General features: G+C 60.7%; 45 protein-coding genes, 1 tRNA gene and 1 pseudogene (2 of these 47 only partly in view). 17 read left to right on the plus strand and 30 right to left on the minus strand.

The features are described 5' to 3' along the window. The 10 genes from hutI to hutC form a co-directional block, all read right to left on the minus strand. Nucleotides 1–967: the 5' portion of an imidazolonepropionase gene (hutI, locus tag J1G34_RS00935; RefSeq protein ID WP_065885733.1), read on the minus strand. It extends 239 nt beyond the left edge of the window; only the first 967 of its 1,206 coding nucleotides appear in the window; it begins with the start codon at nucleotides 965–967; its stop codon lies off the left edge, out of view. A gap of 248 nt (nucleotides 968–1,215) precedes the next feature. Beyond that, nucleotides 1,216–2,754, minus strand: coding sequence for a histidine ammonia-lyase (gene hutH, locus J1G34_RS00940; protein WP_222993062.1), 1,539 nt, complete (start codon nucleotides 2,752–2,754; stop codon nucleotides 1,216–1,218). A 28-nt stretch (nucleotides 2,755–2,782) separates the two neighbouring features. Next, nucleotides 2,783–4,291 carry an HAL/PAL/TAL family ammonia-lyase gene (locus J1G34_RS00945; protein ID WP_222993064.1) on the minus strand — a complete coding sequence of 503 codons (1,509 nt, stop codon included), beginning with the start codon at nucleotides 4,289–4,291 and terminating at the stop codon, nucleotides 2,783–2,785. Between the two features lie 136 nt (nucleotides 4,292–4,427). After that, nucleotides 4,428–5,252 carry a quaternary amine ABC transporter ATP-binding protein gene (locus J1G34_RS00950; RefSeq protein WP_065885735.1) on the minus strand — a complete coding sequence of 275 codons (825 nt, stop codon included), beginning with the start codon at nucleotides 5,250–5,252 and terminating at the stop codon, nucleotides 4,428–4,430. Then, nucleotides 5,249–6,100, minus strand: a complete 852-nt coding sequence (locus J1G34_RS00955; protein ID WP_065885736.1) for an ABC transporter permease — start codon at nucleotides 6,098–6,100, stop codon at nucleotides 5,249–5,251. Before J1G34_RS00955 ends, J1G34_RS00950 begins: the two co-directional genes overlap by 4 nt. A gap of 71 nt (nucleotides 6,101–6,171) precedes the next feature. Continuing rightward, on the minus strand, nucleotides 6,172–7,137 hold the full coding sequence (locus J1G34_RS00960) for an ABC transporter substrate-binding protein (protein ID WP_065885737.1): 966 nt from the start codon (nucleotides 7,135–7,137) through the stop codon (nucleotides 6,172–6,174). A gap of 68 nt (nucleotides 7,138–7,205) precedes the next feature. Next, nucleotides 7,206–8,651 carry a purine-cytosine permease family protein gene (locus J1G34_RS00965; RefSeq protein WP_122560758.1) on the minus strand — a complete coding sequence of 482 codons (1,446 nt, stop codon included), beginning with the start codon at nucleotides 8,649–8,651 and terminating at the stop codon, nucleotides 7,206–7,208. A 130-nt stretch (nucleotides 8,652–8,781) separates the two neighbouring features. Beyond that, nucleotides 8,782–10,470 carry a urocanate hydratase gene (hutU, locus tag J1G34_RS00970; RefSeq protein ID WP_065885739.1) on the minus strand — a complete coding sequence of 563 codons (1,689 nt, stop codon included), beginning with the start codon at nucleotides 10,468–10,470 and terminating at the stop codon, nucleotides 8,782–8,784. 392 nt (nucleotides 10,471–10,862) lie between these two features. Continuing rightward, the gene (locus tag J1G34_RS00975) at nucleotides 10,863–11,423 is read right to left on the minus strand and encodes a HutD/Ves family protein (protein WP_065893721.1); all 561 of its coding nucleotides are present in this window, start codon (nucleotides 11,421–11,423) and stop codon (nucleotides 10,863–10,865) included. Beyond that, a complete protein-coding gene (gene hutC / locus J1G34_RS00980) occupies nucleotides 11,420–12,130 on the minus strand; it encodes a histidine utilization repressor (protein ID WP_170827588.1) in 711 nt (236 codons plus the stop codon). Before hutC ends, J1G34_RS00975 begins: the two co-directional genes overlap by 4 nt. A gap of 147 nt (nucleotides 12,131–12,277) precedes the next feature. Here hutC and J1G34_RS00985 point away from each other — a divergent pair, with 147 nt between their 5' ends. Continuing rightward, nucleotides 12,278–13,642 carry a formimidoylglutamate deiminase gene (locus J1G34_RS00985; protein ID WP_222993065.1) on the plus strand — a complete coding sequence of 455 codons (1,365 nt, stop codon included), beginning with the start codon at nucleotides 12,278–12,280 and terminating at the stop codon, nucleotides 13,640–13,642. A gap of 113 nt (nucleotides 13,643–13,755) precedes the next feature. Here J1G34_RS00985 and J1G34_RS00990 read toward each other — a convergent pair whose 3' ends face one another. The 4 genes from J1G34_RS00990 to J1G34_RS01005 form a co-directional block, all read right to left on the minus strand. Continuing rightward, entirely contained in the window at nucleotides 13,756–14,325 is a 570-nt protein-coding gene (locus J1G34_RS00990) for a lipocalin family protein (RefSeq protein WP_065885743.1), read from the minus strand. 30 nt (nucleotides 14,326–14,355) lie between these two features. Further along, the gene (locus tag J1G34_RS00995) at nucleotides 14,356–14,610 is read right to left on the minus strand and encodes a lipoprotein (protein ID WP_033897714.1); all 255 of its coding nucleotides are present in this window, start codon (nucleotides 14,608–14,610) and stop codon (nucleotides 14,356–14,358) included. 310 nt (nucleotides 14,611–14,920) lie between these two features. After that, the gene (locus J1G34_RS01000) at nucleotides 14,921–15,928 is read right to left on the minus strand and encodes a class 1 fructose-bisphosphatase (RefSeq protein WP_065885744.1); all 1,008 of its coding nucleotides are present in this window, start codon (nucleotides 15,926–15,928) and stop codon (nucleotides 14,921–14,923) included. Between the two features lie 233 nt (nucleotides 15,929–16,161). After that, the gene (locus tag J1G34_RS01005) at nucleotides 16,162–18,612 is read right to left on the minus strand and encodes a glycogen/starch/alpha-glucan phosphorylase (protein WP_065893724.1); all 2,451 of its coding nucleotides are present in this window, start codon (nucleotides 18,610–18,612) and stop codon (nucleotides 16,162–16,164) included. A gap of 228 nt (nucleotides 18,613–18,840) precedes the next feature. Between J1G34_RS01005 and J1G34_RS01010 the strand changes: the two genes are divergently transcribed. Next, a complete protein-coding gene (locus J1G34_RS01010) occupies nucleotides 18,841–19,275 on the plus strand; it encodes a YkgJ family cysteine cluster protein (protein WP_024072902.1) in 435 nt (144 codons plus the stop codon). Nucleotides 19,276–19,470: 195 nt separating this feature from the next. Here J1G34_RS01010 and typA read toward each other — a convergent pair whose 3' ends face one another. Both typA and thiI read right to left on the minus strand, forming a co-directional pair. Continuing rightward, nucleotides 19,471–21,291: a translational GTPase TypA gene (typA, locus tag J1G34_RS01015; RefSeq protein ID WP_017478180.1), complete on the minus strand. Its 1,821-nt coding sequence runs from the start codon at nucleotides 21,289–21,291 to the stop codon at nucleotides 19,471–19,473. A gap of 139 nt (nucleotides 21,292–21,430) precedes the next feature. Then, on the minus strand, nucleotides 21,431–22,885 hold the full coding sequence (gene thiI, locus J1G34_RS01020; protein ID WP_065893726.1) for a tRNA uracil 4-sulfurtransferase ThiI: 1,455 nt from the start codon (nucleotides 22,883–22,885) through the stop codon (nucleotides 21,431–21,433). Between the two features lie 333 nt (nucleotides 22,886–23,218). Between thiI and glnA the strand changes: the two genes are divergently transcribed. Further along, on the plus strand, nucleotides 23,219–24,625 hold the full coding sequence (glnA, locus tag J1G34_RS01025; RefSeq protein ID WP_024072899.1) for a glutamate--ammonia ligase: 1,407 nt from the start codon (nucleotides 23,219–23,221) through the stop codon (nucleotides 24,623–24,625). A gap of 72 nt (nucleotides 24,626–24,697) precedes the next feature. Here the strand turns inward: glnA and J1G34_RS01030 are convergent, their stop codons facing one another. Then, nucleotides 24,698–24,934 (minus strand): DUF6124 family protein, encoded by a 237-nt coding sequence (locus J1G34_RS01030; RefSeq protein ID WP_065893727.1) that lies wholly within the window; start codon nucleotides 24,932–24,934, stop codon nucleotides 24,698–24,700. Between the two features lie 423 nt (nucleotides 24,935–25,357). Between J1G34_RS01030 and J1G34_RS01035 the strand changes: the two genes are divergently transcribed. From J1G34_RS01035 to ntrC, 3 genes are all read left to right on the plus strand, one after another. Continuing rightward, a complete protein-coding gene (locus J1G34_RS01035; RefSeq protein WP_222993067.1) occupies nucleotides 25,358–25,894 on the plus strand; it encodes a chorismate mutase in 537 nt (178 codons plus the stop codon). A 385-nt stretch (nucleotides 25,895–26,279) separates the two neighbouring features. Next, a complete protein-coding gene (gene glnL, locus J1G34_RS01040; RefSeq protein WP_057724492.1) occupies nucleotides 26,280–27,365 on the plus strand; it encodes a nitrogen regulation protein NR(II) in 1,086 nt (361 codons plus the stop codon). Then, the gene (gene ntrC, locus J1G34_RS01045) at nucleotides 27,362–28,798 is read left to right on the plus strand and encodes a nitrogen regulation protein NR(I) (RefSeq protein WP_065885751.1); all 1,437 of its coding nucleotides are present in this window, start codon (nucleotides 27,362–27,364) and stop codon (nucleotides 28,796–28,798) included. The genes glnL and ntrC overlap by 4 nt, the downstream gene beginning before the upstream one ends. Before the next feature lie 450 nt (nucleotides 28,799–29,248). On the opposite strand, the gene J1G34_RS01050 is transcribed toward ntrC, so the two are convergent. Then, entirely contained in the window at nucleotides 29,249–29,689 is a 441-nt protein-coding gene (locus tag J1G34_RS01050) for a hypothetical protein (RefSeq protein ID WP_065885752.1), read from the minus strand. Here J1G34_RS01050 and J1G34_RS01055 point away from each other — a divergent pair. Further along, nucleotides 29,688–30,143, plus strand: coding sequence for a tRNA (cytidine(34)-2'-O)-methyltransferase (locus J1G34_RS01055; RefSeq protein ID WP_065893730.1), 456 nt, complete (start codon nucleotides 29,688–29,690; stop codon nucleotides 30,141–30,143). The genes J1G34_RS01050 and J1G34_RS01055 overlap by 2 nt on opposite strands. Before the next feature lie 122 nt (nucleotides 30,144–30,265). On the opposite strand, the gene secB is transcribed toward J1G34_RS01055, so the two are convergent. Genes secB through J1G34_RS01070 form a run of 3 tightly spaced genes read right to left on the minus strand, consistent with a single transcriptional unit; the run spans nucleotide 30,266 to nucleotide 31,450 of the window. Beyond that, complete coding sequence (secB, locus tag J1G34_RS01060; RefSeq protein ID WP_057724496.1) at nucleotides 30,266–30,745, minus strand: protein-export chaperone SecB; 480 nt, start codon at nucleotides 30,743–30,745, stop codon at nucleotides 30,266–30,268. A 35-nt stretch (nucleotides 30,746–30,780) separates the two neighbouring features. Beyond that, nucleotides 30,781–31,035: a glutaredoxin 3 gene (grxC, locus tag J1G34_RS01065; RefSeq protein WP_065893731.1), complete on the minus strand. Its 255-nt coding sequence runs from the start codon at nucleotides 31,033–31,035 to the stop codon at nucleotides 30,781–30,783. Between the two features lies 1 nt (nucleotide 31,036). Next, nucleotides 31,037–31,450, minus strand: a complete 414-nt coding sequence (locus J1G34_RS01070) for a rhodanese-like domain-containing protein (RefSeq protein ID WP_057025458.1) — start codon at nucleotides 31,448–31,450, stop codon at nucleotides 31,037–31,039. A 151-nt stretch (nucleotides 31,451–31,601) separates the two neighbouring features. Here J1G34_RS01070 and gpmI point away from each other — a divergent pair, with 151 nt between their 5' ends. The 4 genes from gpmI to J1G34_RS01090 all read left to right on the plus strand — a co-directional run bounded on the left by gpmI (nucleotide 31,602) and on the right by J1G34_RS01090 (nucleotide 36,796). Continuing rightward, on the plus strand, nucleotides 31,602–33,128 hold the full coding sequence (gene gpmI, locus J1G34_RS01075) for a 2,3-bisphosphoglycerate-independent phosphoglycerate mutase (protein ID WP_065935782.1): 1,527 nt from the start codon (nucleotides 31,602–31,604) through the stop codon (nucleotides 33,126–33,128). A 259-nt stretch (nucleotides 33,129–33,387) separates the two neighbouring features. Further along, on the plus strand, nucleotides 33,388–34,683 hold the full coding sequence (locus J1G34_RS01080; RefSeq protein WP_065893733.1) for a murein hydrolase activator EnvC family protein: 1,296 nt from the start codon (nucleotides 33,388–33,390) through the stop codon (nucleotides 34,681–34,683). A gap of 30 nt (nucleotides 34,684–34,713) precedes the next feature. Continuing rightward, nucleotides 34,714–36,021, plus strand: a complete 1,308-nt coding sequence (locus tag J1G34_RS01085) for a S41 family peptidase (RefSeq protein ID WP_065885757.1) — start codon at nucleotides 34,714–34,716, stop codon at nucleotides 36,019–36,021. 1 nt (nucleotide 36,022) lies between these two features. Further along, a complete protein-coding gene (locus tag J1G34_RS01090) occupies nucleotides 36,023–36,796 on the plus strand; it encodes a divergent polysaccharide deacetylase family protein (protein ID WP_222993069.1) in 774 nt (257 codons plus the stop codon). Nucleotides 36,797–36,905: 109 nt separating this feature from the next. Here the strand turns inward: J1G34_RS01090 and J1G34_RS01095 are convergent, their stop codons facing one another. The 7 genes from J1G34_RS01095 to J1G34_RS01125 all read right to left on the minus strand — a co-directional run bounded on the left by J1G34_RS01095 (nucleotide 36,906) and on the right by J1G34_RS01125 (nucleotide 42,667). Further along, the gene (locus J1G34_RS01095) at nucleotides 36,906–37,661 is read right to left on the minus strand and encodes a substrate-binding periplasmic protein (RefSeq protein WP_222993071.1); all 756 of its coding nucleotides are present in this window, start codon (nucleotides 37,659–37,661) and stop codon (nucleotides 36,906–36,908) included. Between the two features lie 66 nt (nucleotides 37,662–37,727). Further along, the gene (hisF, locus tag J1G34_RS01100; protein WP_017138643.1) at nucleotides 37,728–38,498 is read right to left on the minus strand and encodes an imidazole glycerol phosphate synthase subunit HisF; all 771 of its coding nucleotides are present in this window, start codon (nucleotides 38,496–38,498) and stop codon (nucleotides 37,728–37,730) included. A gap of 9 nt (nucleotides 38,499–38,507) precedes the next feature. Beyond that, nucleotides 38,508–39,245, minus strand: a complete 738-nt coding sequence (gene hisA / locus J1G34_RS01105; RefSeq protein ID WP_065885760.1) for a 1-(5-phosphoribosyl)-5-[(5-phosphoribosylamino)methylideneamino]imidazole-4-carboxamide isomerase — start codon at nucleotides 39,243–39,245, stop codon at nucleotides 38,508–38,510. 39 nt (nucleotides 39,246–39,284) lie between these two features. Next, nucleotides 39,285–39,542 carry a DUF2164 domain-containing protein gene (locus tag J1G34_RS01110; protein ID WP_058421837.1) on the minus strand — a complete coding sequence of 86 codons (258 nt, stop codon included), beginning with the start codon at nucleotides 39,540–39,542 and terminating at the stop codon, nucleotides 39,285–39,287. Continuing rightward, nucleotides 39,543–40,181 carry an imidazole glycerol phosphate synthase subunit HisH gene (gene hisH / locus J1G34_RS01115; protein ID WP_057724503.1) on the minus strand — a complete coding sequence of 213 codons (639 nt, stop codon included), beginning with the start codon at nucleotides 40,179–40,181 and terminating at the stop codon, nucleotides 39,543–39,545. After that, a complete protein-coding gene (hisB, locus tag J1G34_RS01120) occupies nucleotides 40,181–40,774 on the minus strand; it encodes an imidazoleglycerol-phosphate dehydratase HisB (protein ID WP_065885762.1) in 594 nt (197 codons plus the stop codon). Before hisB ends, hisH begins: the two co-directional genes overlap by 1 nt. 231 nt (nucleotides 40,775–41,005) lie before the next feature. Continuing rightward, on the minus strand, nucleotides 41,006–42,667 hold the full coding sequence (locus tag J1G34_RS01125; protein ID WP_222993073.1) for an OFA family MFS transporter: 1,662 nt from the start codon (nucleotides 42,665–42,667) through the stop codon (nucleotides 41,006–41,008). A gap of 324 nt (nucleotides 42,668–42,991) precedes the next feature. Between J1G34_RS01125 and J1G34_RS01130 the strand changes: the two genes are divergently transcribed. The 6 genes and pseudogenes from J1G34_RS01130 (at nucleotide 42,992) to J1G34_RS01155 (ending at nucleotide 49,188) form a co-directional block, all read left to right on the plus strand. After that, nucleotides 42,992–45,208 (plus strand): AsmA family protein, encoded by a 2,217-nt coding sequence (locus tag J1G34_RS01130; RefSeq protein ID WP_065935787.1) that lies wholly within the window; start codon nucleotides 42,992–42,994, stop codon nucleotides 45,206–45,208. Next, on the plus strand, nucleotides 45,205–46,272 hold the full coding sequence (mutY, locus tag J1G34_RS01135; protein ID WP_065885765.1) for an A/G-specific adenine glycosylase: 1,068 nt from the start codon (nucleotides 45,205–45,207) through the stop codon (nucleotides 46,270–46,272). Before J1G34_RS01130 ends, mutY begins: the two co-directional genes overlap by 4 nt. Further along, nucleotides 46,269–46,541 (plus strand): oxidative damage protection protein, encoded by a 273-nt coding sequence (locus J1G34_RS01140; RefSeq protein ID WP_065885766.1) that lies wholly within the window; start codon nucleotides 46,269–46,271, stop codon nucleotides 46,539–46,541. The genes mutY and J1G34_RS01140 overlap by 4 nt, the downstream gene beginning before the upstream one ends. Nucleotides 46,542–46,644: 103 nt before the next feature. Continuing rightward, nucleotides 46,645–46,720 (plus strand) — tRNA-Phe (locus J1G34_RS01145). A 173-nt stretch (nucleotides 46,721–46,893) separates the two neighbouring features. Continuing rightward, on the plus strand, nucleotides 46,894–47,565 hold the full coding sequence (locus J1G34_RS01150) for a hypothetical protein (protein WP_122463902.1): 672 nt from the start codon (nucleotides 46,894–46,896) through the stop codon (nucleotides 47,563–47,565). A gap of 429 nt (nucleotides 47,566–47,994) precedes the next feature. After that, nucleotides 47,995–49,188: pseudogene (locus J1G34_RS01155) on the plus strand (IS4 family transposase). A gap of 138 nt (nucleotides 49,189–49,326) precedes the next feature. On the opposite strand, the gene J1G34_RS01160 reads toward J1G34_RS01155, so the two are convergent. Together J1G34_RS01160 and J1G34_RS01165 are read right to left on the minus strand one after the other, a co-directional pair. Continuing rightward, nucleotides 49,327–49,602 carry a hypothetical protein gene (locus J1G34_RS01160; protein WP_163001600.1) on the minus strand — a complete coding sequence of 92 codons (276 nt, stop codon included), beginning with the start codon at nucleotides 49,600–49,602 and terminating at the stop codon, nucleotides 49,327–49,329. Nucleotides 49,603–49,632: 30 nt separating this feature from the next. Further along, nucleotides 49,633–57,671 carry the 3' portion of a two-partner secretion domain-containing protein gene (locus J1G34_RS01165; protein ID WP_222993075.1) on the minus strand. Its footprint extends 2,317 nt past the window's final position, so 8,039 of the gene's 10,356 nt are visible here — the last part of the coding sequence; the start codon falls outside the window, past its right edge — the gene reads right to left on this strand; its stop codon occupies nucleotides 49,633–49,635.

A 57,671-nucleotide genomic window follows, 5' to 3' on the forward strand; every position in this document is an offset into this window, starting at 1 on the left:
GCACCGACAGGGCCGGCGAAGTGCCGGGGTTGAGGTCGCTGGCGATGGCAATCTTCACACCGTGTTTGCGCAGGGCGTCCATCGGCGGCAATTGGGTTTCGCGCAGGAAGTAGAAGGCCCCTGGCAGCAACACGGCAACGGTGCCGGCAGCGGCCATGGCGATGGCATCTTCCTCGGTCATGAACTCCAGGTGGTCCGCCGACAACGCCTGGTAACGCGCGGCCAGGCTGGAACCGTGCAGCGACGAGAGTTGCTCGGCATGCAGCTTCACCGGCAAGCCCAGTTGCCGGGCGACTTTAAACACGCGCTCGACCTGCTCGGTGGAGAACGCCAGGTATTCACAGAACGCATCCACCGCATCCACCAGCCCTTCTGCCGCCAGCGCCGGCAGCATCTCATTGCAGATGTGCTCGATGTAGTCATCGGCGCGGTCCTTGTACTCCGGCGGCAACGCATGAGCCGCCAGGCAGGTGGCGCGTACGCTCACCGGTAGCGCTTCACCCAGGCGCCGCGCCACGCGCAGCATCTTGCGTTCGTTGGCCAGGTCCAGGCCGTAGCCGGACTTGATCTCCACCGTGGTCACGCCGTCGCGCAAAAGACTGCGCAGGCGCTTTTCGGCACTGGCAAACAATTCATCTTCCGTCGCAGCACGGGTGGCCCGCACGGTGCTGGCAATACCCCCGCCCCGGGCCGCGATGTCGGCGTAGCTGACGCCTTCAAGGCGCTGCTCGAATTCGCCGCTGCGGTTGCCACCGAACACGGTGTGGGTGTGGCAGTCGATCAGTCCAGGCGTGACCCACGCGCCTTGCAGGTCATGCACTTGGGCGTAATCCGCCGTCGGCGCCTGGTTGCGCGGGCCGATCCACTCGATCAGCGAGCCCGCAGTCACCATGGCGGCATCCTCGATAATCGAGTATTTGCCCTGGGCCATGGTTGCGACGTGGCAGTGTTGCCAAAGGGTTTTCATTAACGCCTCCCTAAGTTATCGATGAGACAAAGCCGATTCGAGCGTTGAGCCCGCGTTTCAAACCTTTTTCTGGCGGGTGCATTTCTCGTCCCTATTATTCTTATGAGGAGAAGATCGTTCCCACGCTCTGCGTGGGAATGCATCCTGTGACGCTCCGCGTCACTACTCTAAAAAGCGAACGCAGAGCGTCCGGGGCGGCATTCCCACGCAGAGCGTGGGAACGATCGGCGCAGTGGGGCGGCGACGTGTTAGAGACTTGGCAGCAGCTTGGCCGGCACCAGCTCATTCAGGCAGCGGCTGGCAAGCAGTTCGCTGGCGGCGATGATGTCCGGGGCGAAGAAGCGGTCCTTGTCGTAGAACGCCACTTTGTCACGCAACAGGCCACGGGCCTTTTCAAGCGCAGGCGAGGTTTTCAAGCCGTCGCGCAGATCCAGGCCCTGGCAGGCGGCGAGCCATTCCACAGCGAGAATGCCACGGGTGTTCTCGGCCATTTCCCACAGGCGCTTGCCCGCAGCCGGGGCCATGGACACGTGGTCTTCCTGGTTGGCCGAGGTCGGCAGGCTGTCCACGCTATGGGGATGGGCCAGTGCCTTGTTCTCGCTGGCGAGCGCCGCAGCGGTGACCTGGGCGATCATGAAGCCGGAGTTGACCCCGCCATTGCCCACCAGGAACGGCGGCAGTTGCGACATGTGCTTGTCCATCATCAACGAGATACGGCGCTCACTGAGCGAGCCGATTTCGGCAATCGCCAACGCCATGTTGTCGGCAGCCATGGCCACCGGCTCGGCGTGGAAGTTACCGCCGGAAATCACATCGCCTTCGGCCGCGAACACCAGCGGGTTGTCCGACACGGCATTGGCCTCCACCACCAGCACCTCGGCGGCCTGGCGGAACTGGGTCAGGCAGGCGCCCATGACCTGCGGCTGGCAGCGCAGGGAGTAAGGGTCTTGCACCTTGTCGCAGTTCTGGTGCGACTGGGACACCTGGCTGCTTTCACCGAGCAGGTCGCGATAGGCCGCAGCGGCATCAATCTGCCCACGCTGGCCGCGTGCGGCATGAATCCGTGCGTCGAACGGCGAGCGCGAGCCGAGTACCGCTTCCACGGTAAGGCCACCACACGCGAGAGCGCCGGCGAACAGGTCTTCGCCTTCAAACAGGCCGCGCAAGGCATAGGCGGTGGACATCTGGGTGCCGTTGAGCAGGGCCAGGCCTTCTTTGGCGGCGAGGGTCAGCGGCGTCAGGCCGGCGACTTTCAGCGCGTCGGTCGCCTCCAGCCATTCGCCCTTGTAGCGCGCCTTGCCTTCGCCGAGCAGCACCAGGGACATATGGGCCAACGGCGCCAGGTCACCGGATGCACCGACCGAACCTTTAAGTGGAATGTGCGGGTACACCTCGGCGTTGATCAGCGCGATCAGCGCGTCGATTACCTGCCGACGAATCCCGGAGAACCCACGGCTCAGGCTGTTGACCTTGAGCACCATGACCAGCCTGACCAGCGCATCGCTGATCGGCTCACCCACGCCGGCGGCATGGGACAGCACCAGGGAACGCTGGAGGTTTTCCAGGTCTTCGCTGGCAATACGAGTCGAGGCCAGCAGGCCGAAACCGGTGTTGATGCCATAGGCGGTGCGGTTCTCGGCGAGAATCTGCTCCACGCAGGCAACACTGGCTTCGATCTGCGCCGTGGCGCTGTCATCCAGGCTGAGGGTTACCGGCTGCTGGTAGATGGCCCGCAGTTGGGCAAGGCTCAGTTGGCCTGGAATCAGGGTTAGCGCAGTCACATTCATTCTCCTTGTGAATTGTTCTTCTAGGCATTCAATACAAATTCGGTAATGCGGTGTCTTTGATGAGGTTGGCGGCCGCGGCAATGTCCGGCGCCAGCCAGCGGTCCTGCTCGTAAGCGGGGACCATTTCGCGCAGCAGGCGCCAGGCGCGGTCGGTGCCGGCGCCGAAGCGCTGGCCCTTGAGAAACTCGAACGCCTGGGCCGCCAGCAGGTATTCGATGGCCAGAATCTGGGTAACGTTGAGCAATACCTGATGCAGCTTGAGCGCCGCATTGGTGCCCATGCTCAAGTGGTCTTCCTGCAGGCCCGAGGTGACGAAGTTGTCGAGCACCGCCGGTTGCGCCAATTGGCGGTTCTGCCCGCACAACGACGCGGCGACGTACTGCACGATCATCATCCCGGAGTTGACCCCGGGGTTGCTGACCAGAAACGCCGGCAGGCCGCTGACGTGCGGGTTGATCAGGCGGTCCAGGCGGCGTTCGGCCACCGAACCGATTTCGGCCATGGCAATCGCCAGCAGGTCGGCCGCCAGCGCCACGGATTGGCCGTGGGGGTTGGCCTGGGACACTACGCGGTAGTTGTCCGGCGTGCCGAGGACCAGCGGGTTGTCGGTGGCGCTGTTGAGTTCGGTCTCGATCTGGCGGGTGGCGTGCGCCACCTGATCGCGCGCCGCGCCGTGGATCTGCGGGATCGAGCGGATGCTCAGGGCGTCCTGGGTACGGACGCCCCGGCTGGTGGCGATCACTTCACTGCCGTCGAGCAAGGCGCGCAGGTTACGCCCGACTTCCTGCATGCCCGCATGGGGCTTGAGGGCAATGATTTCTGCGTCGAAGGCATCGATCTGGCCGCGCTGGGCTTCGAAACTCATGGCGCCGATCACATCGGCCCATTGCAGCAAGTGATGGGCATCGGCCAGGGCCAGGCAGCTCAGGCCGGTCATGCACGGCGTGCCGTTGACCAGGCACAGGCCGTCCTTGGCGCCCAGGACGACGGGCTGCAAACCTTCAGCGGCCAAGGCTTGCTGCGCGCTCACAACCTGGCCGCGATAGCTGACGTTGCCGACGCCGAGCAGCGCCACGCCGACATGGGCCATGTGGGTCAGGTAGCCCACCGAGCCCTGGGACGGTACTTGGGGCGTGATGCCGTGGTTGAGCAGCGCCAGCAGCGCCTGCACCACTTGCCGATGCAGGCCGGATTTGCCGTGGCTGTAGTTGATGATGGCGGCGCAGATGATCGCGCGGGTCTGCTCGTCGCTCAAGACAGGGCCGACGCCGCAGGCGTGGCTGAGCAAGGTGTTGCGCGACAACTGGCGCAGTTGCTCGCCCTCGAGCGACACGTTGCACAGCGCGCCCAGGCCGGTGTTCACGCCATACGCGCGCTCGCCGCTGGCGACGATGCACTGCACGACGGCCTGGGCATTGTCGATCCGCGCCCAGGACTGGCTCGAAAGTTCGAGCACTGCGCCGTGGCGGGCGACGGCGGCGACGTCCTGCCAGCGCAGGGGGGTGTCGGCGATGATGATTGTTGTTGCCTGGGGCATCTTTGTACCTTCTTCAATTCTTGTGCAGCCTTGCCGGCCCTATCGGGGGCAAGCCCCCTCCCACCTTTGAAATGCATTCCCCTGTGGGAGGGGGCTTGCCCCCGATGAGGCCGGCAGCCTCAGCACCAAACCCGGATCAGACCACCGCCGCCCGCCGCTGAACAAAGCGATCCACATACTCATCCGCCGGCGAGTGCAGGATCTCGCGCGGCGTGCCGACCTGGATCAGCTTGCCGTCCTTGAGGATCGCAATGCGGTTGCCGATGCGCACGGCCTCGTCGAGGTCATGGGTAATAAATACGATGGTCTTGTGCAGGGTCTTTTGCAGCTCGAGCAACTGGTCCTGCATCTCGGCGCGGATCAGCGGGTCGAGGGCGCTGAAGGCTTCGTCCATCAGGATGATATCGGTGTCGGCCGCCAGTGCGCGGGCCAGGCCCACACGTTGACGCATGCCGCCGGAGAGCTGGTGCGGGTATTTGTTTTCATAGCCTTTGAGGCCCACGGTTTCGATCCAGTGCAGGGCGCGTTCGGCGCAGACCTGCTTGGTTTCGCCACGCACTTTCAGGCCATAGGCGACGTTGTCGAGCACGCTTTTGTGGGGCAACAGGCCGAAGCTCTGGAACACCATGCTGATCTTGTGGCGACGGAATTGACGCAGGGCTTCCATGTCCAGTTGCAGGATGTCTTCGCCATCCACCAGGATCGCGCCGCTGGTGGGGTCGATCAGGCGGTTGAAGTGACGCACCAGGGTGGACTTGCCGGAGCCGGACAGGCCCATGATCACAAAGATTTCACCGGTAGCGATGCTCAGGGACAGGTCGTTCACACCGACCACGCAGCCGGTCTCGGCCAATACCTGATCCTTGGTCTTGCCCTGGCCAATCAGCGCCAGCGCCTCCCTGGAGCGGTTGCCGAAGATCTTGAAGACGTTTTTGACTTCGATTTTGCTGACGGTAGTCATTTGCTCGCCTCATGCCGTGGACGACCATAGGCCTGGGTAATGCGGTCGATGACCACTGCAAGAATCACTATCGCCAGACCGGCCTCCAGGCCACGCCCGACGTTGAGGGTCTGGATGCCGACGAGGACATCTTCACCCAGGCCGCGCGCGCCGATCATCGAGGCGATCACCACCATCGATAACGCCATCATGGTGGTCTGGTTGATGCCGGCCATGATGCTCGGCAGCGCCAGCGGCAGTTGCACGCCGAACAGTTGCTGCCAGCGGTTGGCGCCAAAAGCATTGATGGCTTCCATGACTTCGCCGTCGACCTGGCGAATGCCCAAGTCGGTCAGGCGGATCAGCGGCGGCGCGGCGTAAATGACCGTGGCAAAAATCGCCGGCACCTTGCCCAGGCCAAACAGCATCAGCACCGGGATCAGGTACACGAAGCTGGGCATGGTTTGCATGATGTCGAGCAACGGCATCAGCACCGAACGCAAGCGATTGCTGCGCGCGGAAAGGATGCCCAGGGGAATGCCGATCAGCACCGAGATCACCGTGGCGACCATCATCAGCGCCAGGGTCTGCATCAGTTTGTCCCACAGGCCGACCGCGCCGACGAGGAACAACAAACCGACGATCACGGCCGTGGTCACCACCTTGCGGGTGGCATGCCAGGCGATCACGCCGACGATGGCCAGCATCAGCCACCAGGGCGCCGCGCGCAGCAGCCCTTCCAGATTGACGATGGCCCACAGCAGGGTGTCGGAGATGTGCCGGAACACATCGCCGTAGTTGGTGACCAGCGAGTCCACCCAACCGTTGACCCAGTCGGCGATGGAAAACGTAAAACTCTCGGGAAACATAGCGTGCTCTCGATCCAGTGGGTTGAGGCCAGGCGTCCGGCTGCCTCTCAGGGTAGCCGGACACGCTTTACCTACAAGGCCGCGTCGATTTTCCTGGCGGCGTCTTCGCTCACCCAGGCGTGCCAGACTTCAGGATGTTCCTTGAGGAAAATTTTCGCCAGCTTCGGCGACTCGATCCGTTCCTTGGCCATGCGGCCCAGGTTCTGGTTCAGCAGGTCGATGGGCAGGTTGACCTTTTCCAGCACGGCCACCAGTTCCGGCGCTTGCTCGTGGAAGGTCTTGGACAGGCCGACCTTGATGCTCACGCTTTTATCCACACCGGGCTTTTCTTCCAGCTTGACCAGGTCCACCTGGCCCATCAACGGCGTCGGCGACCAGTAGTAGAACAGGATCGGCTCGCCGCGCTTGTAGCTCGACAGTACCGCCGCGTCCAGCGCCGGGCCGGTGCCGGGGCGGAAGTTGGTGTAGGTGCTTTCCAGGCCGTAGCTCTTGAGCATTTCGCTGTTGTCCAGTTCACAGGTCCAGCCGGCCGGGCAGTTGTAGAAGCGGCCCTTGGACGGCTCTTCCTGGTCCTTGAACACGGCGGCGTACTTGGCCAGGTCAGCGATGTTCTTCAGGTCAGGCGCCTTGGCTTCCAGCTTGCGCTTGGCGTCACCTTCGATCACATAGCGCGGCACGTACCAGCCTTCAACCGCGCCAACCACCGGCGCACCGACGCCGACGACCTTGCCGGCCTTCTCGGCCTTGTTCCAGACTTCGCTTCGGCCCACCCACTCCTCGGCAAACACCTGGATGTCATTACTGCTCAGGGCGTTTTCCATGGTGATGGAGTTGCCCGGCAGGCTGTCGGTTTTGCAGTCGTAGCCTTTCTCCAGCACGGTTTGCAGGATGTCGGTGAGCAACATGCCGCTTTCCCAGTTCAGCCCGGCGAATTTCACCGGCTTGCCGGATTCGCACCAGCCGGCCGCCTGGGCGCCGGCGCTTGCCAGCAAGCCCGCAGACAGCAACGTGGTCAGCAGGGTCTTATGCATTTTCATTATGTGACGCTCCCAATCATGAAATGGATTACGGCAGTCAAAAGGCGTCCTGCCTTGTCCACGTCCCATCAGGCTTGCGCAGGCAGCCCGTCTGTTGTGAGTAAAGAGCCCTGCTCTTTCGGCAGGATCAGATGATCGGGCACCGTGCCGTGCCATTTTTTTGCACACACGTAATACACGGCTGCAGGCAGTACCAGGCCGATGATCCAGGAAATATCCACGTCCCCCAGCGCAGCCACCAGGGGCCCCGTGTAGAACTTGGTTGAGATGAACGGCAACTGCACCAGCACGCCGAACACATAGACGCTGATCCCCAACAGGTTCCAGCGACCGTAGCGTCCGTTCGGGTCGGACAAGGCCGGCACGTCGTAGCGCTCGCGGGTGATGCAGTAGTAATCCACCAGGTTGATCGCGCTCCAGGGCGTGAAGAACGCCAGCAGGAACAGGATGAACGACTTGAACGCACCGAGGAACGAGTGCTGGCCGAGCAACGCGATCAGGGTCGCCGCACCGACGATGACGAGCACGAACACCAGGCGCTGCAGACGGGTGACCTCAAGGCGGCCACGAAAACCGCTGATGATGGTCGCAATGCACATGAAGCTGCCGTAGGAGTTGAGCGTGGAGATGGTGACCTTGCCGAACGCGATGCTGAAGTACAGCAACGCCGCAGTGGCCCCCGTCCCGCTCAAGCCAACGATGTAGGCCACTTCATGCCCGGCGAATTGGCCGTTGGACATGGCGGCGGCAAACACACCGAGCACCATCGCCACCTGTGCGCCAATCACCGAGCCCGCACCCGCGGCGAAGAAGGTTTTCACCGATGACGTCTTGCTCGGCAGGTAACGCGAATAGTCCGCCACGTAGGGGCCGAAGGCGATCTGCCAGGAGGCCGCGAGCGACACGGCCAGCAGAAAACTGCTCCAGCTGAAGTGACGGATCTGCAGGAGCGCGCCAACATCGGTCTGGCTCATCAGGCGACTGAACAGGTAGACAAAGGCAATCACGCCGATGACGCTGGCAACACGCCCGATGAAATGGATCACCCGGTAACCGAGCACCGTGACCAGCACGATGACACTGGCAAAGATCAGAATGCCCACGCTGTCGCTGACCCCGAACAACTGGCCCAGCGCCTGCCCGGACAACACGGTGCCGGTGGCGGTAAAGCCCAGGTACATCAGGCACACCAGCACGATCGGGATGGCCGCGCCATACACGCCGAACTGCACCCGGCTGGAGATCATCTGCGGCAGGCCAAGCTTGGGCCCTTGCGCCGCATGCAACGCCATGACGCCGCCGCCGATCAGTTGACCGATCAACAGACCGATCAACGACCAGAACACGTCACCGCCCAGCACCACGGCCAGGGCCCCGGTGACAATCGCGGTGATTTGCAGGTTGGCCCCCATCCACAGGGTGAACTGGCTCAGTAGACGACCATGTCGTTCCGCTTCGGGGATGTAGTCGATCGAACGCCTTTCGATCAACGGGGTGGTGTCGTTCGCAGCCATGCTGTTCAACCTCTGATGGATTGTTCGATGCTTTTCTGTAGGAGCGAGCTTGCTCGCGAAAAACGTACATTCAACGCAGCGATGTGCCTGGAATACCTTCGCGAGCAAGCTCGCTCCTACAGTGAGTGCGTCAGCCGTTAATCATCGGCAGATTCAGGCCCTGTTCCCTGGCGCAATCGATCGCGATCTGGTAACCCGCATCCGCGTGACGCATCACCCCGGTCGCCGGATCGTTATGCAGTACGCGCGCAATGCGTTCGGCCGCTTCGTCGGTGCCGTCACACACGATCACCATGCCCGAGTGCTGCGAGAAGCCCATGCCGACGCCGCCACCGTGGTGCAACGAAACCCAGGTCGCGCCGCTGGCGGTGTTGAGCAAGGCGTTGAGCAGCGGCCAGTCGGACACGGCGTCGGAGCCATCCTGCATGGATTCGGTTTCGCGGTTCGGGCTCGCGACCGAGCCGGAGTCGAGATGGTCACGGCCGATCACCACCGGCGCCGACAATTCGCCGCTGCGCACCATTTCGTTGAAGGCCAGGCCAAGTTTGGCGCGCTGGCCCAGGCCGACCCAGCAGATACGCGCCGGCAAACCCTGGAAGCTGATGCGTTCGCGGGCCATGTCCAGCCAGTTGTGCAGGTGGGCGTCGTCCGGGATCAGTTCTTTGACTTTGGCGTCGGTCTTGTAGATGTCCTGCGGGTCACCGGACAGCGCCGCCCAGCGGAACGGGCCGATGCCACGGCAGAACAGCGGGCGGATGTAGGCCGGTACGAAACCCGGGAAGTCGAAGGCATTTTCCACGCCTTCTTCCTGGGCCATCTGGCGGATGTTGTTGCCGTAGTCGAACGTCGGGATGCCCTGCTTCTGGAACTCCAGCATGGCTTTGACGTGCACGGCCATCGACTGCTTGGCGGCCTTGATCACGGCGGCGGGTTCGGTCTTGGCGCGGGCGCGGTATTCGTCCCAGGTCCAGCCGGCCGGCAGGTAACCGTTGAGCGGGTCGTGGGCGCTGGTCTGGTCGGTGACCATGTCCGGACGCACGCCACGTTTGACCAGCTCAGGCAAAATTTCGGCGGCGTTGCCCAGCAGGGCGATGGAGATGGCTTTGCCTTCCTGGGTGTACTTGGCGATGCGCGCCAGGGCGTCGTCAAGGTCAGTGGCTTGCTCGTCGACATAGCGGCTGTTCAAGCGGAAATCGATGCTGACCTGCTGGCACTCGATGTTCAACGAGCAGGCACCGGCCAGGGTCGCGGCCAGCGGTTGCGCGCCACCCATACCGCCCAGACCGGCGGTGAGCACCCAACGGCCCTTGAGATTCGAATCGTAATGCTGGCGACCAGCTTCGACGAAGGTTTCGTAGGTGCCCTGGACGATGCCCTGGCTGCCGATATAGATCCAGCTGCCGGCGGTCATCTGGCCGTACATGGCCAGGCCCTTGGCATCCAGTTCGTTGAAGTGTTCCCAACTGGCCCAGTGCGGCACCAGGTTGGAGTTGGCGATCAATACGCGCGGGGCGTTGCTGTGGGTCTTGAACACGCCGACCGGCTTGCCGGATTGCACCAGCAGGGTTTCGTCGTCATTGAGGTGGGTGAGGCTCTCGACGATCTGGTCGTAGCATTCCCAGTTGCGCGCCGCACGACCAATGCCGCCGTATACCACCAGTTCCTTGGGGTTCTCGGCCACTTGCGGGTCGAGGTTGTTCATCAACATGCGCAGCGGCGCTTCGGTCAGCCAGCTTTTGGCGGTGAGCGTGTTACCGCGGGCGGCGCGGATTTCGACGTCACGGTATTTTGTAGGCCTTGCTTTCGAAAAATCGGTCACAACTGGACTCCTCGGCGATCGATGCGCGGACTTGGACGGTGCGAAGAAGAGTCTTACGCACACACCTTTACTTGTATGTACAAGCATATGCAATCGAGCGGCCAACTTTCCGCGAGAGGGGCTTGGATTTTTTTGCACAGCGCGTGGGAGCCTTGGAAATTAAGGCTTCCAGGCTTGATGAAATTTCTTACAGAGGAATTTACGACGGGGGAAAGGTAGTCACGACAGCATGGCTTTGCGTCACGCTGGGGCATTCGGTAACAAATTGGTGCACAGGTTGGAAACGCCGCAGAAACAAATGTGGGAGGGGCCTTGCCCCCGATTGCAGAGTTTCAGCCACCAGATCTTTGGCTGATACAGCGCTATCGGGGGCAAGCCCCCTCCCACATTTTTTAACCGCGTGCGGTCAGTTCGATCAGGCAGCAGCGACCACTGACCGAGATATCCAGCAGGCCGGTGTTACCGTCCACTTGCAGGCAATCGTGATGGCCGAGTTTCTCGCCCAGCACCTTCACCTCATCGGCAACGCTGAACACCAGCACCGTCCGGGCCGTGCTGAAAAAGCGTTGCACGCCATCCACCCACTGCAAGCGCGCGTGGTAACGCTCAGGCGAGTAGATCAGGTTGAAATCGCGGATCGGCCCGGTGATCAAGCGGCACGACACCTGGCTGTCACCGGCGAAGGCGAACGGCTGCAGCGGTAACAAACCGCGCTGCTCCTCACCGTCGACGGTCAACACCATGCCCGCGCCCTTGATCACCGTAATCACGCGCTGGTAACCGGCGAAGGTGGAAAACCCGCCCGACTCGGCAATATCGGCAATCGACAGGCGCCAGCCGAAACCCTCAAGGCCGGTGCCCGCGTCGCGGGTGATTTCTTCGGTACTGCCGCCGCCGTTCTTCCACGGCATGCGCACATAGTCGGCGGCGCGCCAGACGTTGACTGAACTCATTTACTGAAGCGTCCTTCGAGGCTGTGCCGGGAACCGGGGTGAATCAGGCGCGCGGCCGTGACCGGCTGGCGGCCGGACCAGGTGCGCCGGCGAATCAGCAGGCAGGGCTCGCCCGCTTCGATCTGCAGCAGCTTGCACTCGGCGGCATCGGCGAGGATCGCTTCAACCACGTGCTCGCCTTCGGTCAGCGGGGCCACCTGGTTGAGGTAGGCGTAGGGCGTTTGCTGGGTGAAATCCTGCTGCAAGTATTCCGGGGCGACCAGCGCGTTGACGAAACGGTCTTCGATCTGCACCGGAATGTCGTTTTCGAAATGCACGATCAACGAGTGAAACACCCGCCCGCCTTCGCGCATTTCCAGGGCGACGGCGCGTTCGGAACCGGCCGCTTCCTCGCCCAGAGTAATGACCTGGCACGTATGGCGATGGCCGCGGGAGGCGATCTCATCGGCAATGTTGTGCACTTCAAACAGCGCCGACTGACTCTTGGGCTCGGCGACGAACGTACCCACACCCTGCATGCGCACCAGCAACCCTTCGGCCGTCAGCTCACGCAACGCGCGGTTGATGGTCATGCGGCTGAAGCCTAGTTGGCTGACCAGCTCGCTCTCCGACGGCACGCGGTAATGGGGCGGCCAGTTGCCGTTGAGGATCTGCTGGCTGATCATCTGTTTGACGCGGGCATACAAGGGCGCCGGACTTTCGTCCATATGGGCAGCCAGCGAAGACTTGGCAGGCGGAGTCGGCACGAGGAATCCTTGCAGGGGAAAAAGATGCATAGATTGCCGGAGTTTACCGAGCAGGCAAACGTCTGTATATGTATATACAAATAAACACACGACCGGGGTGACTTGATCATGTCTGCTTTCTTTGCCGAACGCGCGCTGCTGCCTGATGGATGGGCCAATGATGTACGTCTTGAAATCAGCGCCGATGGGCGGCTGACGAAGGTAGAGGCCAATGCCACGGCAGACGGCGCCGAGCGGCTCAGGGGGCCGGTACTGGCCGGCATGCCGAACCTGCATTCCCACGCCTTCCAGCGCGCCATGGCGGGTCTGGCCGAAGTGGCAGGCAATCCGAACGACAGTTTCTGGACCTGGCGCGACCTGATGTACCGCATGGTCGGCAAAATCAGCCCGGACCAGTTGCAGGTCATCGCCCGCCAGCTGTACATCGAAATGCTCAAGGCCGGTTATACCTCGGTGGCCGAGTTTCACTATGTACATCACGACGTCAGCGGCCAGCCCTATGCCGACCGCACAGAGCTGTCGCGCCAGATCAGCCAGGCAGCCGCCAGCAGCGGGATCGGCCTGACCCTGCTGCCGGTGCTTTATACGCATTCGGGGTTCGGTGGCCAGGCCCCCAACGACGGGCAGCGCCGGTTTATCAACAGCACCGAAAACTACCTGGATTTGCAGGCGCGCCTGCAGCCGATGCTTGCCGCGCAACCTGCGCAGCACCTGGGCCTGTGTTTCCACTCCCTGCGGGCAGTCACGCCCGAGCAGATCAAGCAATTGCTGGCCGCCAGCGACAAGGCTTGTCCGGTGCACATCCACATTGCCGAACAGCAAAAGGAAGTCGACGACTGCCTGGCCTGGAGCGGCAAACGCCCATTGCAGTGGCTGTATGACAATGTCGACGTGAATGAACGCTGGTGCCTGGTTCATGCCACTCACGCCGACTCCGACGAAGTGACGCGCATGGCCAGGAGCCGGGCGATTGCCGGTTTGTGCCTGACCACCGAAGCCAACCTGGGCGATGGCATTTTTCCGGCAGTGGACTTTCTGGCCCAGGGCGGCCGCATGGGTATCGGCTCCGACAGCCATGTGTCACTGAGCGTGGTGGAAGAATTGCGCTGGCTGGAATACGGCCAGCGCCTGCGCGATCAACGGCGCAATCGTCTATATCGCGACGACCAGCCAATGGTGGGCCGCACGCTGTTCGATGCGGCACTGGACGGTGGCGCCCAAGCGCTGGGGCAGCCGGTTGGCCGCCTGGAAGTGGGCAAGCGGGCGGACTGGATCGTGCTGGACGGTAACGATCCGTACCTGGCCACGGCCAGTGAGGACGGGATTCTCAATCGCTGGCTGTTTGCCGGTGGTGATCGGCAGGTACGTGATGTACTGGTCAACGGCCAGTGGGTGGTGCGCGATGGGCGTCATGCTGGCGAGGAAGACAGCAGCCGGGCATTCACCCAGGTCTTGAGGGATTTGTTGAGCTGACAAGCGACACATAACAAATGTGGGAGGGGGCTTGCCCCCGATTGCTGTGTGTCAGCCAGCTCATCTGATACTGACACACCGCTATCGGGGGCAAGCCCCCTCCCACATTTTGATTACTGCGAACTCTTGGCCATCTGCTTATCCGGAGTACGGAAGATCAACCGCGTCGTGTCATACCCCTGCTGCCGCGCCCTGCTCAGCAGGTCTTCACGGGTTTCGGCACTCACCGTCGGCGTACGCGACAGGATCCACATGTAACGCCGGCTAGGGCTGCCGACGATGGCCGTCTTGTAGTCATCGCTGACATACAGCACCCAGTAATCGCCCTTGGCGACGCCGGGCAGTAACGACGTAAACCAGTTGTCGAATTCCACCCAGAGCTTGTCGGTCTTGCCCGGCACCTGGGGCGTGGCCGTGCCTTTGGCTTCCTGCCATTTCCATTCAGGCGTCAGGCAGCGGTTGAACACCGACATGTCGCCATCGGGCAGCAAGGTGTAGCGCGCTTCGGACTGCGCACAGTTGCGCTGGAAGTACATCGGCAAGCGGGCCAGCTCATACCAGGTGCCCTGGTAACGCTTGAGGTTGACGTGACTCGCGGTCTTGGGTTGCAGATCATCGCCAGAATGGCTGGCACAGCCCGCCAAAAACAGGCTGGCGCAAAGGAACACAACAAAACGCATCATTCTTCTTCTCCCGCAGGCTCGCGCCCCGGTTTACTTCAGGCCTTGCCCGGAAAACATCAGAACCTTGTCACCGGCATACTGCACGCTGATAAAGCTGTTTTTATCGCCCCAGGTGCAACTGGACATGCCCAGTGCGCCGGAACAATCGGTCGGCTTGCCCAGCAACGACTCCACCTCGGCCTTGGCCATGCCGGCCGACAGCTTCTGGTAATTTTCTTGGTTGACCTTGCTGCAAGCGGCCAACAGCACGCAAAAAGCCAGCAGGGCGAGACGGCGTAAAGACATGGAAAAGCTCCTGGAGAGACAAAGCAGCTGGGGTATCTGCCAGAAGCTTAGAAGGGAAAAGAGGTGTCTGGTTCCCGACGAGCGAAAACAAAAAAGCCGCGAAAACGCTGAAACGTTTCGGGGCTAGAGAGCTGATCGTTCCCACGCTCTGCGTGGTAATGCATCCCGCGATGCTCTGCGTCGCCATTGCGCAAAAAGCAGGACGCGGAGCGTCCAGAGCGGCATTCCCACGCGGAGCGTGGGAACGATCATGACGCGGGCTGTCTGGATGCCCGCGTCGCCTGTCAGCTTTTCGCGAGCAAGCTCGCGCCTACTTGTGATAAGCCGTCACACGCTCAACTTCTTCCTTCGAACCCAGGAACACCGCCACTCGCTGGTGCAGGCCTTCGGGCTGGATGTCGAGGATGCGCTGATGGCCGTCAGTGGACGCACCGCCCGCCTGCTCAACCAGGAACGACATCGGGTTGGCTTCGTACATCAGGCGCAGCTTGCCCGGTTTGGAGGGCTCGCGGCTGTCACGTGGGTACATGAACAGGCCGCCACGGGTCAGGATACGGTGTACGTCGGCCACCATGGCCGCGACCCAACGCATGTTGAAGTTTTTCTTCAGCGGGCCTTCTTCGCCTTCCATCAATTCGTTGACATAGCGTTTCACCGGCTCTTCCCAGTGACGCTGGTTGGACATGTTGATCGCGAATTCCTGGGTGGAGGCAGGAATGGAGATGTCTTCGTGGGTGAGTACGAAGCTGCCCATTTCGCGGTCCAGGGTGAAGCCCTTGACGCCATCGCCCAGGGTCAGGACCAGCATGGTCTGCGGGCCGTAGATCGCGTAACCGGCGGCGACCTGCTCGGTGCCGGGCTGCAGGAAGGCCTTTTCGTTCAGGGCTTCGTTCTGGCTCAGGTATTCGTTCGGGCAACGCAGTACCGAGAAGATGGTGCCGACCGGGGCGTTGATGTCGATGTTGGACGAGCCGTCCAGTGGGTCGAATACCAGCAGGTATGCGCCTTTAGGGTATTTACCCGGGATCTGGTAGGCATTGTCCATTTCTTCGGACGCCATGCCGGCCAGGTGACCGCCCCATTCGTTGGCTTCGAGCAGGATCTCGTTGGAGATGACGTCGAGCTTCTTCTGCACTTCGCCCTGCACGTTTTCAGTGCCCATGCTGCCCAGGACACCACCCAGTGCGCCTTTGGACACGGCGTGGCTGATTTCCTTACAGGCACGCGCCACCACTTCGATAAGGAAGCGCAGATCGGCAGGCGTGTTGTTGCTGCGGGTCTGCTCGATCAAATAGCGACTCAAGGTAACGCGGGACATGGAAGGCTCCGGAGAATGGGGGGCTGAAAACCCGCGCAGTTTAACGCGAGTCGGGGCGTATTTCCTCTAATCAGAGGATTTAACGCCAATAGAGTTCACGGCTTGGCGCCACGAGCCTCTGTAGGAGCGAGCTTGCTCGCGAAAAACTTAAAGACGCCGCGTTCGTTCAGGAAGCAAGCGTTATCGTTGACGTTCTTCGCGAGCAAGCTCGCTCCTACAGTGGCATCAGGGGGCTAGTCGAGGGCTTTCCAAATTTCGGTGGCGTATTCGCGGATGGTACGGTCCGAGCTGAACCAGCCCATCCGCGCCGTGTTCAACACCGCCGAGCGCCACCAGGCCTTGGAGTCGTGCCAATGCGCTTCAACCTGCGCCTGGGCGTCCCAGTAGGAGTCGAAGTCGGCACACACCAGGAAGCGGTCATAGTCGATCAGCCCGTCGATCAACCCCACATACCGGCCCGGATCATCCGGCGAGAACACCCCGCCACGGATCGCTTGCAGCACATCGCTCAACCGATGGGACGCGGCAATATCCGGCCCTGCATTGAACTCGCCGGCATGCTTGCGAGCCTCTACCTGCTGGGCACTGAGACCAAAGATGAACATGTGCTCGGCGCCCACGCGCTCGTGCATCTCCACGTTGGCGCCATCCATGGTGCCGATGGTCAGCGCGCCGTTGAGGCCGAACTTCATGTTGCTGGTACCCGACGCCTCGAAACCGGCGGTGGAAATCTGCTCCGACAAATCCGCCGCCGGAATGATGCTTTCCGCCAGGCTGACGTTGTAGTTGGGCAGGAACACCACCTTGAGCAGGTCGCGCACGGTCGGGTCGTTGTTGACGGTGCGGGCGATGTCGTTGGTCAGCTTGATGATCAGCTTGGCCTGGTGATAACTCGCCGCCGCCTTGCCGGCGAAGATTTTCACCCGCGGCACCCAATCGACTTCCGGCTCGGCGCGGATCGCCTGGTACAACGCCACGGTGTGCAGCAGGTTGAGCAACTGGCGCTTGTACTCGTGAATCCGCTTGACCTGCACGTCGAACATCGCCGCCGGGTTCACCGAAATGCCCAGGCGCTCATGGATGATGTCGGCCAGCGCCCGTTTGCTGTGCAGGCGTTGGTCGGCGAAGGCTTTGCGGAAGGTCTGCTTCTCGGCGAAGGTTTCCAGCTCGCCGAGGCGCGTTTCCATGGTGTCGAGAATGTCCGGGCCCAGCGCGTCCACCAGCATCGACGTGAGCTTGGGATTGGCCTGGTACAGCCAGCGACGGAAGGTGATGCCGTTGGTTTTGTTGTTGATGCGCTCCGGGTAGAGCTTATGCAGTTCGGAAAACACCGTGCTGCGCATCAGTTGAGTGTGCAGCCCGGACACGCCGTTGACACTGTGGGAACCGAGGAACGCCAGGTTGCCCATGCGTACGCGACGGCCGTTGTCCTCTTCAATCAATGACACTGCGCGCAGCACGTCGAAGTCGTGAATGCCCTTGGCGCGCAGCGAGTCGATATGCCGGGCGTTGATCAAGTAGATGATCTGCATGTGCCGGGGCAGCATGCGTTCCATCAAGCCGACAGGCCAGGTTTCCAACGCCTCGGGCAACAAGGTGTGGTTGGTGTAGGAAAGCGTTTCGACGGTGACGTCCCACGCGGCCTCCCACGGGATGTCGTGCAGGTCGACCAACTGGCGCATCAACTCGGCCACGGCGATGGACGGGTGGGTGTCGTTGAGCTGGATGGCCGCGTGTTCGCCCAGGCTCAGCACCGTGCCGTGCATGTTCTTGTGGCGGCGCAGCAAGTCTTGCAACGAGGCGGACACGAAGAAGTATTCCTGACGCAGGCGCAGCTCCTGCCCCGCTTCGGTGCTGTCGGCCGGGTAAAGCACGCGGGAGATGCTTTCGGCGCGGGCCACCTCGGCCACGGCGCCCAGGTGGTCACCAGCGTTGAAGCGTTCCAGGTGCAGGTCTTCCACCGCGCGGGCACGCCACAGACGCAGGGTGTTGACGCTGGCGCCACGCCAGCCGACTACCGGGGTGTCATAGGCCACTGCGCGTACGGTTTCGCTGGGCGACCACACCTGAATCATCTTGCCGGACGCGTCCGCCAGGGTTTCCACGCTGCCGCCGAAACCGATCGGGTAGATCACTTCGGCGCGTTCGAACTCCCAGGGGTTGCCGAAATCCAGCCAGCGTTCGGTCTGCTCCTGCTGCCAGCCATCGACAATTGCCTGGCGGAACAAGCCGTGCTCGTAACGAATGCCATAACCGTGACCGGCGATGCCCAGGGTCGACATACTTTCCATGAAGCACGCCGCCAGGCGGCCCAGGCCACCGTTGCCAAGCGCCGCGTCGGGTTCGAGCAGGCGAATGCGCTCAAGGTCGACGCCGAGCTCGGACAGGGCTTCGCGAGCGATCTCCAACACGCCAAGGTTGCTCAGGCTGTCGTAGAGCAGGCGGCCGATAAGAAATTCCAGCGAGAGGTAATACACGCGCTTCTGGCCTTTGCGGTAGATGCGCCGCGTGTGGTCCATCCAGTGGTCGACCATCTGGTCGCGTGCGGCCAGGGCAATGGCCTCGAACCAGTCATGGTCGAAGGCGTGGTCCGGGTCCTTGCCCACCGCGTAGGTGAGTTTGGTCAAGACGGCATCGCGAAATGCGGCTACCTCTGCTTCTCGTGCAAGTGGTTCCTGAGACATCAATTGCGACCTCGGGCGAGATAGAAGGAGTTGCTAGAGCCTAGACGGTCTGACAGACGGTAGACGCTCTGGTTCGTCAATTTTTTAACTCATTCACGGTTACGTGAATTTGATGCAGAGGTCGTGCCCGATCGCCGTTCGCGCAGAAACCCTGAAAAGATTGTTCAAAAAACCACCAATCCCGGTATGATCGCGCGCCCGGATACAGCCCCACCTTTTGGAACCCCGATGAAGCCTCAACTGATCGCCGCCGCGGAACTCGACCGTCTCGAGACCTGGCAGAAATATTCCGCCCACATGTGCGGCGGCTGCGTGTCCAGCTGCTGCACGCTGCCGGTCGAAGTGAAGATCAAGGACCTGATCCGCATCGGCATCGTCGATGAGTTCGAGCGCGGCGACCCACCGAAGAACATCGCCAAGCGTTTGCAGAAGGAAGGCATCGTCGAGCGCTACAACAATAAATCCGAGATTTTTACCCTGCAGCGCATGAGCAACAATGATTGCTTGTACCTGGATCGTAAGACGCGCTTCTGCACTATTTATGACAAGCGCCCGGATACCTGCCGCAATCACCCCAAGATCGGCCCGCGGCCGGGGTATTGCGCGTACAAGCCGAAAGAAGTGGTGCGCGAGACCAAGTTCAAGACCCTCGATAAGTTCTGATCCAGGGTTGATCGTTCCCACGCTCCGCGTGGTAACGCAGCCCTGGACGCTCTGCGTCCGCCCTTGAAAGCGGAACGCGGAGCGTCCCAAGCGGCATTCCCACGCAGAGCGTGGGAACGATCAGGCAAACAGCAGGCATAAAAAAACGCCCCCGGCCTTTCGACCGGGGGCGTTTTTCATTCAGCCTGAGTTAACTCAGTTCTTGGCTTTCTTGGCAGCGCGGGTACGCTCGCCTTCGTCCAGGATCTTCTTACGCAGGCGGATCGACTTAGGCGTGACTTCGCACAGCTCGTCGTCCTGGATGAATTCCAGGGCCTGTTCCAGGGTGAAGCGAACAGGTGGAACCAGAGCGATGGTTTCGTCTTTGCCCGAAGCACGCATGTTGTCGAGCTTCTTGCCTTTGGTTGGGTTGACGCCCATGTCGTTGTCACGGCTGTTCAGACCAACGATCTGACCGTTGTAGATCTCTTGACCGTGCTCAACGAACAGCTTGCCACGTGCCTGGAGGGTTTCCAGGGAGTAGGTCAGCGCCTTGCCGGTTTCTACCGATACCAGAACACCGTTCTGACGACCGGACATGTCGCCGGACTTCATGGTGTCGTAGCGATCGAAGATCGAGGTCAGGATGCCAGCACCGTTGGTCAGGGTCAGGAACTGGTTACGGAAACCGATCAGACCACGCGCAGGGATGTTGTATTCCAGACGTACACGGCCCTTGCCATCCGGCACCATGTTGGTCAGGTCGCCCTTACGCAGGCCCATCTCTTCCATGACCTTGCCCTGGGATTCTTCAGGGGTGTCGATGGTGACGTTTTCGAACGGTTCCTGCTTCACGCCGTCAACCTGACGGATGATCACTTCCGGACGACCCACACCCATTTCGAAGCCTTCGCGACGCATGGTTTCGATCAGTACCGAAAGGTGCAGCTCACCACGGCCGGAGACCTTGAACTTGTCGGCCGAGTCGCCTTCTTCAACGCGCAGTGCAACGTTGTACAGCAGCTCTTTGTCCAGACGCTCCTTGATGTTACGGGAGGTCACGAACTTGCCTTCCTTACCGCAGAACGGCGAGTCGTTCACCTGGAAGGTCATGGAAACGGTTGGCTCGTCAACGGTCAGAGGCTTCATCGCCTCGACGGTGTCCGGCTGGCACAGGGTGTCGGAGATGAACAGCGAGTCCATACCGCTGACGCACACGATGTCGCCGGCGAAGGCTTCTTCAACGTCGATGCGGTGCAGGCCGTGGTGACCCATCAGCTTCAGGATACGACCGTTACGCTTCTTGCCGTCGGCGCCGATAGCGACAACCGGGGTGTTCGGCTTGACGCTGCCACGCGCGATACGGCCAACGCCGATAACACCCAGGAAGCTGTTGTAGTCCAGTGCCGAGATTTGCATCTGGAACGGACCTTCACGGTCAACCTTCGGTGGTGGAACGTGGTCAACAATCGCCTGGTACAGCGGGGTCATGTCTTCGGCCATGGCGGTGTGTTCCAGACCGGCAATGCCGTTCAGGGCCGAGGCGTAGATAACCTGGAAATCCAGTTGCTCTTCGGTAGCACCGAGGTTGTCGAACAGGTCGAAGATCTGGTCCAGAACCCAGTCCGGACGCGCGCCTGGACGGTCAACCTTGTTGATGCACACGATCGGACGCAGGCCGGCTTCGAACGCCTTCTTGGTCACGAAACGGGTTTGCGGCATAGGGCCGTCTTGAGCGTCAACCAGCAGCAGAACGGAGTCGACCATCGACATTACGCGTTCTACTTCGCCGCCGAAGTCGGCGTGGCCCGGGGTATCCACGATGTTGATGTGGTAGCCGTTCCAGTTGATGGCGGTGTTTTTCGCCAGGATGGTAATACCGCGCTCTTTTTCCTGGTCGTTGGAGTCCATCACGCGCTCGTCGTTGAGCTCGTTGCGCTCCAGGGTGCCGGATTGACGCAGGAGTTTGTCTACCAGGGTGGTTTTACCATGGTCAACGTGAGCAATGATGGCGATGTTACGTAGATTTTCGATCACTTGTGTATCTCGATCAGAGGATTCGGTGTGCTGACAGGTCGTGGCAGCGATTAACAGTAGAGTCAGGCCTTGCCGTTACAGCTTGACGGCAGAGTCGGGGGGCCGGTGACGCAGGCCACAGGCAAACAGCCCCGGGCTCTTAGCTCGGTCGATAAACGCGCACATTGGCATGCCCCTCACTGAGCAAATGGTGGGCATGCAGGCGACTCATCACGCCTTTGTCGCAATACAGCAGGTACTGACGGCTGTCATCCAGTTCCTTGAAACGCGCGTTCAATGCATAAAACGGCAGCGTTTGTACGTCGATGCCAGGAATCTCCAGGGGCTCGTCTTCGGCGGCATCCGGGTGACGGATGTCGACGATGATCTGGCCGGCCAGGGCTTCGCTGACTTCTTCGATCTGCACATCCTGGCCCAGCTCGTCGATGACGCGATCGATCGGGACCAGTTTGGCGTTCTCGAGCGCACGCTCCAGAATCGCCATGTCGAACTGTTGTTCTTCATACTCCACGCGGTTGCGCTTGGCGTGGGTCTTGGGGTTCACCGAAATGACCCCGCAATACTCGGGCATATGCTTGGCAAAGTCGGCGGTGCCGATTTCTTCTGCCAGGTCGATGATGTCCTGCTTGTGGCTGGCGATCAGTGGGCGCAGCACCAGCTTCTCGGTCACGCAGTCGATCAACGACAGGTTCGGCAGCGTCTGGCTGGACACCTGGGAGATCGCTTCACCGGTCACCAGCGCGTCGATCTGCAACTGGTCGGCGATCCGGGACGCGGCGCGCAACATCATACGCTTCAAAACTACGCCCATATGACTGTTATCGACTTTGCCGAGAATTTCGCCCAGCACTTCTTCGAACGGAACGCTTACAAATAGCACGCGCTGGGAGCTGCCGTACTTCTTCCAGATAAAGTGCGCCACTTCCATCACGCCCAATTCGTGTGCACGACCGCCCAGGTTAAAGAAGCAGAAGTGGCTCATCAGGCCTCGCCGCATGATCTGGTAGGCCGCGACCGTGGAATCGAAACCGCCGGACATCAACACCAGGGTCTGTTCCAGGGCGCCCAGCGGGTAGCCGCCGATGCTGTCGTGCTGGCTGTGGATCACAAACAACCGTTGGTCGCGAATTTCCATGCGCACTTCGATTTGCGGCGCTTTGAGGGAGATTCCGGCCGCGCCGCACTCGCGACGCAGCTTGCTGCCGACGTATTTCTCCACATCCATGGAGCTGAACGGATGCTTGCCGGCGCGCTTGCAACGCACCGAAAAAATCTTGCCGGCAAGCTCATCACCAAAGTGCAGCCGGCACTTCTCGGTGATGTCGTCGAAGTCGCCCAGCGGGTACTCGTCCACTTGCAGGAAATGCGCGATGCCCGGCATGCAGCTCAGGCGCTCGGTCATGTCCTTCAAGGCTTTGGCGTCGGTCAGGCGGGTTTCCAGCTCGAGGTTGTCCCACACGCCGTTCACCACCACAGCCGGGTCCAGATCGCGGAGCACGGCACGGATGTTCTTGGCCAACTGACGGATGAAACGCATCCGTACCGGTCGGCTCTTGATGGTGATCTCGGGGAAGACTTTTACGATTAATTTCATGGAAACAGCGCGCGCCGGGCCTGCTGAAAAAGGGGGGCGCGGATTATAGCGGAAATCGCTCAAGGTTTAACCAGTTAATATGCATCGCATGTACAGCGCACCAAAACAGGTCATTTTCACCCAATAACGCTACATTGCGGTGCGCCATTTATCGCCCGCTGGCCGTTTGCACCGTTATAGGGGCCATTTTGAAGCAAAAAGACCATGTTGGCGCACTGGCATGCAATTTGCTCTCTTGTGAGGCAGGTTGCCTTGGCGGAGTATCCGCGCCGGCATCACCCAAATTCTAAGGGCTAACTCCACTACCAAGCCCGAAGCCACCCGGAGGACACCATGTCGAAGTCGGTTCAACTCATCAAAGATCATGACGTTAAATGGATTGATCTGCGCTTCACGGACACCAAAGGTACTCAGCACCACGTGACCATGCCGGCTCGCGACGCGCTGGATGATGCTTTCTTCGAAGAAGGCAAGATGTTCGACGGTTCCTCCATCGCCGGCTGGAAAGGCATCGAAGCCTCCGACATGATCCTGATGCCGGACGACAGCACGGCCGTCCTCGACCCGTTCACCGAAGACCCAACCCTGATCATCGTCTGCGACGTGATCGAGCCCTCGACCATGCAAGGCTACGACCGCGACCCACGTGCGATCGCCAAGCGTGCCGAGGAATACCTGAAGTCGACCGGTATCGGCGACACCGTATTCGTGGGCCCGGAGCCTGAATTCTTCATCTTCGATTCGGTCAAGTTCAAGTCCGACATCTCCGGTTCGATGTTCAAGATTTTCTCCGAACAAGGTTCGTGGATGTCCGACCAGGACGTGGAAGGCGGCAACAAAGGCCACCGTCCAGGCATCAAGGGCGGCTACTTCCCGGTTCCGCCGTTCGACCACGACCACGAAATCCGTACCTCCATGTGCAACGCCATGGAAGAGATGGGCCTGGTCATCGAAGTTCACCACCACGAAGTGGCGACTGCCGGCCAGAACGAAATCGGTGTGAAGTTCAACACCCTGGTCGCCAAGGCTGACGAAGTCCAGACCCTGAAGTACTGCGTACACAACGTGGCGGATGCCTACGGCCGTACCGCTACCTTCATGCCCAAGCCGCTGTACGGCGATAACGGTTCGGGTATGCACGTTCACCTGTCCATCGCCAAAGAAGGCAAGAACACCTTCGCCGGCGAAGGTTATGCCGGCCTGTCCGACACCGCCCTGTACTTCATCGGCGGTATCATCAAGCACGGTAAGGCCCTGAACGGCTTCACCAACCCGTCGACCAACTCCTACAAGCGTCTGGTACCAGGTTTCGAAGCACCGGTAATGCTGGCCTACTCGGCCCGCAACCGTTCCGCCTCGATCCGTATTCCTTACGTGTCCAGCCCGCGCGCTCGCCGTATCGAAGCCCGCTTCCCGGACCCGGCAGCCAACCCGTACCTGGCCTTCGCTGCGCTGGTCATGGCCGGCCTGGACGGTATCCAGAACAAGATCCACCCTGGCGACGCCGCCGACAAAAACTTGTACGACCTGCCGCCTGAAGAGGCCAAAGAGATCCCACAAGTGTGCGGCAGCCTGAAAGAGGCCCTGGAAGAACTGGATAAGGGCCGTGCGTTCCTGACCAAGGGCGGCGTGTTCAGCGACGACTTCATCGATGCCTACATCGAGCTCAAAAGCGAAGAAGAAATCAAGGTTCGCACCTTCGTACACCCACTGGAATACGAGCTGTACTACAGCTGCTGATCCGGTAGCGCTGCTTGACGTAGCGTGATGATAAAGACCTCCTTCGGGAGGTCTTTTTTTGCCTGTGGATTGTCAGATGGCCGCTTGGCGGTCGAGCATACGGCTGACCATCAGCGTCCCCATGGCGCTCAATTGGTGAATGGCCAGTGCGATATCGCGGTGCTTGCCATCCAGGTCTTCGCAAAGGTCCAGCAACAAGGTACTGACCGAGGAGAAGGTTTCGAAGCTGTTGATCATCAGGGCTTCGTCGTCGATATCGGCGGCGATGGTGAAGACGGATGGGGGTGGATTTGGGGTTGGCTTGAACATGTCTTAACTTCCTCGAATGAGGCCGCCATCGACTCGCTACTAAACGATTGGGTGGCAGCTGGGCGCAGGTTAGTAGACCGGGGAAGTTAAGCAAAAACCGGCGCACCCGAAGATGCCCTGCACACAGCCGCCATAAAGAACGGTGCGGTACACGCTTAACTTGACCTCAGGCTACTAAACCTGATCGCTGATGAGCAGCGACCGAGTAACCTTAGAGACGACAAGCCAGCCGTACAAGCCGGCGGATTCTGGCTCACCTGTAGGCAACCGCGCAAGCTAAGGTAGCCTGCGCCTGACGCCCTACACAGCCACTGTAGGAGCGAGCTTGCTCGCGAAAAACGCCAGGACACCACATTTCTTCAACATTTACGCGTTATCGTTAACGACCTTCGCGAGCAAGCTCGCTCCTACAGGGGATTTCCTTTGAAACGTCGATTTGTGTTCGCTCTGTTATTTGTCAGCGCCAGTGCCAGCGCCGCGCCTCCCACGCTTGAGCCGTTGCTCAACAGCATCGCTGAACGCCTGGAGATCGCCGACCAGGTGGCCTTGAGCAAATGGGACAGCCACAAGCCCGTTGAAGACAAAAAACGCGAGCAGGAAGTGATCGCCAGCGTCGTCGCCCAAGCCCCGAGCTACAAACTGGACCCCGCCGCCGCCGAGCAGTTTTTCTCAGCGCAGATCGAGGCGAACAAACTGGTGCAATACACCCACCTGTCCGACTGGCAGTTCCAGGGCAAGGCGCCGGACGATCCGCGCCCGGACCTGGTCAAGCAGATTCGCCCGCGGCTGGATGAATTGCAAAAACGCCTGCTGCAACAACTGGCCGATTTCACCCCGCAGCGTACCGACCCGCAGTGCCCGCAGTGGCTGGCCGCGGCGGTGCATGAACCGTTGAACGATCCGCTGCGCCAACTGGCGATGATCCGCGCCACCGCCGAGCTGTGCATATACAAAGGCTAGCCCGGTAAACCCAATTAAAAATGTGGGAGGGGGCTTGCCCCCGATGGCGGAGTGTCAGTGGACATTTATGTGACTGACCCACCGCCATCGGGGGCAAGCCCCCTCCCACACTTGGCCTGTATGCATTCAGGGCCATCTCTGGCAGCTTCCTGAACAACCCTCACAAAACCGCACTATATTGGTGCGATAGGTTGCACCCCCACTGCAGCCCCAGCCCATTTTGGTTCGATTCTTCCCGAGCAGACTGGCAGAACGCCACAGTTTCGCGCCTGAACCGCCTATTTCACGGGTTTAACGCTTCTTTTCGGAGCCTTGGTTTGGTTTTTGCATTTTCCTTGTATCAGCGTGTGCCTCAAGCCTGCGCCTTGCTCCAAAAGAGGTCCCGATGACCATCAGCGATGCACTGCACCGTTTGTTACTCGACAACCTGACCACCGCGACCATCCTGCTCAATGCCGACTTGCGCCTTGAGTACATGAACCCGGCGGCGGAGATGCTCCTGGCCATCAGCGGCCAGCGCAGCCATGGGCAGTTCATCAGCGAATTGTTCACCGAGTCCGCCGAGGCCCTGAGCTCGTTGCGCCAGGCCGTGGAGCAGGCGCACCCGTTCACCAAGCGCGAAGCAATGCTCACCGCCCTGACCGGGCAGACGCTGACCGTCGACTACGCGGTGACACCAATCCTGAGCAATGGCGCCACCCTGCTGCTGCTCGAAGTGCATCCTCGCGACCGCCTGCTGCGCATCACCAAGGAAGAGGCGCAACTGTCCAAGCAGGAAACCAGCAAGATGCTGGTGCGCGGCCTGGCCCATGAGATCAAGAACCCCCTGGGCGGCATTCGCGGCGCGGCGCAGTTGCTGGCCCGCGAGCTGCCGGAGGAGCATCTCAAGGACTACACCAACGTCATCATCGAAGAGGCCGACCGCCTGCGTAACCTGGTGGACCGCATGCTCGGCTCCAACAAGCTGCCGTCCCTGGCCATGACCAACGTGCACGAAGTGCTGGAGCGCGTCTGCCAACTGGTCGACGCCGAAAGCCAGGGCTGCATCACCCTGGTGCGCGACTACGACCCAAGCATTCCCGACGTCTTGATCGACCGCGAGCAAATGATCCAGGCGGTGCTCAACATCGTGCGCAACGCCATGCAGGCCATCAGCAGCCAGAACGAGTTGCGCCTGGGCCGCATCAGCCTGCGCACCCGCGCGCTGCGCCAGTTCACCATTGGCCATGTACGCCATCGCCTGGTGACCAAGGTCGAGATCATCGACAACGGCCCGGGCATTCCGGCCGAACTGCAGGAAACCATCTTCTTCCCCATGGTCAGCGGCCGCCCGGACGGTACCGGGCTGGGCCTGGCCATTACCCAGAACATCATCAGCCAGCACCAGGGCCTGATCGAATGTGAGAGCCATCCCGGCCACACCACGTTCTCGATCTTCCTGCCATTGGAACAAGGAGCCCCCACGACATGAGCCGTAGTGAAACTGTCTGGATCGTCGATGACGACCGTTCTATCCGCTGGGTCCTGGAGAAAGCCTTGCAACAGGAAGGCATGACCACCCAGAGCTTCGACAGCGCCGACGGCGTGATGAGCCGCCTGGCTCGCCAGCAGCCGGACGTGATCATCTCCGATATCCGCATGCCCGGCGCCAGCGGCCTGGACTTGCTGGCGCGCATTCGCGAGCAGCACCCGCGCCTGCCAGTGATCATCATGACCGCGCACTCGGACCTGGACAGCGCTGTCGCGTCCTACCAGGGCGGCGCCTTTGAGTACCTGCCCAAGCCGTTCGATGTGGACGAGGCGGTGGCGCTGGTCAAGCGCGCCAACCAGCACGCCCAGGAGCAACAGAACCAGGAAGCCCCGCCGGCCCTGACCCGCACCCCGGAAATCATCGGTGAAGCGCCGGCGATGCAGGAAGTGTTTCGCGCCATCGGGCGCTTGAGTCACTCCAACATCACCGTGCTGATCAACGGCGAATCGGGCACCGGTAAAGAGCTGGTGGCCCACGCCCTGCACCGTCACAGCCCTCGGGCAGCCTCGCCGTTCATTGCACTGAACATGGCCGCAATCCCGAAGGACCTGATGGAGTCCGAGCTGTTCGGCCATGAAAAAGGCGCGTTCACCGGCGCGGCCAATCTGCGCCGTGGACGTTTTGAACAGGCCGACGGCGGCACCCTGTTCCTCGATGAAATCGGCGACATGCCGGCCGATACCCAAACCCGCCTGCTGCGCGTGCTGGCCGACGGCGAGTTCTATCGGGTGGGCGGGCACACGCCGGTCAAGGTGGATGTACGCATCATCGCGGCCACCCACCAGAACCTGGAAACCCTGGTGCACGCCGGCAAGTTCCGTGAAGACTTGTTCCACCGCCTCAACGTGATCCGCATCCACATCCCGCGCATGTCGGACCGCCGCGAAGACATCCCCACCCTCGCCCGCCACTTCCTCAGCCGCGCCGCCCTGGAACTGGCCGTGGAGCCGAAGCTGCTCAAAAGCGAGACCGAGGAATACCTGAAAAACCTGCCATGGCCTGGCAACGTACGCCAGCTGGAGAACACCTGCCGCTGGATCACGGTAATGGCGTCCGGGCGCGAAGTGCACATCAGCGACCTGCCACCGGAGCTGCTGAGCCTGCCGCAGGACTCGGCCCCGGTAACCAACTGGGAACAGGCGCTGCGCCAATGGGCCGACCAGGCCCTGGCACGCGGCCAGTCGAACCTGCTCGACAGCGCCGTACCGGCGTTCGAGCGGATCATGATCGAGACCGCGCTCAAGCACACCGCCGGCCGCCGCCGCGATGCCGCTGTGCTACTGGGTTGGGGTCGCAATACCCTGACGCGCAAGATCAAGGAACTGGGGATGAAGGTGGATGGCGCAGATGACGACGACAGCGACGACGCCTGATCCCAATCTCTGATCCACTGAGAATCCCATGTGGGAGGGGGCTTGCCCCCGATTGCGGTGGGTCAGCCACAGATAGGCTGGCTGATACACCGCTATCGGGGGCAAGCCCCCTCCCACATTTGGATCGTCACAAGATTTGAAGGTTGTGCACTGCTTCAATGCACCATGAACCGGCATTGGGCACTGACTTGAGACCTGAAAGATCGCTATCGCTAAAAAATTCTTGAACGCTGAAACCACCAAAGCCCCGGATCCCGGGGCTTTGCGCTTTCTTGCAATCATTTACCGCGCCAATTGCAAACTTTGGCACGCGCCCTGCAATAACCCTGGTACTACCCAGTTTCGGGGACCTTGGTACAGGCAGGCCGAGAATCCCCTCTTTAACACCGAAGCCTCTGGCTTCACCCCGTTTTGGGAGCCCTGGTACAGGCAGGCCGGGAACTCCCTCTTTTATTGCTCCTGGAGAAGGATCTCCAGCCGCCAGCGGTCATCGACCTCCTGGCCGTTCCACTCCCCACGCAATGGCCGCGCCGCCACCAGGTTGAGCAACAAACCGCCGTCGGTCTTGCGCACGCGCCAGTTCACATCCTTGTCATTGACCTTCAGTTGCCCATTGGCAGCCTTGCCCTGTGCGTCGAACAACAGCGCCACGGCGCCGTCGATATGTTCGCCGTGCAGCTTGGGCTCGCGGTTGAACCACACCAGCAGACCGTCCGCCACAGGTTCTATCTGTTGCAGTTCGACCGGTTCCGGGGTGGTCAGGCGCCCAATCATCAAGCCCACCATCAGGCCGACAATCGCCAGCGAGCCGAGTACCCTGGGCAATAGCTTCGGCCTTGGATCGTCTTCAGGGGTAGAATGCAGCGCATCTTTGCCTTCGGAGCCGTGCATGTTTCACGTCATCCTTTTTCAACCAGAAATTCCGCCGAATACCGGCAACGTTATCAGGCTGTGCGCCAACAGTGGCTGCCACCTGCATTTGATCGAACCGCTGGGCTTCGACATGGACGATAAACGCCTGCGCCGCGCCGGGCTGGATTACCACGAGTACGCCACCCTCCAGCGCCATGCCGACCTGGCCAGCTGCCTGGAAAGCCTGGGCCAGCCACGTGTGTTCGCGTTCACCACCAAGGGCTCGCGACCGTTTCATGATGCCAGCTTTGCCGAGGGCGACGCGTTTCTGTTTGGCCCGGAGAGCCGTGGCCTGCCGGCCGACGTGCTCGACGCCCTGCCTGATGGCCACCGCCTGCGCTTGCCGATGCGCGAGGGCTGCCGCAGCCTGAACCTGTCCAACACCGTCGCCGTCGCCGTCTACGAAGGCTGGCGCCAACTCGGTTTCAAGTAACACCGCATAGCAAATGTGGGAGGGGGCTTGCCCCCGATTGCGGTGGGTCAGCTACAGATAGGCTGGCTGATACACCGCTATCGGGGGCAAGCCCCCTCCCACATTTTTTTTACCGCGTCGACTTATTGAACCGTCGACGAGCCTTCCTGTTGCATGCGCTGCAGCTCCTGGGCGTACAGGGCATCGAAGTTCACCGGTGCCAGCATCAGTGCCGGGAACGAGCCACGGGTGACCAGGCTGTCCAGGGTCTCACGGGCGTACGGGAACAGGATGTTCGGGCAGAACGCGCCCAGGGTGTGGCTCATGGACGCTTCGTCCAGGCCCTGGATCAGGAAGATACCCGCCTGTTGCACTTCAGCGATGAAGGCCACTTCTTCGCCGTTCTTGACGGTGACCGACAGGGTCAGCACGACTTCGTGGAAGTCACCTTCCAGGGCTTTCTGGCGGGTGTTCAGGTCCAGCGCGACGCTTGGGGTCCATTCCTGGCGGAAGATGGCCGGGCTTTTCGGCGCTTCGAACGACAGGTCACGCACGTAGATGCGCTGCAGCGAAAACTGTGGGCCTTGGTCTTGCGCTGCTTCGGTGTTCGGTTGATCAGTCATCGCAGATCCTTCTTTATCTTGGGGTCTTTTAGGGGTTAGGCGGACAGCAGCGCATCGAGTTTACCGGCGCGCTCCAAAGCGAACAGGTCATCGCAACCACCGATATGCCGGCTGCCGATCCAGATCTGCGGGACCGACGTGCGGCCAGCCTTCTGGGTCATTTCGGCGCGCACTTGAGGCTTGCCGTCGACCTTGATTTCTTCGAAGGCGACCTTCTTGCTCTGGAGCAACTGCTTGGCTCGAATGCAATAAGGGCAATAATCGCTGGAATACACGACAACCTGGCTCATATCACTTCACCAACGGCAGGTTATCGCCACGCCAGCTGCTGATACCACCGGACAGCTTGGCGGCGGTAAAGCCGGACTTGAGCATCTCGCGGGCATGCGTGCCGGAGTGCTGGCCTTGGGCGTCGACCAGGATAATGGTCTTGGCCTTGTATTTCTCCAGTTCGGCCAAGCGCGCGATCAGCTTGTCCTGGGGAATGTTCAGGGCGCCGACGATGTGGCCGGCGGCGAAATCCTTGGCCGGGCGAATATCCACGACAACGGCCTCATCCTTGTTGACCAGGGCGGTCAGCTCCGATGTGCTCAGGCTGCGGCCACCACGGCTCAATTCGTGAGCGATCAGCAGCGCCAGCAGGATGACGAAGGCACCCACGAGCAGATAGTGGGCAGTGGCAAATGCAATCAGGTGATCAACCATCAAGGAGGTTCCAGGGCGTTAAAATGGCGGTAAGTATACACAGCCGTCGGGGGCGGCCAACCCCCGTAAAGCGGTGACGCGGTTGGAACTTCGCTTTAAACTGCCACTCACTTTTCCATTGCCTTCCTTTATTACCGCCGCGAGAGGATCTATGACTACCACGCCTAAACCTTTGGTCCTGATAATTCTCGATGGCTTCGGACACAGTGAAAGCCACCACGACAACGCGGTGTACGCCGCCCGCAAGCCTGTGCTGGATCGTCTCACCGCCACCGTGCCCAACGGTTTGATCTCAGGCTCCGGCATGGACGTGGGCCTGCCGGACGGCCAGATGGGCAACTCGGAAGTCGGTCACATGAATCTCGGCGCCGGACGAGTGGTCTATCAGGACTTCACCCGCGTGACCAAAGCGATCCGCGATGGCGAGTTCTTCGAAAACCCGACCATCTGCGCAGCGGTGGACAAAGCCGTCGCCGCCGGCAAGGCCGTGCACTTCATGGGCTTGCTGTCCGATGGCGGCGTACACAGCCATCAGGACCACCTGATCGCCATGGCCGAACTGGCCTTCAAGCGCGGCGCCGACAAGATCTACCTGCATGCCTTCCTTGACGGTCGCGACACCCCGCCCAAAAGCGCGCAGTCGTCCATCGAACTGCTGGACGCCACGTTCGCCGCCCTGGGCAAAGGCCGCATCGCCAGTCTGGTAGGCCGTTACTTTGCCATGGACCGCGACAACCGCTGGGACCGCGTGGCCCAGGCCTACAACCTGATCGTCGATGGCCAGGCCGAATTCAACGCCGCCACCGCCCAGCAAGGCCTGGAAGCCGCCTACGCCCGTGGCGAGAGCGATGAATTCGTCAAGGCCACCACCATCGGCGAGCCGGTGAAAGTCGAAGACGGCGACGCCATGGTGTTCATGAACTTCCGCGCCGACCGTGCCCGTGAGCTGAGCCATGTGTTTGTCGACGACGGTTTCAAAGACTTCGAACGCGCACGCCAGCCGAAAGTCGAGTTCGTCATGCTCACCCAATACGCCGCCAACATCCCGGCCCCGTCGGCTTTTGCGCCGGGCAGCCTGGAAAACGTACTGGGCGATTACCTGGCGAAAAACGGCAAGACTCAACTGCGCATCGCCGAAACTGAAAAATATGCCCACGTGACCTTCTTCTTCTCCGGCGGACGTGAAGAACCTTTCCCTGGCGAAGAGCGCATCCTGATCCCATCGCCAAAAGTCGCGACCTACGACCTGCAGCCGGAAATGAGCGCACCGGAAGTCACCGACAAGATCGTCGACGCCATCGAGCATCAGCGTTATGACGTCATCGTGGTCAACTACGCCAACGGCGACATGGTCGGCCACAGCGGCAACCTGGAGGCTGCCACTAAGGCCGTGGAATGCCTGGACCTGTGCGTGGGCCGCATCGTCGACGCCCTGGACAGCGTCGGTGGCGAAGCGCTGATCACCGCCGACCACGGCAACTGCGAGCAGATGTCCGACGAGTCCACCGGCCAGGCCCACACAGCCCACACCACCGAGCCGGTGCCGTTCATCTACGTCGGCAAGCGCGATTTCAAAGTGCGTAACGGCGGCGTACTGGCGGATGTGGCGCCGACCATGCTGATGCTGATGGGGCTGGAAAAGCCGAAGGAAATGACCGGGACCTCAATTCTGGTCTGATTTAAACAACACGGTAGATCCAATGTGGGAGGGGGCTTGCCCCCGATGACGGAGTGTCAGTCAACACTTATGTGACTGGTCCACCGCTATCGGGGGCAAGCCCCCTCCCACATTGGCCCTTCGGTGTTTGGAAGATATCTTTTTGCCATACCACCACCACTCGGCACCTATCTTGCCCGCCCGCCCCAATTGGACGTTTTTTTTGCGGCGCTTGGCGGGCATACTAGAGCGTCCCTTTCCCCTGGTGTCGCCCGCCTCTATGCTTCGCGCCTTGATTACCCTCGCTCTTGTCTGCCTGCTCCAACCGGCATTTGCCGATGAGCGTGCACAAACCCAACAACAGTTGGACGCTACGCGTCAGGACATTACCGAGCTGAAAAAACTGCTCGGCAAGCTCCAGGAAGAAAAGTCCGGGGTGCAGAAAGACCTGCGCGGCACGGAAACCGAAATGGGCAAGCTGGAGAAGCAGGTCCAGGAGCTGCAAAAAGAATTAAAGAAGAGCGAGTCGGAACTGGAGCGACTCGACGCTGAGAAAAAAAAACTCCAGAGCGCACGCGTTGAACAGCAACGCCTGATCGCAATCCAGGCCCGCGCCGCCTACCAGAGCGGCCGCCAGGAATATCTCAAGCTGCTGCTCAACCAGCAGAACCCGGAAAAGTTCGCCCGCACCCTCACCTATTACGATTACCTGAGCCAGGCGCGCCTGGCGCAGTTGAAGGGCTTTAACGAAACGCTGCGCCAGTTGGCCAATGTCGAGCAGGAGATCAATGATCAGCAGGCCCAACTGCTCGACCAGAAGACCGCGCTCGACACCCAGCGCAACGAGTTGGACAAGGTCCGCAAGGAACGCCAGCAAGCCCTGGCCAAGCTCAACAATGACGTAAAAGCCCGCGACGCCAAGCTCCAGGCACGCGAGCAGGACCAGGCCGACCTGGCCAAAGTGCTCAAGACTATCGAAGAAACCCTGGCGCGCCAGGCACGCGAGGCCGAGGAGGCGCGGCAAAAAGCGCTGATCGCCCAGCAGGAAGCTGAAAAAAAGCGCCAGCGTGAGGCCGAACTGGCAGCCACTACCGATGCGCCGGCCCCGCGCAAACCGGCGCACGCAGCGCCTGGCCCACTGGTTTCCAGCAGCGGCGAGTCGTTCGGCGGGCCTTTTGCTGCAGCGCGCGGCAAACTTCCATGGCCGGTTGATGGTCGACTGTTGGCACGCTTCGGCGAAACCCGTGGCGATGACACCCGTGCCAAATGGGATGGTGTGATGATCAGCGCCTCTGCAGGCAGCCAGGTCCACGCCGTCCACGGCGGGCGCGTGGTGTTTGCCGATTGGCTGCGCGGGGCCGGCCTGCTGGTGATTCTTGACCACGGTAATGGCTATTTGAGCCTTTACGGCCACAATCAGACGTTACTCAAGTCGGCAGGTGATGTGGTAAAAGCCGGTGAATCCATCTCCACTGTCGGTAACAGTGGTGGCCAGGACACCCCGGCGCTGTACTTCGCTATTCGTCAGCAGGGCCGCCCGAGCGACCCTGCACAATGGTGCAGATCCCAAGGATAGGGTCTCATCTACATTAGGAGTTCGTTCGACATGCTGCATTTGTCCCGCCTCACTTCGCTGGCCCTGACGATCGCCCTGGTGATCGGCGCGCCTCTGGCTTTTGCCGACCAGGCTGTTCCCGCCGCGACCGCTGCGACCACCAAGGCGCCGTTGCCGCTGGACGAGCTGCGCACCTTTGCCGAGGTCATGGACCGGATCAAGGCAGCCTATGTCGAACCCGTAGACGACAAGACCCTGCTGGAAAACGCCATCAAGGGCATGCTCAGCAACCTCGACCCGCATTCGGCCTACCTGGGCCCGGAAGACTTCGCTGAACTGCAGGAAAGCACCAGCGGTGAATTTGGTGGCCTGGGCATTGAGGTCGGTTCCGAAGACGGCAACATCAAGGTGGTCTCGCCCATCGACGACACCCCGGCATCCAAGGCCGGCATCCAGGCGGGTGACTTTATCGTCAAGATCAACGGCCAGCCAACCCGCGGCCAGACCATGACCGAAGCCGTCGACAAGATGCGCGGCAAGATCGGCCAGAAAATCACCCTGACCCTGGTGCGCGACGGCGGCAATCCGTTCGACGTCACCCTGACCCGCTCCACCATCGTGGTCAAGAGCGTGAAGAGCCAGTTGCTGGAGTCGGGCTACGGCTACATCCGCATCACCCAGTTCCAGGTCAAGACCGGCGACGAAGTGGCCAAGGCCCTGGCCAAGCTGCGCAAGGACAACGGCAAGAAGCTCAACGGCATCGTGCTCGACCTGCGTAACAACCCGGGCGGCGTGTTGCAGTCGGCGGTGGAAGTGGTCGACCACTTCATCACCAAGGGCCTGATCGTCTACACCAAGGGCCGCATCGCCAATTCCGAGCTGCGCTTCTCGGCCACCGGCAACGATCTGAGCGAGAACGTGCCGCTGGCCGTGCTGATCAACGGCGGCAGCGCCTCGGCCTCGGAGATCGTCGCCGGCGCCCTGCAGGACCAGAAGCGCGGTGTGCTGATGGGCACCACGACCTTCGGTAAAGGCTCGGTGCAAACCGTATTGCCGCTCAATAACGAGCGTGCGCTGAAGATCACCACGGCGCTGTACTACACGCCCAATGGTCGCTCGATCCAGGCCCAGGGCATCGTGCCGGACATTGAGGTGCGCAAGGCCAAGATCACCAACGAGATCGACAGCGAGTACTACAAAGAGGCGGACCTGCAAGGCCACCTGGGCAATGGCAATGGCGGCGCCGACCAACCGACCGGCAGCGGCGCCAAAGCCAAACCGATGCCGCAGGACGACGATTATCAGTTGGCCCAGGCGCTGAGCCTGCTCAAGGGCCTGAGCATCACGCGCAGCCGTTGATATGCGCGTTGCCCTGATCATTGCCTTGCTGTGCAGCCTGGCCGGATTCGCGCAAGCGACGCCGGCCGGCGAGCCGCACAAAGCCTATCTCACCCTGATCATCGACGACCTCGGGCAGAACCTGCCCAGGGATCGTCGCGTGCTGGCCCTGCCCGGGCCGGTCACCACCGCGATCATGCCTGACACCCCTCACGCCGCCGAATTCGCCCGCGAGGCCCACAAGGCCGGCAAGATCGTCATCCTGCATATGCCCATGGACCCGGCCACCGGTCCGTTTGCCTGGCACCCCGAGCTGTCGATCGAAGAACTGGCCAAGCGCCTGGACGCCGCCTTCGCGGCCGTGCCCTACACCGCCGGCATCAATAACCATATGGGCAGCCGCATGACGGCGCAGCCGCAGGCAATGGCGTGGTTAATGGGCGAGCTGCAGCGGCGCCACAAGTTCTTTGTGGACAGCCGCACCAGCGCACAGACTGTCGCCGCCGCCGAGGCGCAGAAGATTGGACTGGCGCATGTTTCGCGGGATGTGTTCCTGGATGACGAACGCACCGAGGCGGCGATCACCACGCAGCTGCAAACCGCGATCAAGCTGGCGCATAAACAGGGCTCGGCGGTGATGATCGGGCACCCTTACCCTCAGACCCTGGCGGTGCTGGAGCGCGAATTGCCCAAGCTCAAGGCGCAGGGTGTGGAGTGGATCGATATCAAGTTGATGATCAGCGTGCGCAGTAATCGGGCCATGGCCGGGCACGGCAAAGACGGCATTTACCGCTGACGATCTCCCCAACCTGTAGGAGCGAGCTCGCTCGCGAAAAACCTGAGAACGCCGCGCATATCCAGGATGCTCGCGTTATCGTTGACGTCTTTCGCGAGCAAGCTCGCTCCTACAAATAGTTGGTCATGATCTGGTCGATACGGCCTTCTTTGCGTAACTCATCCAGCGCAGCCTGGAGCTTGTTAACTACGTCATCCGGCACATCCTTGTTCAACGCCAGGTAAAGCTGCGCACTGTTGAAACGCAGTACCGTCTTGAGCCCGTTCACCCCCACCTGGCGCGCCAGGTAACGGCCAGCAGGGTCGCCGGTGGCCCACAGGTCGATCTGGCCCTCCATGAGCTTTTGCGCATTGTCCTGGTCACGCAAGGCGACAACCGGATTGAGCCCCTGCTTGTCCAGGCTCTGGGCAATGGCATCGCCTTTGTAGGCGCCAATCCTGTAGCGGCGCGCCTGCTCCAGGCCTTCCAACTGGATTTTGCTGTCAGCCTTGGCCAACAGCACCCAATCGTCCGGGCCGATGGGGCCGACCCATTTGAACAAGGCTTCACGGTCCGGCAAACGCGCCGTGACGAACACACCATAGCCAGGCTTTTCCAGGGCGAGTTTGTAGATTCGCTCCCAGGGGAAACGCAGGGTGAGGTTGTAGGAAATGCCGGCACGCTTGAAGGTCTCGCGCATGATGTCCACGGCGATACCTTCGATGTTCTCGTCCCTGGCGAAGTTCTTGCCGTTTTTCGCCATGTTATAAGGCGGGAAATTTTCCGTCAGCAGCACCAGGGAGGTGTCAGACGATTCGTCGGCGTGCACCGTAGCCGCCATGAGCATGGAGGAACTGGCAAGGGCGAGCAGCAGGTGTTTGAACATGAAGGCTACCGGAATCCATGGCAAGCGCAGAGAGTGCCGCGCGCCTGCCATGCTGTCCAGCGGCGTTTAGCGCACGACGATACCGCGTGCGGCCATGTAGGCCTTGGCCTCGGGGACGGTGTATTCGCCGAAGTGGAAAATACTCGCCGCCAGCACCGCGCTGGCATGCCCTTCGATGACGCCATCGGCCAAGTGCTGCAGGTTGCCGACGCCGCCGGAGGCGATGACGGGGATGCCCAGGGCATCGCTGATGGCGCGGGTTACGCCCAGGTCAAAGCCGTTTTTCATGCCGTCCTGGTCCATGCTGGTCAGCAGGATTTCACCGGCGCCGAGGGCTTCCATCTTCATCGCCCACTCCACCGCGTCCAGCCCGGTCGGTTTGCGCCCGCCGTGGGTGAAGATCTCCCAGCGCGGGGTTTCACCGGGGCCCGAGACTTTCTTGGCGTCGATGGCGACCACGATGCATTGCGAGCCGAAGTGCTGCGCCGCTTCGCCGACGAACTCCGGGTTGAACACGGCTGCTGTGTTGATCGAGACCTTGTCCGCGCCGGCATTGAGCAGGTTGCGGATGTCTTGCACGGTGCGCACGCCGCCGCCCACGGTCAGCGGGATAAACACCTGGCTGGCCATGCGCTCAACGGTGTGCAAGGTGGTGTCGCGGCCGTCGACGCTGGCGGTGATGTCGAGAAAGGTAATTTCGTCGGCGCCCTGTTCATCGTAGCGACGGGCGATTTCCACCGGGTCGCCGGCATCACGGATATTCTCGAACTTGACGCCCTTGACCACGCGACCGTTGTCGACGTCCAGGCAAGGGATGATGCGTTTGGCCAGCGCCATGGTCAGTCCTCAGCCGTTGTAGGCATCGCAGTAAGCCTGGGCTTCGGCGACGTCCAGGGTGCCCTCATAAATCGCACGACCCGTGATGGCGCCGATGATGCCAGGTGCCTTGGCGTCCAGCAGCGACTTGATGTCACCCAGGTTGTGGATACCACCAGAGGCGATCACCGGGATTTTCGTCGCAGCGGCCAGCGCGGCGGTGAACGGTACGTTGCAGCCCTGCATCATGCCGTCTTTGGCGATGTCGGTATAAACGATGGCGGACACACCGTCGGCTTCGAACTGTTTAGCCAGGTCGATCACCTGCACAGTGCTGATTTCAGCCCAACCGTCGGTGGCGACAAAACCGTCCTTGGCATCCAGGCCGACGATAACCTTGCCTGGGAATGCGCGGCAGGCTTCGGCGACAAAGGCCGGGTCTTTTACGGCCTTGGTGCCGATGATCACGTAGCTCACGCCGGCCTTGACGTAATGCTCGATGGTTTCCAGCGAACGGATGCCACCGCCGATCTGGATCGGCAGGTTGGGGTAGCGCCGGGCGATGGCGGTGACCACCTCGCCATTGACCGGCTGGCCTTCGAAGGCGCCGTTCAAGTCCACCAGATGCAGACGACGGCAGCCCCCTTCCACCCATTTGGCGGCCATGCTCACCGGGTCATCGGAGAACACCGTGGAATCTTCCATACGGCCCTGGCGCAGACGGACGCAGGCGCCGTCCTTGAGATCGATAGCGGGGATAATCAGCATCTGGCAAACCTTATTCGATATTCAGCAATGCTTGGGAAATCAGGGTTTCTCAAGCGACCACAAGTCGCTTTCGATGCTTTCGAACCTTTCCTTAAGGAGCGTCTGCGTGTCGAAAATCGCCCTGTTGTAATAATGCGGCGCCACTTCGGTGGTGAACAGCTCAAGAATCTCGGCCACTTCGAACGAACCCAGCTTGAGTTCGAAGCGATCCTCCATGAAACGCTTGATCTTGTCGGTAGCCTCACGCTCCTGCTCGGGCGCAAGGTTCAAGATTGGCGGCTTAGGCTTCTTGGCCATTTACCAGCGACCGTCCCACGCGGCGAAGTTCTGCAGCAATTGCAGGCCATGGGTATGGCTCTTCTCCGGGTGAAACTGCACGGCAAAGCGCGAACCGTCGGCCAGCGCGGCGGCGAAGTCGACGCCGTAGTGCCCGCCCCCCACCACCTGGCGTGGGTTACCCGCGGCGATGTAGTAGCTGTGCACAAAGTAGAAACGCGCCATGTCCGGAATCTCGTGCCACAGCGGGTGATCCACCGCGCGACGCACTTCGTTCCAGCCCATGTGCGGCACCTTGAGGTGCTCGCCGTCTTCATGCAGGTCTTTGCCGAAGAACTTCACCTGGCCGGGAAACAGACCGATGCAGTCGACACCGCCGTTCTCTTCACTGCTGTCGAGCAAGGCCTGCATGCCCACGCAGATACCGAGGAACGGACGGTCCTGGCTGACTTCGCGCACCAGGCTGTCAAAGCCCAGGCGGCGGATCTCGGCCATACAATCGCGAATCGCGCCAACGCCTGGAAACACCACGCGGTCGGCTTCACGAATCACATTGGCATCGCTGGTGATCAGCACCTTGCCGGCACCCACGTGCTCGAGGGCCTTGGCCACCGAGTGCAGGTTGCCCATGCCGTAATCGATAACCGCGACCGTCTGCATTACAGAACGCCCTTGGTCGAAGGCATTTGCCCGGCCATGCGCTCATCCAGCTCAACGGCCATGCGCAGCGCGCGGCCGAAAGCCTTGAACACGGTTTCGATCTGGTGGTGGGTGTTGGTGCCGCGCAGGTTGTCGATGTGCAGGCTGACCAGGGCGTGGTTGACGAAACCCTGGAAGAATTCCTGGAACAGGTCGACGTCAAAGCCGCCCACGGTGGCGCGGGTGTAGGGCACGTGCATCTGCAGGCCTGGGCGGCCGGAGAAGTCGATGACTACGCGCGACAGCGCTTCGTCCAGCGGGACATAGGCGTGGCCGTAGCGACGGATGCCTTTTTTGTCGCCGATGGCCTTGGCAAAGGCCTGGCCGAGGGTGATGCCCACGTCTTCCACCGTGTGGTGGTCGTCGATATGCAGGTCGCCCTTGCTGACAATATCCAGGTCGATCAGCCCATGACGGGCGATCTGGTCCAGCATGTGCTCAAGAAAAGGTACACCGATATCAAATCGGGCCTTTCCGGTGCCATCCAGGTTGATCGAGGCTTTGATCTGGGTTTCCAGAGTGTCGCGCTCGACGGACGCCATACGTTCGACCATCACCAGCTCCGCAAATCATTGGGCGAAAAAGGCAGCCATTATAGGGGCGCGGGCGCTAAACAGAAACATCGAAGGGGATAAGACTGATGGAGTGTCGGGGATAGACATGTGCGTACATGCATAACCAATGTGGGAGGGGGCTTGCCCCCGATAGCGGTGGTTCAGTCAACAATGCATTGACTGATGCGCCGCCATCGGGGGCGAGCCCCCTCCCACAAGGGTTTTGCAGTGTTAGTGGAACAGTACTGCGGTCTTCTGCAGGGTCACCCACACACCCCACGCCAACGGAATGCCCACCACCAGCCAGGCGGCGACCGCCAATGGCTTGCTGCCAGGGGAGGCTTTCCACTCCAGCACGGTGCTGGCATCAGCGCCTTTGTCATGCCCCAGCGCCTGCTCGGCGGCCAGTTCGACGTCGGTCATGAAGTATTTGTCGGCTACCGGACGCACCAGCAGGTTGCAGATAAAGCCCAGCACCAGCAGGCCAGCGAGGATGTACAAGGTGATGTCGTAGGCCGCAGCGCGTTCAACGCCGATGCTCAACTGATATTCACGCAGGTAGTTCACCAGCACCGGGCCCAATACGCCGGCAGCGGCCCAGGCGGTCAGCAGGCGACCGTGGATGGCGCCGACCATTTGCGTACCGAACAGATCGGCCAGGTAAGCCGGGACCGTGGCAAAACCACCGCCGTACATCGACAGGATGATGCAGAACGCCGCCACGAACAGTGCCACGTTGCCCAGGTGCCCCAGGTTCGGGATCAGCGCGTACAGGGCGAAGCCCAGGGCGAAGAACACGAAGTAGGTATTTTTGCGCCCCAGGTAGTCGGAGAACGACGCCCAGAAGAACCGGCCACCGATGTTGAACAGGCTCAACAGGCCGGTGAAGCCTGCCGCAATGGCGGCGATCGATGCAAGTTGCCCGGCATCCAGTTGACCAAACGGTACATCCAGCCCCAGCAATTTGCCGCCGAACACTTCCTGCAACAGCGGCGAAGCCATGCCGAGGATGCCGATACCGGCTGACACGTTCAGGCACAGCACCAGCCATACCAGACGAAATTGCGGGGTCTTCCACGCCACGTTCACATGCACATGACGGTGCGTGATCATCGCGTTGCTGGCTTTTTTCGCCGGCGCGGTCCAGCCCTCAGGCTTCCAGCCGGTCGGCGGAACGCGATAGGACAAGGCGCCGCCGATCATGAACACGAAGTAGATCGCAGCCATCACCAGGAAGCTCTGCCATACGCCCACGCTGGTCGGCGAGGCGAAGTGGCCCATCAGTGCTGCCGCCAGCGGTGCACCGACCATCGCGCCGCCGCCGAAGCCCATGATCGCCATGCCGGTCGCCATGCCGCGCTTGTCCGGGAACCACTTGATCAGGGTCGATACGGGCGAGATATAGCCCAGGCCCAGGCCGATACCGCCGATGACCCCGGAGCCGATCCACATCAGCCAGATCTGGTGGGTATAGATACCCAACGCCGAGATCAGCAGGCCGCCGCACCAGCACAACGCCGAGACGACACCGGCCTTGCGCGGCCCGGCATGTTCCAGCCAGCCGCCCCAGATCGCTGCCGAGCAGCCCAGGAAGATGAAGAACAGGGTGTAGATCCAGCCCAGCATGGAGATGGGCCAGTCGCATTGGGACGAGAAGACCTGGGCGATAAAGCTCATGTCCGGCGCACAGGCCACCGGCGCAGTGATGCCCAGCGCCTTGGACAGCGGCAGCCAGAACACCGAGAAGCCGTAGGCCATGCCGATGCACAGATGGATGGCCAGTGCGGCCGGTGGAACCAGCCAGCGGTTGAAGCCGGGCTTGGCGATAATGCGTTCCTTGGACAGGAACGCAGGCGGTGCGGCATTGGTACCGGCCGCAGTGCTAGTGCTCATTGGTGTTTCCCCCAGTTATTGGTATGCATCCGTCAGGCGCGCTTCCCCTCGGCCTTGCACGCAATGCGTGGCCGTTTTTGTGAGTGAAGCTCCATTTTGGCGCGACGATACGTCGCAGAAGGCGGACGAACGCGCAGAGATTAGCACCTGCAGATACGAGAAAAACCAAATTGACATCACTTTTTTCAACCTATCTGTTTTATTTGACGCCAAAATCCCGTTTCGCTGGTCGTAGATACAATGTAACGATCCACGAACTGATGCAGGCCTTCGGGCGTTATACTCTGCGGCTAAATTTTGAAATCGACATACAAGGACTCGCCCATGAAAGCGTTCGGCAAAATCCTGGGTCTGGTATTTCTCGGGCTGTTGCTGATCATTGTGGCTCTCGGCTTTGCCCTGACCCATCTCTTCGATCCCAACGACTACAAAGAAGAAATTCGCCAGATAGCCCGCGACAAGGCCCACATCGAGCTGACGCTCAATGGCGACATCGGCTGGAGCCTGTTCCCCTGGCTGGGCCTGGAGCTGCACGAAGCCGGCGTGGCAACCCTGACCAATCCGACCCAACCGTTTGCCGACCTGCAGATGCTCGGTCTGTCGGTACGTGTGCTGCCGCTGCTGCGCCGCGAAGTGCAGATGAGCGATGTGCGGGTCGAAGGCCTGAACCTGCGCCTGAACCGCGACAAGAACGGCCACGGCAACTGGGAAGACATCGGCAAGAACCTGCCCGACGAAACCCCGGGTGCCGCCACCCCGGCTCCGGCCGAACCGGTGGCTGAAGCCAAGCCGGAAAAACCGCCGCAGCCGATCCGCCTGGACATCGACAGCCTGACCATCAACAACGCCCGCGTTGAATACAACGATGAACAGACTGGCAAGCAATTGAGCGCCGAAAGCATCCAGCTCAGTGCCGGCGCCATCCACGAAGGCGCCAATATTCCGCTGAAACTCACCGCTTTCCTGGGCAGCAACCAGCCGGTCATGCGCCTCAAGACCGAGCTGAACGGCAACTTGCGCATCCAGCGCGCCCTCAAGCGCTACCAGTTCGAAGACATGCGCCTGAGCGGCGAAGCCACTGGCGAACCCTTGCAGGGCAAGACGCTGACCTTCTCCACCCAGGGTCAATTGCTGGTCGATCTTGCCGCCAACATCGCCGAATGGACCAACCTGAAACTCTCGGCCAACCAATTGCGCGCACTGGGCGAACTGCGGGCCACTGACCTGAACAACACCCCGCAGATCAGCGGCGCGCTGTCGGTCGCGCAGTTTGACCTGGCCAAGTTTCTCGAGAGCGTCGGCCACCCTCTGCCGGCCATGGCACCGGGCAGCCTGAGCAAAGTCGAACTGGTCAGCCGCCTCACAGGCACGCCGACCAATGTCGCGCTGGAGGGCCTGAACCTGAAACTCGATGGCAGCACCTTCACCGGTCGCGTTGCCGTGGATGATTTCGCCAAGCAGTCACTGCGCGTGCAGCTCAAGGGCGACACCTTCAATGCCGACAATTACCTGCCGGCCAAATCCGAAGCCGCCAAAGGCACGGCGGCCGCACGCCAGGCCGAAGTGCAAGGCAGCGAGGCCGGTGCAATGGCCGCCGGCGGTAACAGCCCACTGCCGGAAGCGCCGACCAAAGCCGCCTGGAGCAGTGACAAACTGCTGCCGCTGACCCGCCTGCGCAGCCTGGATATCAACGCGGACCTTGCGTTCGGCCAACTCACCTTGAGCCAGCTGCCGATCCAGAACGCGGTACTGAAAGCCTCGGGCATCGATGGCCAGCTCAGCCTCGACGCGCTGAGCGGTGGCCTCTACAACGGCACATTCCAGGCCAACGGCACCCTCGATGTACGCCAGGACACCCCGCTCCTGGCGCTGCAAACCCATATCAAGCAGGTACCGGTAGAAAAAATCCTGCAGGCCCAGGGGAAAACCCCACCAGTCAAAGGCCTGGTCACCCTGGACAGCAACCTGACCGGGCGTGGCAACAGCCAGAAGGCCTTGATCGACAGCCTCAACGGCACTGCCGGCATCGTCATCAACAACGGTGTGCTGCTCAACGCCAACATCGAGCAACAACTGTGTACCGGTATCGCCCTGCTCAACCGCAAAACCCTGAGCACCACGCCGCAAGGCAAGGACACGCCCTTCCAGGAACTGCGCGGCAACCTGACGTTACGCAACGGCGTGGCCAGCAACCCTGACCTGAAAGTGCGCATTCCGGGGCTGACCCTCAACGGCAATGGCGATGTCGACCTGCGCGTATTGGGCATGGACTACCGGGTGGGCATCATCGTCGAAGGCGACCAGCGCGACGTGCCGGACCCGGCCTGCCAGGTCGGCGCCAACTTCCAGGGTATCGAAGTGCCGCTGCGTTGCCGTGGCCCGCTGGAACTGGGCGCCAAGGCCTGTCGCCTGGACAAGGACGGCCTCGGCCAGGTCGCCATCAAAGCGGCGGGAAACCGTCTCAACGAGAAACTCGAAGAGAAGCTCGACAAGGTCAATCCCAAGCTCAAAGACGCATTGAAAGGCCTGTTCAACCGATGAGAAACGAGCAGTTTTCACAGGCGGTGCTGGACTGGTACGACCGCCACGGTCGCCACGACCTGCCCTGGCAACAGGGCATCACGCCATATCGGGTGTGGGTGTCGGAGATCATGCTGCAACAGACCCAGGTCAGCACCGTGCTCAATTACTTCGACCGGTTCATGGCGTCCTTGCCGACGGTCCAGGCACTGGCCGCCGCGCCGGAAGACGAAGTGCTGCACCTGTGGACCGGCCTGGGTTACTACACCCGGGCGCGCAACCTGCAAAAGACTGCAAAGATCGTGGTCGCCGAATACGGCGGCGAGTTTCCCAGGGATGTCGAAAAACTCACCGAACTGCCCGGCATCGGCCTGTCCACTGCCGGCGCAATTGCCAGCCTGAGCATGGGCCTGCGCGCGCCGATCCTCGACGGCAACGTCAAGCGCGTGCTGGCACGCTTTACCGCGCAAGAGGGCTACCCGGGCGAACCCAAGGTCGCCAAGCAGCTGTGGGCGACCGCAGAGCGCTTTACGCCACACGACCGCGTCAACGCCTACACCCAGGCGATGATGGACATGGGCGCCACACTCTGTACCCGCAGCAAACCCAGCTGCCTGCTGTGCCCGCTGGAAAAAGGCTGCGAAGCCCACATGCTTGGCCTGGAGACGCGCTACCCGATCCCCAAGCCACGCAAGACCATCCCCCAGAAGCGCACGCTGATGCCGATGCTCGCCAATGCCGAGGGCGCGATCCTGCTTTACCGTCGCCCCTCCACGGGCCTGTGGGGCGGTTTATGGAGCCTGCCGGAGCTGGACGACCTGGAAGACCTGGATCATCTGGCCAACCAGCACGCGCTGGCCTTGGGCAAACATCAGGAACTGCCGGGGCTGATCCACACCTTCAGCCACTTCCAGCTGGCCATCGAACCCTGGCTGGTCCAGGTCGAGGAAAGCGCCCATCACGTGGCCGAGGCCGACTGGCTCTGGTATAACCTCGCCACCCCACCGCGCCTAGGCCTTGCCGCCCCGGTGAAAAAACTGCTGAAGCGCGCGGCTGAAGTATTGAACGCAGGAGAGTCGTCATGACCCGCACCATCATGTGCCGCAAGTACCACGAAGAACTGCCCGCCCTCGAACGCGCCCCTTTTCCGGGCGCCAAAGGCCAGGACATCTACGATAACGTCTCCGCCAAGGCGTGGGCCGACTGGCAAAAACACCAGACCCTGCTCATCAACGAAAAACGCTTGAACATGATGAACGCCGAAGACCGCAAATACCTGCAGGGCGAAATGGACAAGTTCTTTTCCGGCGAGGATTACGCCAAGGCCGACGGCTACGTACCACCTGCTCAATAATTGATCAAAAACCGGGGTCTGCACGTAAGCGACGGTAATAATTAAATATTTTTTGAAAACTTGCTTGACGACCCCCTGAAAAACCCGTTTAATGCGCCCCGTTGCCCAGATAGCTCAGTCGGTAGAGCAGGGGATTGAAAATCCCCGTGTCGGCGGTTCGATTCCGTCTCTGGGCACCAAAATACCGAGAAACCCCAAGGAACAATGTGTTCCTTGGGGTTTTTTATTGCCTGCGATTTAATGGCGGCCGGCTGCGTGCGGTCACGATGTCGCAGCAGCACGATTGAGGGTTGTTTTTCGCTGGACTCAATCGTCCAGCCTTTACCCAATTCCCAGTTGTAAGGTTTTTTCCATGACCCGCTTCTTGCTCTGCACGCTCTTGCTACTGACCGCAATGCTCAGTGGATGCGCCACGCAAATGGACGTAGCAATCAACGCAACGCCTGACCCCGACTACCACTTCGACCGCCAGGCCACCGTACTGGTGACGTCCACCGGCGGCAGCGACGAAAACGCGCTCAACGCCCGCTACTACCTGCGCGACATGGTCAGCGCCATGAAGGACCAGGGCTTTCGCACTGTCTTCACCGACACCACCCTGCCCAAAGACCATGCACCGATCAAAATGACCGTCACCCTGGACGTCGACAGCAAGCAAGTCACCTACCGCTATACCGCCACCGAATACGGCCAGGTGGCAAACAGCACCACCACGCAGTGCAAGAAGAACAAAAAGAAAACCGACCAACTGACCTGCACCAGTACCCCAAACACCACCTACGGCCCCGTAGGCACCTCTGAGCGCACCGGCTACACCACCCTCACCACGTTCAGGGCCACCGCCCGGGATGAGGCGAGCAAGCGCGCGGTGTACGTGCTGCGGGCATCGTCCTACAACGACGACTGCCAGGCCGCGAAGGTGGAAGCCTTTTTGGTGGAACAGGGGCTGCGCAATCTGAATTTCCAGGATCGGGTGCAGCGTAATTACACGGTTACGATGCCGGAGGGGTTTCGTTGTAAATAAGTGCTACGTGGCCTGGAGCAGAGCTTTTCTCCAACGCTTTTCACTTATCTGAGCCGTGTTTTTGAGATGACGTAGGCCCTCTTGAGGCCCTTAGCTCCTATAAAACGGGCATCAGGCCGCTCACTTTTCGAGATAATCGAAAGCCTGCTAGAGATAATTTCCGATAAGGCCGAGTTTGCTCATCAAAGTGGACGGAACAGCGCAAGGCGCTGACCCATTGCGAGAAATCTCGAATATCGAAAGGGCGATGGACTAAAAACAGGAAAAACAGGGGTCAGACCACGTTTAGTGCTCCGCCAGAAGAATAGTGGTCTGACCCTGAGGGATCCCCGATTTTTCTTACGAAAAATCAAGAAGTTGGAGTTATTGAAGAAGCCTGCATGAGTCGGCAACTTGGTTTGCACCACACAAAAACAAGATCCCAAACCCATGCAGGCCATCCGATTTTTACACAGAGCGCTCGCTCAAGCACTGCCTTCAATCCACTCTCGTCGCCTGACAACACTGATGAGTTGTGTCAGTTCGTTACTGCAAGGCCGCCGCCTGACGCTGACAGCGCTCGGACGTTTTATGCCAGGTCAGGCATTCCCAAAACATGCAATCAAGCGGGTTGATCGGTTACTGGGCAATCAACACCTAAGAGCAGAGCGTCCGCTGTTCTACTGGGTGATCCTGCGGGCATTGCTGGGGTCGGTGAAGCACCCATTAATCTTGGTTGACTGGTCCCGAATTGATGCTCCCGGCAACGCTTTTTTGTTGAGGGCCGCGATACCTCTAGCGGGACGCTCATTCCCTATTTATGAAAGTGTTCATGAACGCGAGGGCTGCCCCAAATATCAAAACCGCCTGCTCAAAACACTGGCTGAACTACTGCCCGATGGATGTGTTCCAGTGATGGTTACTGATGCAGGTTTCCGGCGCCCATGGATGAAAGCAGTGGCCGCACAGGGCTGGTACTACGTGGCTCGTATACGAAATCGGGAGCTTTATCGTGGCGACGAAAATGAGTGGCTGCCCGTGCAAAATCTCTATGCTTTGGCCACTTCGTCACCCAAGTCGCTTGGTCGGGTCGAGATGACGCGTAGCGCTCCGCACTTGATCAATTTGTACTGTGTGCGACATTCAGCCAAGGGCCGAAAGCATCAACGAGTGACTGGCTCAATCGCCAAAAGTAAGCTCAGCCGACAGTCAGCCAGGCGTGAACGGGAGCCCTGGTTACTTGCCAGCAATTTGAGGCAAGACGAATGGAATCCAGCAAAAATAGTGGCGATCTATAAGCGCCGTATGCAGATCGAAGAAGGCTTTCGAGATGTAAAAAGTGAGCACTTGGGATTAGGCCTGAATCTGCATCGAAGCCACTGTCCAAAGCGCATTGAGGTGTTGTTGTTGATTGCTGCTTTGGCCAACTACCTTCTGTTTTTAACGGGGCTGCAGGCACGAGAACGCGGCTTGGAGCGACGCTAACAAAGCAACAGCATCAAAGAAAAGCGAGTGCTTTCATTGTGGCGACTAGGCTTGGAATACTGGCGAAGCTGCACAGATTTTGGAGGACGAGAACACTTGGAAATATTGGAGCGGGCTCTGCGTGATGAGGTGCGCCATCAAGCGCAGAGCTTAGGGTGAATTTGTGGGGATTCCTCAGGGTCTTACCCCTATTTCTGATAGTTTCGCTCTCAATGCAGTTTGGGCATTTGCACTTGTGGCTTCAGTAACTACACTTCTCCCGCTCTAGCAGTAGCTTTTGCACCAACCTAACCACTCTTAAATTTCACGCCGCTTAAATACCCAAACTCCCTGATCAAGTATCGGCTCCGAGGCATCTAGCCGCAAGCACTTCACTATAACCGCCCAGTCATCCTCGTAATCAGCAAGCACCTCAGTTTCAACACAGGAGGCAGACTCAAAATCATCATCATCGATTTCCCCGTCAAAATAGAATCTAATATTCAGAATTAGCCCCGATACTGAAAATACAACAGCACGAAGCTTCCCTGAAACCTCACCTAACAATGCCCTTTGAATATTCAGACGGGCCATCACGATCACATCATCAAGAAAACACATTACTCACGGCCTCGCTGGCACAATGTGGATACCATCCTTAGAGTAGTGAATTATTCCATTCGCTGTAGGTGTTGCCGCTCCTGCTCCATCTATATACGTCCCTATAGGCCCACCAAAATTCACCCTTTCTTTCGAGCCTGGCATGCCAACTGGGATATTACCGACCTGCTGTCCAGTTCCAGCACTTTCGGCAAGTTTTCGGGGGTCACTGCTCAAAACACTACGGCCTGGCGTATACGAATTATGACCTGGAAAGTGCTTCTCTTGAGCACTCCATTTAATAGCGGGCACCTCTCTTGCACCGACGCCACCTCCACCCGGCCTCATACCTCCAAGCGACGCGCCTAGTAATGTACCAGCAGCAGCGTCCCAGAATGAAGACTGGTCACCATCCCGCAATGCCGCCAGTTCCGTTGCTATCGTTAACGTCGCAGTGGTGTTATTGCTGATGATAATTGCCGCAATCGTAGTGGCTTCACTGGTATGACCTTGTGCATAGAGCGATTTGGCCAACTCACGCAGCTTGGGCTCATCCGCGATTAAACGATTTGATACTGCATCACATGCAGCGGGAGCAGCTTGGCAAACCGACCGCAGCTCCGCGTCTCTAGCTCCGTCAAGTTGCGCGTAGCGGGCACGCACCTCGTTTTTTTCAGCCTCGGTTTTCTTGCTAGCAACCTCCTCAGTCATCTCCTCCACTTCCTGGTGAAACAGGTAGTTGTACTGTGTCGCACTACCCGCCACCCATGCGCCCGTTTGCAGACTTTCAGCATCAGCACCGCCCTGTACCGATGCAGCAAGTACACCGACCACCTGCGAATTCATGACCAGTAAACGTTTCTTCTGGTCATCGGGCATGTCGGCGTAGTTCTTGTAAAGGCTATCTACCAATGCCTCATTCACGCCAGCTGCCAGGGCGCCCGTGCGGAAATCCCCTCCCGAGGCCTCGGCCGCCAACCCGCCCATCACTGCATGTAGCCCGATCTTGGCGATGCCCCCATCGGCCAAGTGACCTCTTGTGGTATCGCCAATCAGGTTGAAACCGTAGGCCGCGAATGCATTGGCCAAGCTATTTTGCAACGCATCACCCAGGCGGCCCTCCCCTCCGAGCGCTCGATCCAGCAATACGGACGTACCGTTTTGCAGTACCTGGTTAGTCGTGAACTGCCCCACGCCTTGCCAAGTGCTCAACGGACTCACGGTCGCAACCGCACCTGAGTTGGATAGTGCAGTGGAAGTGCCGGTCTGAGTGCCGGTCCATTTGTCATATACACCAGCAGTCAAGCCAGCCGTTACACCGGATACTACATAGCCCCTCATCGCATCGCTGGAAGTGACATCCTTGAAGACGGTGCTCAGGTTGCCCCGGTTATTGATGGCGCTGATCGTAGCGTTACTCGCCATGCCACCCGCTATGACGCTGCCCGCAGCATTGGCCCAGCCTGCAGCAGACACGGCGGTAGAAGCAGCCGTGGCACTAGCCATCGACGTCCCCACCCCCGTAGAGGCGATTACACCGCTGGCGGCCCCCATCGTGAAGTACGTAACAATGATCGCAATGATGATTTGTGCGCCGGCGCCTAAGCCTGAATTGCTATATTTGAAACTGTCGTGCAGTTCTTTAACCTGGCGCCAATCCACGTCTCCACGCTGCTCGGCCTCTTTTAACCAAGCCAGTTGCGGGTCGGCTTTAACCATTACATCAATCGTCTGGCTAACCGTATTCTGATCGATGTGTTTGATATCAATCTTCAAGCCATCGACGGCTTTGATCACGACGCTGCCTTCTGCAATCATCTGCGTCTGACGTAGCGTCTCGTCGGTATTCCCCTTACCCTTGGAGCTGGTCCAGGCGAGGTCACCCTTGCTCTTGGTGTGGCTCTCGTCGTGCAGATCCTTCACCGCCTCAAACGCCACCGCCCCCCCACTGACAATCGCAATATCCCCGCCACTGTCGAGCTTCGCCGCCTGATACTTCTGATCCCCACCACTCTCCAGCGTCAGGTCACCCCCCGTCTTGATCTCGCTCCCGACATTCTTCACATCGGTCACTTCATCCCGCTGGGTCTTCTTGCTGCCCCAATTGCCCTTCTTGCTCATGTCATACAGCGAATAGTGACTGTCTTGCGCGGCCAGCAGTTGCAGTTCGTTATCGGCATGCACGTACGCTTCGTTGCCTGCGCTGATTTTGCTCGCGACCAGGGTCAGGTCGGTGCCGGCCACGGCGATCAGGTCGCCGCCGGCTTTGAGTTCGGCGCTTTGTTGGGTGACGCTGTCCAGTTGGGTGGTAGTTTTGGTCTGGCCTTTTTTGCCTTTGGAGTAGTCGTGCTGTTCGTTGGCGGCGGCGGCCAGGGTCAGGTTTTCGCCGGCTTTGACGCGCAGGTCTTTGGCCGCGCTGACGGTGCTGGCGACCACGGCGATGTCGCGTCGGGCGTCGATGGCGAGGTTGCCGCCCACCTCCACGCTGGAGCTGTGTTGCAGCAGGGTTTGTTCAGTGCTTTTGACCCGGCGGCGCTGGTAGGCGGCGCTGTCTTCTTCGGTCTGGCTGGCGATCACTACGTCGCGGCCCGCGGTCACACTGGCGTTGCCGCCCGCTTTCAGCGTGCTGCCTACGTTGAGCACATCCCGGCCGGCGTTAAGCCTCAAGGTATCGGTAGCTTCGAAGCGCGAAGCATCGCTGGCCACGTCGTCGCGCAGTTGGAATCGCTCGCCGTCACGCTTGAAGGTGGTGACGGTGCGCTCGTTGATGATGTCGCCGGTCACGGCCGTGGCGCTGATGTCGCGGCCGGTGATGATGCCGCCACGGCTGTTGCGGATCGAGTCGGTGGCGAGCATTTCCAGGCGGTTGCCGGCTTGCATCAGGCCGCTGTTGTCGATGTTGCCCGCGACCATGCTCAGGTTGTTGGTGGCGCGCAGGGTGCCGCTGTTGTGCAGGTCGCCACCGCTGATCAGGCTCACGTCCTGGCCCTGGATCAGCGCGCCGTTGGGGGCCAGGCGGTTGTTGGCCTGGGCCAGGTAGAGCACCGGGGTCAGGACTTTCTCGCCGTTGACCTCGGCCTCTTCCATCCAGACGATGTCGTGGGTCAGCGCCGCCACTTGCTCGGCGGTCAGCGACACGCCCAGTTGCAGGTTGAGCGAGTCCTTGTAGGAGATGGCGTTGTCCATCAGGTAGCGGAACAGCGCGTCGTCGCTGGCGAGGCCGTTGATGTAGCGCTGGCCGGTGCGGGCGACCACGGCTTCGCGGATCAGGCGCTGCTCGTAGAGGCCGTCGCCCAGGCGCTTCCAGCTGGCGTCAGGGTTGTAGCCGAGTTTGCCGAGCAGGTAGTCGGAGCTCATGAACTGCTTGAGGTCAGTGAGCGCCGGGTTGGTTTCGATCAGGTATTTGTGGCTGTTGTCCACCGGGGCAATGTCCGGCACACCCTGTACGCGGGTGACCGAAGGCGCGCGGCTGTCCAGCACCAGCGGGCCCTGGCCAGTGACCGCGCCGCTGACCGGCTGGCCATCGAGGCTGAAACCGCGTTCTTGCACGGCGCTGTAGTCGAGGGTTTTCTCGCGTTCGGCGGCGCTGACCACTCGCCCGTTCACACTGAAGTCACCGCTGCCGGTGGCGGTTTTACCCGCTGCGCCGGCCTTTGCGGCCTGGCCGCTGAGGCGGAACAAGCCGTTCTGACTGGTCGGCAAACTGAAGCCAGGCAAGGTCACCGGGTTGACCTGACGCTGGGCCAGGTCCGGCGGCAGTTGCGCAGTGATCGCCGGTTTGACCGTGGAGGCAAACACGTCGGAGTTGGTGTTGCGGTTTTGCGCCGGCGTATTGATATCCGTGGCGTTGGCGCGGATCACGCTGTTGTTGATTTGCTGCGTGGCGTTAACGGTGACGGAACCGGCCGCCTGAATAACAGCGGGGGCAATCACACGTCCGGCGGTGGCGACGACATAACTGGAGTCGTTGTAGAAGTTACCGATCCCGTCTCTCAGCTTGGCGATGGTCATTTCGCCGGGACGGTAGTCGGCCGAGTTGGGGTTGTTGTAGAGGTTGAACTGATCCCTGCGAGTGATAAACGTGTTGTAGACGCTGTCGTTGCGGGTATAGAACTCCGAGTCGAAGTGGCGATCTTCGCCACCTGCTGCGCCTGTGTTGTTCAGTACACCAGTATCGATCTGGATATTGCCCGCAGCCGAGATTGAGCTGTAGAGGTTGTCGACGGTTTGCGCGCCAACGGTCAGGCCTGCACCCGATGAGATATACGCCGTGGGGGAACTGCTGGTGACGACGTCCTCGTAGCGCTCAACCGAGCGGAAGTGCACTTCACAGCCCTTGCCGTCACAGAAGTCGTCGTAGTAGGTGTCGAAGCTGCCCGACACCAGTTTCATTTCGGTGCTGAACTGGTCGCGGCGGTTGCTCAGGGTGTCGGCCAGCAAACGCATGTTGCCGGTGCTTTCCAGGGTGCCGGAGACGTTTTCGATCAGGACGCTGCGCCCGTTGGCGTCGTCGCGAGCAATGTCCAGGCCGCCCAGGCTGTAGACGTCGCCATAGCGGTTGCTGAAATCATTGACGCGCAACGTCATGTCGTTGCCGCTGAAGACCAGGCCCTCGTCGTTGAGCAGGTGAGTGGCGTTCAGGCGGACCTTTCCAGCGCCGCCCAGGGTGCCGTAGTTGTTCAAGGTGGTGGCGTTGACGGTCAGGTCGCCGATGGCGGTCAGGCGCCCGCGATTGTTCAGGGTGGTGCTGTTGATCCGGGTAAGTGCACCGCCGGCAATGCGTGCGTTATCGCCCAGGTCCATGCGGGCGCTGGTGAGGCTCATGGCGCCCAGGCTGCTGATGCGGCCGTTGCCGCTGTAGCCACCGGTCAGTGTCAGGTTGAGGGTGCCATCGCTGGCCAGCAGGCCTTCGTTGGTCCAGGTGCCGCCGACGCCGGTCAGGCTTTGTGCGCCCAGCAACTGGCCGCTGGCGGTCTGGGTGAACTCGCCGATGTCGAGGTTCAGGCGTGCGGCCTGAATCACGCTGCTGTTGGTCCACTTGGCGGCCGTGATGTCCAGTTGGCCACTGGTGATGAAGCTGCCGCCGGCACGGGTGACCTGGTCGGACGTCAGGTCGAATGTGCCGCTGCCGGTGTGCACGATGCGCCCGCCGTTGTTGTCCAGGCTGGCCGCTTGCAGGTCGAGCGCTTCGTTGGCGCTTTCCAGCGCACCGAGGCGGTTATCGAACAGCCCCTGTGTGCTGATGCGGGTGGAACCGGTGCGGCCCATGGCCCGCAGCGTACCGCCCACGTTGCTGATGGTTTGCGCGGTGAGGCCCAGGGTGTCGTCGCTTTCGATCAGGCCAAAGCGGTTGCTCAGGGCGCCTGTCAGGCCGAAGTCGATGGTGCGCGCGCCGACCTTTCCGCCATTGCCGGCAGCCGTGCCCTGGTTATCGAAATCCTGGGCCGTGACCTTGAGCAAGGTGTCGGCATACACACCGCCACCCTGGTTATTCAAGGTGCTGGTGACGATACGGTTTTCACCGCCCAGGGCCGAGAGGTGCCCCAGTTGGTTGAGCAAGCCGCCGTTGGCGGTGATGTCCAGCGATTGCGCCTGGGTGATCCCGCTGCCGTTGTCGAACAGGCCGCTGACCAGTTTGATCCAGCCCTTGCTGCTGTTGAGTATGCCGCCGGCGCTGTTGACCACACTGGCGGTTTGCAGGTCCAGGTTGCCACTGAGGCTGTCGACCCGGCCGCCCTGGTTGTTCAGGTCGCCACTCAGACGTAGCCGGTTATCGACTTGGCTTTGCAGCGTGCCTTTCTGGTTATTCAGGGTTCGGGCGGCCAGATCGAGCTTGCCCTTCTGGCTGAAAATCAGGCCGTCCTGCTGGTTGTTGATGTCACCGGCCAACAGCTTGATCACCAGGTCTTTCTGGCTGGCGAGGGTGCCTTTGTCGCGGTTATCCAGATCGTCGGCGAGGGTCAGGTCGAGCCGGTCCTGGCTGACCAGTTGGCCGCCCCGGTTGTCCAGGCTCGACGCGTTCAGCAGCAGGGCTGCGCCACTGGCCAGACGGGCGTTGTTGGCGTTGATCAGCGCACCGCTGAGGGTGCCTTCCAGGGTGCCCTGGCTGATCAGTTGACCAGCGCTGTTGTCCAGGCTTTGGCCAACCAGGGTGATGTTGGCAGCACTGATCTGGCCGCCACGGTTGAGGATTTCACTCTGGGCATGGTTGAAACCCAGGTGTTGACCGGCGGAAATCAAGCCGCCGTTGCTGTTGTCCAGGCGCCCGGCGACGGTGAGGCTGACATCCGCCTGGCCTGAGATGATCCCTTGATCATTGTTCAGGCTCGCCGCGCTGATGGTTTGCGTGCCCTGACTGACCAGGGCACCTGCCGCGTGGTTATCCAGCGTGCCGGTGAGCGTGGTGAGCAGGGTACCGCTCTTGCTCGACAACGTGCCTTCGGCGCTGTTGTCCAGGCTGCCCCCGACGACCGTCAGGCCATTCCAGCCGGAGATCAAACCCTTGTCAGCATTGACCACGGCATCCGCTTCGAGACGCAATTGATCGGCACTGAGGATGACCCCGCGATCACCGTTATCAATGCGCTTGGCGGCCACGCTGAACGCCGCCTGGCTGGAGATTTCGCCTTGTTCACGGTTGGTCAGGTTGGCCAGGCGCGCGAAGGTCAACGGTCCATTGGCGCTGATCAAGCCCGCGCTGTTGTCCAGATCGCCGCCTTGCAGGTCGAGGCTCACGGCGCGTTCGCCGATCAAGCGGCCCTGGCGCTGAATCAGCTTCTGGACCGTGAGTTTCAAGTCGCCCTTGGACGAGATTTCTCCGCCCTGGCTTGAGTCCACACGCTGGCCTGCCAAGGTGAGATCGCTTTGGCTATTGATCAGGCCCGCACTGTTGTCGAGATTGGCGACGGTCAGGTTCAAGGCGTGCTGGCTGCCAATCACGCCGCTGCGGTTATCCACGTCAGCTGCGGTGATTGTCAGGCTGCCATCGCTGACCAGTTGCCCGCCCTGGCGGTTATCCAGCGCGCCGGTGTTGAGCGTCTGCAGCGTGCCGGCCGAGAAGCGGCCCTTGTCGCTGTTGTTCAATGAGCCGGAGATTGTAGTCAGCGCGGTAGCAGCAGAAACCAGCCCCTGGTTATGGTTGTCCAGAAGGCCTGTGACCTTCAGGTCCAGCGCGCCACGGCTGGCGAGGGCGCCACCGGCCTGGTTGTCCAGGCTATCGGCATCCACCTGCAAGAGGTGCCTGGCTGACAACACACCTTCGACGCTGTTATCCAGCGCCTTGGCGATGCGCACCTGAAGGCTGTCGCCACTGATGACTTTGCCGCCCCGGTTGTTCAGCGTGTCGGCCGTCAACAGGAAGGATTGGGTGCTGGAAATCTCGCCGCCCTGGCTGTTGTCGACGCTGCCCAGGTTGCTCAGCAGCAATTGGCCGGGGGTCGCAATCAGCCCGTGGTCGCGGTTGATCAGTTGCCCATGGTTCAAGTCCAGATCGATGTGGGTATCGCTGACCAATTCGCCACGGTCATGCTGGTCGAGCCCGGTCAGGGTGGCCTTGACCGTGGACTTGGCAAAGATCGAACCTTGCTGGCTGTTGTCCAGTTGCCCGGCATTGAGGGTGATGCCGGCGTCACTGCTGATGCTGCCGCGCTGGCTGTTGTCCAGCCCTGCGCTGCGCACGTCAACCTGTTGCTTGGCGCTGATCACACCGCCCTGGCTGTTGTTCAGCGCAGCGCTCACCAGGGTGGCCGTGCCATCGGCCAGCAGCTTGCCCGCCTGATTGTTCAGTTGGCCGTCGGTTGTGATCGACAGCGCGTTGGCGGCGGACAGAATGCCGCCCTGTCGGTTGTCCAGCGTGCCAGCCTTCACCGTTAACGCGCCTTCACTGAGCAAGGTGCCTTGGTCATGGTTGAGCAGGTCACCGGTCAGGTTGATATTCAGGCCTTTCTGGCTGGTGATGCGGCCGCCCAAGCTGTTATCCAGTTGACCGCCGTTCAGTACGAGGCCCTCACGTCCCGCCAGCAGGCCTTTGCTCTGGTTGAGCAGGCGTTGCACGGTCAGGCTCA

Origin of the sequence: Pseudomonas sp. Wu6 (assembly GCF_019891515.1) — a bacterium.
GTDB lineage: Bacteria > Pseudomonadota > Gammaproteobacteria > Pseudomonadales > Pseudomonadaceae > Aquipseudomonas > Aquipseudomonas orientalis_A.

Excerpts from the sequence above, each read along its gene's own strand:
- hutH (WP_222993062.1), bottom strand. The coding sequence starts at position 2,754 with ATGAATGTGACTGCGCTAACCCTGATTCCAGGCCAACTGAGCCTTGCC.
- J1G34_RS00945 (WP_222993064.1), bottom strand. The coding sequence starts at position 4,291 with ATGCCCCAGGCAACAACAATCATCATCGCCGACACCCCCCTGCGCTGG.
- J1G34_RS00950 (WP_065885735.1), bottom strand. The coding sequence starts at position 5,252 with ATGACTACCGTCAGCAAAATCGAAGTCAAAAACGTCTTCAAGATCTTC.
- J1G34_RS00955 (WP_065885736.1), bottom strand. The coding sequence starts at position 6,100 with ATGTTTCCCGAGAGTTTTACGTTTTCCATCGCCGACTGGGTCAACGGT.
- J1G34_RS00960 (WP_065885737.1), bottom strand. The coding sequence starts at position 7,137 with ATGAAAATGCATAAGACCCTGCTGACCACGTTGCTGTCTGCGGGCTTG.
- J1G34_RS00965 (WP_122560758.1), bottom strand. The coding sequence starts at position 8,651 with ATGGCTGCGAACGACACCACCCCGTTGATCGAAAGGCGTTCGATCGAC.
- J1G34_RS00975 (WP_065893721.1), bottom strand. The coding sequence starts at position 11,423 with ATGAGTTCAGTCAACGTCTGGCGCGCCGCCGACTATGTGCGCATGCCG.
- hutC (WP_170827588.1), bottom strand. The coding sequence starts at position 12,130 with ATGGACGAAAGTCCGGCGCCCTTGTATGCCCGCGTCAAACAGATGATC.
- J1G34_RS00985 (WP_222993065.1), top strand. The coding sequence starts at position 12,278 with ATGTCTGCTTTCTTTGCCGAACGCGCGCTGCTGCCTGATGGATGGGCC.
- J1G34_RS00990 (WP_065885743.1), bottom strand. The coding sequence starts at position 14,325 with ATGATGCGTTTTGTTGTGTTCCTTTGCGCCAGCCTGTTTTTGGCGGGC.
- J1G34_RS00995 (WP_033897714.1), bottom strand. The coding sequence starts at position 14,610 with ATGTCTTTACGCCGTCTCGCCCTGCTGGCTTTTTGCGTGCTGTTGGCC.
- J1G34_RS01000 (WP_065885744.1), bottom strand. The coding sequence starts at position 15,928 with ATGTCCCGCGTTACCTTGAGTCGCTATTTGATCGAGCAGACCCGCAGC.
- J1G34_RS01005 (WP_065893724.1), bottom strand. The coding sequence starts at position 18,612 with ATGTCTCAGGAACCACTTGCACGAGAAGCAGAGGTAGCCGCATTTCGC.
- J1G34_RS01010 (WP_024072902.1), top strand. The coding sequence starts at position 18,841 with ATGAAGCCTCAACTGATCGCCGCCGCGGAACTCGACCGTCTCGAGACC.
- thiI (WP_065893726.1), bottom strand. The coding sequence starts at position 22,885 with ATGAAATTAATCGTAAAAGTCTTCCCCGAGATCACCATCAAGAGCCGA.
- glnA (WP_024072899.1), top strand. The coding sequence starts at position 23,219 with ATGTCGAAGTCGGTTCAACTCATCAAAGATCATGACGTTAAATGGATT.
- J1G34_RS01030 (WP_065893727.1), bottom strand. The coding sequence starts at position 24,934 with ATGTTCAAGCCAACCCCAAATCCACCCCCATCCGTCTTCACCATCGCC.
- glnL (WP_057724492.1), top strand. The coding sequence starts at position 26,280 with ATGACCATCAGCGATGCACTGCACCGTTTGTTACTCGACAACCTGACC.
- ntrC (WP_065885751.1), top strand. The coding sequence starts at position 27,362 with ATGAGCCGTAGTGAAACTGTCTGGATCGTCGATGACGACCGTTCTATC.
- J1G34_RS01055 (WP_065893730.1), top strand. The coding sequence starts at position 29,688 with ATGTTTCACGTCATCCTTTTTCAACCAGAAATTCCGCCGAATACCGGC.
- J1G34_RS01050 (WP_065885752.1), bottom strand. The coding sequence starts at position 29,689 with ATGCACGGCTCCGAAGGCAAAGATGCGCTGCATTCTACCCCTGAAGAC.
- secB (WP_057724496.1), bottom strand. The coding sequence starts at position 30,745 with ATGACTGATCAACCGAACACCGAAGCAGCGCAAGACCAAGGCCCACAG.
- grxC (WP_065893731.1), bottom strand. The coding sequence starts at position 31,035 with ATGAGCCAGGTTGTCGTGTATTCCAGCGATTATTGCCCTTATTGCATT.
- J1G34_RS01070 (WP_057025458.1), bottom strand. The coding sequence starts at position 31,450 with ATGGTTGATCACCTGATTGCATTTGCCACTGCCCACTATCTGCTCGTG.
- gpmI (WP_065935782.1), top strand. The coding sequence starts at position 31,602 with ATGACTACCACGCCTAAACCTTTGGTCCTGATAATTCTCGATGGCTTC.
- J1G34_RS01080 (WP_065893733.1), top strand. The coding sequence starts at position 33,388 with ATGCTTCGCGCCTTGATTACCCTCGCTCTTGTCTGCCTGCTCCAACCG.
- J1G34_RS01085 (WP_065885757.1), top strand. The coding sequence starts at position 34,714 with ATGCTGCATTTGTCCCGCCTCACTTCGCTGGCCCTGACGATCGCCCTG.
- J1G34_RS01090 (WP_222993069.1), top strand. The coding sequence starts at position 36,023 with ATGCGCGTTGCCCTGATCATTGCCTTGCTGTGCAGCCTGGCCGGATTC.
- J1G34_RS01095 (WP_222993071.1), bottom strand. The coding sequence starts at position 37,661 with ATGTTCAAACACCTGCTGCTCGCCCTTGCCAGTTCCTCCATGCTCATG.
- hisF (WP_017138643.1), bottom strand. The coding sequence starts at position 38,498 with ATGGCGCTGGCCAAACGCATCATCCCTTGCCTGGACGTCGACAACGGT.
- hisA (WP_065885760.1), bottom strand. The coding sequence starts at position 39,245 with ATGCTGATTATCCCCGCTATCGATCTCAAGGACGGCGCCTGCGTCCGT.
- J1G34_RS01110 (WP_058421837.1), bottom strand. The coding sequence starts at position 39,542 with ATGGCCAAGAAGCCTAAGCCGCCAATCTTGAACCTTGCGCCCGAGCAG.
- hisH (WP_057724503.1), bottom strand. The coding sequence starts at position 40,181 with ATGCAGACGGTCGCGGTTATCGATTACGGCATGGGCAACCTGCACTCG.
- hisB (WP_065885762.1), bottom strand. The coding sequence starts at position 40,774 with ATGGTCGAACGTATGGCGTCCGTCGAGCGCGACACTCTGGAAACCCAG.
- J1G34_RS01125 (WP_222993073.1), bottom strand. The coding sequence starts at position 42,667 with ATGAGCACTAGCACTGCGGCCGGTACCAATGCCGCACCGCCTGCGTTC.
- J1G34_RS01130 (WP_065935787.1), top strand. The coding sequence starts at position 42,992 with ATGAAAGCGTTCGGCAAAATCCTGGGTCTGGTATTTCTCGGGCTGTTG.
- mutY (WP_065885765.1), top strand. The coding sequence starts at position 45,205 with ATGAGAAACGAGCAGTTTTCACAGGCGGTGCTGGACTGGTACGACCGC.
- J1G34_RS01140 (WP_065885766.1), top strand. The coding sequence starts at position 46,269 with ATGACCCGCACCATCATGTGCCGCAAGTACCACGAAGAACTGCCCGCC.
- J1G34_RS01150 (WP_122463902.1), top strand. The coding sequence starts at position 46,894 with ATGACCCGCTTCTTGCTCTGCACGCTCTTGCTACTGACCGCAATGCTC.
- J1G34_RS01160 (WP_163001600.1), bottom strand. The coding sequence starts at position 49,602 with ATGGCCCGTCTGAATATTCAAAGGGCATTGTTAGGTGAGGTTTCAGGG.